This is a genomic window from Helicobacter baculiformis, assembly GCF_900197685.1.
GTDB classification, from domain to species: Bacteria; Campylobacterota; Campylobacteria; order Campylobacterales; family Helicobacteraceae; genus Helicobacter; species Helicobacter baculiformis.
This window is the reverse complement of the sequence record NZ_FZMF01000008.1, coordinates 1-41,679: the sequence shown is the minus strand read 5'-3', so window position 1 is coordinate 41,679 and position 41,679 is coordinate 1. Positions and strand designations below refer to the sequence as shown.

General features: G+C 46.0%; 39 protein-coding genes, 6 tRNA genes and 1 pseudogene. 23 read left to right on the top strand and 23 right to left on the bottom strand.

Going from position 1 to position 41,679, the window contains the following annotated elements; all coding sequences use genetic code 11:
• The 4 genes and pseudogenes from C6G87_RS01850 to C6G87_RS01835 all read left to right on the top strand — a co-directional run.
• Positions 1–242 (top strand): annotated as a pseudogene (locus C6G87_RS01850) (6-pyruvoyl trahydropterin synthase family protein); the annotation flags it as partial.
• Complete coding sequence (locus tag C6G87_RS01845; protein ID WP_104751844.1) at positions 239–991, top strand: 7-carboxy-7-deazaguanine synthase QueE; 753 nt, start codon at positions 239–241, stop codon at positions 989–991. The pseudogene C6G87_RS01850 and the gene C6G87_RS01845, both read left to right, overlap by 4 nt.
• Positions 967–2,310, top strand: a complete 1,344-nt coding sequence (locus tag C6G87_RS01840; RefSeq protein WP_233708956.1) for a DHH family phosphoesterase — start codon at positions 967–969, stop codon at positions 2,308–2,310. The genes C6G87_RS01845 and C6G87_RS01840 overlap by 25 nt, the downstream gene beginning before the upstream one ends.
• On the top strand, positions 2,300–2,617 hold the full coding sequence (locus tag C6G87_RS01835; RefSeq protein WP_104751843.1) for a hypothetical protein: 318 nt from the start codon (positions 2,300–2,302) through the stop codon (positions 2,615–2,617). Before C6G87_RS01840 ends, C6G87_RS01835 begins: the two co-directional genes overlap by 11 nt.
• Before the next feature lie 28 nt (positions 2,618–2,645).
• Here the strand turns inward: C6G87_RS01835 and C6G87_RS01830 are convergent, their stop codons facing one another.
• The 4 genes from C6G87_RS01830 to C6G87_RS01815 are packed head-to-tail and all read right to left on the bottom strand — an operon-like array spanning position 2,646 to position 6,320.
• Entirely contained in the window at positions 2,646–3,587 is a 942-nt protein-coding gene (locus tag C6G87_RS01830; RefSeq protein ID WP_104751842.1) for a lipid A biosynthesis lauroyl acyltransferase, read from the bottom strand.
• The gene (gene waaC / locus C6G87_RS01825; protein ID WP_104751841.1) at positions 3,584–4,606 is read right to left on the bottom strand and encodes a lipopolysaccharide heptosyltransferase I; all 1,023 of its coding nucleotides are present in this window, start codon (positions 4,604–4,606) and stop codon (positions 3,584–3,586) included. The genes C6G87_RS01830 and waaC overlap by 4 nt, the downstream gene beginning before the upstream one ends.
• The gene (locus tag C6G87_RS01820) at positions 4,603–6,066 is read right to left on the bottom strand and encodes a Ppx/GppA phosphatase family protein (protein WP_104751840.1); all 1,464 of its coding nucleotides are present in this window, start codon (positions 6,064–6,066) and stop codon (positions 4,603–4,605) included. Before C6G87_RS01820 ends, waaC begins: the two co-directional genes overlap by 4 nt.
• Positions 6,066–6,320: a YfhL family 4Fe-4S dicluster ferredoxin gene (locus tag C6G87_RS01815; protein WP_104751839.1), complete on the bottom strand. Its 255-nt coding sequence runs from the start codon at positions 6,318–6,320 to the stop codon at positions 6,066–6,068. Before C6G87_RS01815 ends, C6G87_RS01820 begins: the two co-directional genes overlap by 1 nt.
• A gap of 119 nt (positions 6,321–6,439) precedes the next feature.
• On the opposite strand from C6G87_RS01815, the gene C6G87_RS01810 reads away from it, so the two are divergent.
• A tRNA-Asn gene (locus C6G87_RS01810) sits at positions 6,440–6,514 on the top strand.
• A 217-nt stretch (positions 6,515–6,731) separates the two neighbouring features.
• Complete coding sequence (locus C6G87_RS01805) at positions 6,732–7,316, top strand: outer membrane protein (RefSeq protein ID WP_104751838.1); 585 nt, start codon at positions 6,732–6,734, stop codon at positions 7,314–7,316.
• A 50-nt stretch (positions 7,317–7,366) separates the two neighbouring features.
• On the opposite strand, the gene dcd is transcribed toward C6G87_RS01805, so the two are convergent.
• Positions 7,367–7,927, bottom strand: a complete 561-nt coding sequence (dcd, locus tag C6G87_RS01800; RefSeq protein WP_104751837.1) for a dCTP deaminase — start codon at positions 7,925–7,927, stop codon at positions 7,367–7,369.
• Positions 7,928–8,012: 85 nt separating this feature from the next.
• On the opposite strand from dcd, the gene accB reads away from it, so the two are divergent.
• Both accB and C6G87_RS01790 read left to right on the top strand, forming a co-directional pair.
• Entirely contained in the window at positions 8,013–8,507 is a 495-nt protein-coding gene (gene accB, locus C6G87_RS01795) for an acetyl-CoA carboxylase biotin carboxyl carrier protein (RefSeq protein WP_104751836.1), read from the top strand.
• Between the two features lie 9 nt (positions 8,508–8,516).
• Positions 8,517–9,875 (top strand): acetyl-CoA carboxylase biotin carboxylase subunit, encoded by a 1,359-nt coding sequence (locus tag C6G87_RS01790; protein WP_104751835.1) that lies wholly within the window; start codon positions 8,517–8,519, stop codon positions 9,873–9,875.
• An 81-nt stretch (positions 9,876–9,956) separates the two neighbouring features.
• Here the strand turns inward: C6G87_RS01790 and dnaN are convergent, their stop codons facing one another.
• The 3 genes from dnaN to der are packed head-to-tail and all read right to left on the bottom strand — an operon-like array spanning position 9,957 to position 14,129.
• Complete coding sequence (gene dnaN / locus C6G87_RS01785; RefSeq protein WP_104751834.1) at positions 9,957–11,054, bottom strand: DNA polymerase III subunit beta; 1,098 nt, start codon at positions 11,052–11,054, stop codon at positions 9,957–9,959.
• A gap of 34 nt (positions 11,055–11,088) precedes the next feature.
• Entirely contained in the window at positions 11,089–12,819 is a 1,731-nt protein-coding gene (locus C6G87_RS01780) for an ATP-binding protein (protein WP_104751833.1), read from the bottom strand.
• Positions 12,819–14,129, bottom strand: coding sequence for a ribosome biogenesis GTPase Der (gene der, locus C6G87_RS01775; RefSeq protein WP_104751832.1), 1,311 nt, complete (start codon positions 14,127–14,129; stop codon positions 12,819–12,821). The genes C6G87_RS01780 and der overlap by 1 nt, the downstream gene beginning before the upstream one ends.
• Positions 14,130–14,239: 110 nt before the next feature.
• On the opposite strand from der, the gene C6G87_RS01770 reads away from it, so the two are divergent.
• Positions 14,240–14,968: a cell surface protein gene (locus tag C6G87_RS01770; RefSeq protein ID WP_199767597.1), complete on the top strand. Its 729-nt coding sequence runs from the start codon at positions 14,240–14,242 to the stop codon at positions 14,966–14,968.
• On the opposite strand, the gene C6G87_RS01765 is transcribed toward C6G87_RS01770, so the two are convergent.
• From C6G87_RS01765 to C6G87_RS01745, 5 genes are all read right to left on the bottom strand, one after another.
• Positions 14,969–15,044 (bottom strand) — tRNA-Glu (locus tag C6G87_RS01765).
• 26 nt (positions 15,045–15,070) lie between these two features.
• Positions 15,071–15,147, bottom strand: a tRNA-Asp gene (locus C6G87_RS01760).
• 1 nt (position 15,148) lies between these two features.
• Positions 15,149–15,224: transfer RNA gene (locus tag C6G87_RS01755), tRNA-Val, on the bottom strand.
• 4 nt (positions 15,225–15,228) lie between these two features.
• Positions 15,229–15,303: transfer RNA gene (locus tag C6G87_RS01750), tRNA-Glu, on the bottom strand.
• A gap of 1 nt (position 15,304) precedes the next feature.
• A tRNA-Lys gene (locus C6G87_RS01745) sits at positions 15,305–15,380 on the bottom strand.
• 104 nt (positions 15,381–15,484) lie between these two features.
• Between C6G87_RS01745 and accD the strand changes: the two genes are divergently transcribed.
• The 13 genes from accD (at position 15,485) to pepE (ending at position 30,299) form a co-directional block, all read left to right on the top strand.
• On the top strand, positions 15,485–16,333 hold the full coding sequence (accD, locus tag C6G87_RS01740; RefSeq protein ID WP_104751831.1) for an acetyl-CoA carboxylase, carboxyltransferase subunit beta: 849 nt from the start codon (positions 15,485–15,487) through the stop codon (positions 16,331–16,333).
• Positions 16,330–16,761: a 23S rRNA (pseudouridine(1915)-N(3))-methyltransferase RlmH gene (locus tag C6G87_RS01735; protein ID WP_104751830.1), complete on the top strand. Its 432-nt coding sequence runs from the start codon at positions 16,330–16,332 to the stop codon at positions 16,759–16,761. The genes accD and C6G87_RS01735 overlap by 4 nt, the downstream gene beginning before the upstream one ends.
• A 45-nt stretch (positions 16,762–16,806) precedes the next feature.
• Positions 16,807–17,823: a hypothetical protein gene (locus C6G87_RS01730; RefSeq protein WP_104751829.1), complete on the top strand. Its 1,017-nt coding sequence runs from the start codon at positions 16,807–16,809 to the stop codon at positions 17,821–17,823.
• A gap of 408 nt (positions 17,824–18,231) precedes the next feature.
• Positions 18,232–19,659, top strand: a complete 1,428-nt coding sequence (locus C6G87_RS08460) for an outer membrane protein (protein WP_158653069.1) — start codon at positions 18,232–18,234, stop codon at positions 19,657–19,659.
• Positions 19,660–19,848: 189 nt separating this feature from the next.
• The gene (locus C6G87_RS01720; RefSeq protein WP_104751828.1) at positions 19,849–20,190 is read left to right on the top strand and encodes a 4Fe-4S binding protein; all 342 of its coding nucleotides are present in this window, start codon (positions 19,849–19,851) and stop codon (positions 20,188–20,190) included.
• On the top strand, positions 20,187–21,317 hold the full coding sequence (locus C6G87_RS01715) for a 2-oxoglutarate synthase subunit alpha (RefSeq protein WP_104751827.1): 1,131 nt from the start codon (positions 20,187–20,189) through the stop codon (positions 21,315–21,317). The genes C6G87_RS01720 and C6G87_RS01715 overlap by 4 nt, the downstream gene beginning before the upstream one ends.
• A complete protein-coding gene (locus C6G87_RS01710; RefSeq protein ID WP_104751826.1) occupies positions 21,318–22,145 on the top strand; it encodes a 2-oxoglutarate ferredoxin oxidoreductase subunit beta in 828 nt (275 codons plus the stop codon).
• A 2-nt stretch (positions 22,146–22,147) separates the two neighbouring features.
• Complete coding sequence (locus C6G87_RS01705; protein WP_104751825.1) at positions 22,148–22,714, top strand: 2-oxoacid:acceptor oxidoreductase family protein; 567 nt, start codon at positions 22,148–22,150, stop codon at positions 22,712–22,714.
• On the top strand, positions 22,711–24,630 hold the full coding sequence (gene lysA, locus C6G87_RS01700; RefSeq protein WP_104751824.1) for a diaminopimelate decarboxylase: 1,920 nt from the start codon (positions 22,711–22,713) through the stop codon (positions 24,628–24,630). The genes C6G87_RS01705 and lysA overlap by 4 nt, the downstream gene beginning before the upstream one ends.
• Complete coding sequence (locus C6G87_RS01695; RefSeq protein ID WP_104751823.1) at positions 24,620–25,507, top strand: DUF2156 domain-containing protein; 888 nt, start codon at positions 24,620–24,622, stop codon at positions 25,505–25,507. Before lysA ends, C6G87_RS01695 begins: the two co-directional genes overlap by 11 nt.
• 1 nt (position 25,508) lies before the next feature.
• A complete protein-coding gene (locus C6G87_RS01690) occupies positions 25,509–27,167 on the top strand; it encodes a bifunctional chorismate-binding protein/class IV aminotransferase (protein WP_158653068.1) in 1,659 nt (552 codons plus the stop codon).
• Between the two features lie 28 nt (positions 27,168–27,195).
• Positions 27,196–29,607 carry a pyruvate, water dikinase gene (gene ppsA, locus C6G87_RS01685; protein ID WP_104751821.1) on the top strand — a complete coding sequence of 804 codons (2,412 nt, stop codon included), beginning with the start codon at positions 27,196–27,198 and terminating at the stop codon, positions 29,605–29,607.
• Positions 29,604–30,299, top strand: coding sequence for a dipeptidase PepE (gene pepE, locus C6G87_RS01680; RefSeq protein ID WP_104751820.1), 696 nt, complete (start codon positions 29,604–29,606; stop codon positions 30,297–30,299). Before ppsA ends, pepE begins: the two co-directional genes overlap by 4 nt.
• On the opposite strand, the gene C6G87_RS01675 is transcribed toward pepE, so the two are convergent.
• The 10 genes from C6G87_RS01675 to ppk1 all read right to left on the bottom strand — a co-directional run bounded on the left by C6G87_RS01675 (position 30,296) and on the right by ppk1 (position 40,400).
• Positions 30,296–30,928, bottom strand: a complete 633-nt coding sequence (locus C6G87_RS01675) for an outer membrane protein (protein WP_324761391.1) — start codon at positions 30,926–30,928, stop codon at positions 30,296–30,298. The genes pepE and C6G87_RS01675 overlap by 4 nt on opposite strands.
• Positions 30,929–31,342: 414 nt before the next feature.
• Complete coding sequence (locus tag C6G87_RS01670) at positions 31,343–32,065, bottom strand: outer membrane beta-barrel protein (protein ID WP_104751818.1); 723 nt, start codon at positions 32,063–32,065, stop codon at positions 31,343–31,345.
• Complete coding sequence (rseP, locus tag C6G87_RS01665; protein ID WP_104751817.1) at positions 32,040–33,059, bottom strand: RIP metalloprotease RseP; 1,020 nt, start codon at positions 33,057–33,059, stop codon at positions 32,040–32,042. The genes C6G87_RS01670 and rseP overlap by 26 nt, the downstream gene beginning before the upstream one ends.
• Positions 33,059–33,619 (bottom strand): CDP-diacylglycerol--glycerol-3-phosphate 3-phosphatidyltransferase, encoded by a 561-nt coding sequence (gene pgsA / locus C6G87_RS01660; protein WP_104751816.1) that lies wholly within the window; start codon positions 33,617–33,619, stop codon positions 33,059–33,061. The genes rseP and pgsA overlap by 1 nt, the downstream gene beginning before the upstream one ends.
• 24 nt (positions 33,620–33,643) lie before the next feature.
• On the bottom strand, positions 33,644–34,300 hold the full coding sequence (locus tag C6G87_RS01655) for a phosphatidylglycerophosphate synthase (RefSeq protein WP_104751815.1): 657 nt from the start codon (positions 34,298–34,300) through the stop codon (positions 33,644–33,646).
• A 14-nt stretch (positions 34,301–34,314) separates the two neighbouring features.
• Positions 34,315–35,085 carry an enoyl-ACP reductase gene (locus tag C6G87_RS01650; RefSeq protein ID WP_199767599.1) on the bottom strand — a complete coding sequence of 257 codons (771 nt, stop codon included), beginning with the start codon at positions 35,083–35,085 and terminating at the stop codon, positions 34,315–34,317.
• Positions 35,086–35,102: 17 nt separating this feature from the next.
• On the bottom strand, positions 35,103–35,987 hold the full coding sequence (dapA, locus tag C6G87_RS01645; RefSeq protein ID WP_199767598.1) for a 4-hydroxy-tetrahydrodipicolinate synthase: 885 nt from the start codon (positions 35,985–35,987) through the stop codon (positions 35,103–35,105).
• A 3-nt stretch (positions 35,988–35,990) separates the two neighbouring features.
• Positions 35,991–37,346, bottom strand: coding sequence for a M16 family metallopeptidase (locus C6G87_RS01640; RefSeq protein WP_199767596.1), 1,356 nt, complete (start codon positions 37,344–37,346; stop codon positions 35,991–35,993).
• 2 nt (positions 37,347–37,348) lie between these two features.
• Positions 37,349–38,386, bottom strand: a complete 1,038-nt coding sequence (pyrD, locus tag C6G87_RS01635) for a dihydroorotate dehydrogenase (quinone) (RefSeq protein WP_104751812.1) — start codon at positions 38,384–38,386, stop codon at positions 37,349–37,351.
• Positions 38,379–40,400 (bottom strand): polyphosphate kinase 1, encoded by a 2,022-nt coding sequence (gene ppk1 / locus C6G87_RS01630; protein WP_104751811.1) that lies wholly within the window; start codon positions 40,398–40,400, stop codon positions 38,379–38,381. The genes pyrD and ppk1 overlap by 8 nt, the downstream gene beginning before the upstream one ends.
• A gap of 296 nt (positions 40,401–40,696) precedes the next feature.
• Between ppk1 and C6G87_RS01625 the strand changes: the two genes are divergently transcribed.
• Entirely contained in the window at positions 40,697–41,623 is a 927-nt protein-coding gene (locus C6G87_RS01625) for a glycosyltransferase (RefSeq protein WP_104751810.1), read from the top strand.
• Positions 41,624–41,679 lie beyond the last annotated feature (56 nt).

Sequence of the window (41,679 nt, the reverse complement as noted above, 5' to 3'; positions counted from 1 at the left end):
TGAGTGCGGTGCGCGTACATGAAACCAATTATGGCTATGCCCAAAGTTTTAAAGCCGATTTGCAAAATCCGGATTTAATGCGTTCTATCTCTTTAGAGAGTGTGTGTTTTTCTCCGGGCATTTTAGAGGAGATGCCAAACTCCGCTTTGATAGATCGGCTCAAGCAGTATTATTATCTCCTAGCCTGCGCGATCATCCCCCCCAAAAAGCCCTTTAGCCCCCTACAGCAAATCCCCCTATGACACCCATCCCCCTCGTGGAAGCCTTTTACAGCCTGCAGGGGGAGGGGGCGCATGTGGGCGCGCCCAGTGTCTTTGTGCGCTTGGGCGGGTGTAATTTGCGCTGCAAGGGTTTTGGGGTTGGGGCTATTGTACAGGGGCGTAAGATTGTGGGCTGTGATAGCGCGTATGCGGTACATCCCCTCTATGCCCAAGAGTGGCGCAAGCTAAAGAGCGCTCAAGAATTGTTAGATCTCATCTACGCGCTCACTCCCCCCACGCCCCACCTACCCCATATCGTGCTCACAGGAGGCGAACCCACCTTGCATTTTCAAAATCCCCTCCTTTTAAGCGCGCTAGAAACACTTTTAGAGCAGGGGTATTTTATCAGTGTGGAGAGTAATGGGAGTGTGTCTTTTGAGTTCTGCCCCCCCCTGCGCGCCTTGCATTTTACCTTGAGTGTCAAACTCGCCTTCAGCTTGGAGAGCGCGCACAAGCGACTCAATTACGCCGCCCTGCATGCGATCCTAGAGCACGCGCGCGCGATCTTTAAATTCGTGGTGCGCCCCAAAGCCCTAGATCAAGACCTAGCCCAAATCGACTCCATCTTAGAGACTCTAGCCTGCCCTCCCCCACCCATTTATCTGATGCCCCTAGGTACCCATAGCATAGAAGAACATGCCAAAATTTTAGCCCCTGTGTGCTTGCAAAGAGGGTATCATTTGAGCGATCGCTTGCATATCCGCCTATGGGGCGATACGCGGGGGCGTTGATGTTAGAGGCGTTTCGTGCCCATATTGCAAACATCACTAAGGACGATGGCAAGCACAAATTTAGCCTAGAGAGCGTGTTAGAAATGGGCGCGGTGTCCCAAGCCCTAAGCCTTTTGCATGGAGCCATCCAAACACAACGCCAGATCATCCTTGGGGGCGATTACGATTGCGATGGCATGAGCGGGACAGCGCTTGTACTTTATTTTTTAAGACATGTGATCAAGCACCCCAAACTTGCCTACATCATCCCGCGCCGCAACACCGATAGCTATGGCATGAGTGTGGAGCTCTTAGAAGAATACGCCCAAAAACGCCGCCTTGTACGCACGCGCTACGCTCAGGGGCAATTAGCAGGGGGAGAGCCCCTAGATTTTCACAATAGCCTGTTTTTAACCATTGATAATGGCGCGACTATTCTAGATGCCGTCTGTGATTTTTTGCATGCCCACAACACCCCCTTAATTTTGAGCGATCACCATGAGTTTTTAGAGGGGCGTATCCCTGCCTGCGATGCCTTTGTGCATCCACTCTTAAGTGATAACCACCCCTTTCATGGCATTAGCGGGGCGTGTGTGGGCTATTTGCTCATGCTTGCCTACGCCAAGCGCTACCATATTAAAATGCGCCCGCAAGATTGGACTTACATGCAGGTTTTAGCCGGGCTTAGCACCATTGGGGATATGATGGATTTGAGCACCCCCTATAACCGCCACCTAGTCCAGCGCATGGATCACACCCTGCAAACCTCTATGCCGGCCAATCTAGCCCAACTCTACCAGCTCAAAAGCCGCTCCTACCCCCAAAAATACAAATTGAGCATGCTCAGTTGGGATATTATCGCCCCCATTAACGCCGTGGGGCGCATGGATGGCATTGAGGGGTGCGTGCATTGTAGCGTGGTGGTGGATTTGCTCTCCAATACAGAGGCTAACCCCCATTACGCCCATCTTTTACTCCAAGCCCACCAACAGCGCAAAGATCTGATCGCCCAAACTCAAGAGAGTTTAAAGGCGGTGGTGTGTGGGGGGGTGGTGCATGCGGGTGGGGCGATCGCGCGCGGGCTTATGGGCTTGATTGCCAACCAACTCTTAGAGCAACATGCCAGCAGAATGAGTTTGTGTTGGCGCTACGAACAAGAGAGCATTGAAGCCTCTTTGCGCTCCAAAGAAATCGATCTCATCGCCCTACTAGGGCATTTGCAAACCAGCGGGATCAATGTCATGGGGGGTGGGCACAAACGCGCTTGTGGGATGGTCTTTGAGAGCCAACAAGATTTTCAAGACGCTTTGATCTATTTAGAAAGACACCATGCTTTTTGAAGTGGATCGCATCGCCACTTTGCACTCTAGCGAGTTTTTAGCCCTGCTCAAACAGGGTGAGCCCTATGGCGTGGGCAATGAACCCCCGCAATTTGCCGTGCGGGCGCGCTTGAAAAATCATGTCTTAATGGGGCGCAATCGCGAACATGCCCGCTTGGAGCTTGAGGATTCTAGCGGATTGCTCAAAGTCTTGTGGTGGTTTCACAAACTCCCCTGCTTGCAAAAGGGGGATTTGGTGCGCGTGGTGGGCACTTACGACTATGTGGATTGCGTGTTGGTTTGTGTAGAATGTACATTGGTTAGCTAAGTAGAATCCGGAGCTTCTTAAGGTCTCTTCAGCTCCTGCGTTTTTTGTAAATTTCAGGGTATGTACTCTTAAAGCGCCGATGAAACCAAAACCAACTTTCGGGATGATTTCTAATAATATGCTCGCTTAAGCTAGCTTGCTCTTGGGTAGCCTCTAAAATATCTGCGGCTATATCTTGAGTGTTTTTGGCTCTGATGGGAGGGTAGTAAGTAGCAGTATAATGACTATAGTCCTGATTAAAATCTACGATCACAGGTATAATAGCGATATTGTAGCGACGCGATAAGATGGAGGCGATGGTAGTATGTGTCGCTTCTTTGCCAAAAAAACGCACAACAACCCCTTCTTTGGATGAAATATTTTGATCGACCAAAATACCCACCAAACCCTTACCTCGATTATAGATTTTCAGCAAATCTTTAAAAGCTCCAATTTTATTAATAAAATGTACTCCGAAAGCTTCGCGCCTTTTAATCAGTATAGTATTAACGCATGTGGATTTGGTCAATTTGCCCAAAGAACCCTTGTCCTGTTCAGGATAATACTGTGCTAAAGAAGTGCCCATTGCCTCCCAGTAACCAAAGTGCATGCCCATCACAATCGCCTGTCCATCTTTTTGGAGCGCATCAAAGATGTGATGCTGATCGATGTACGTAAAGCGTGCATCATAGCTCTTTTTAGGTAGAAATACCACTCGTATGCTCTCCAATAGGATAAAGGCAAGGTTATCATACCCCCGCCTAATAATTGTCTCTTTTTGCTCTCGACTCATTGTGGGGAATACAAAATCTAAATTTGCTCTAGCGTCCCAACAACGCCGCCGATCTAGTTTAGACATCATAAAACCCAGCGCATGCACACATGCCACAAAACCTCGATGTGGAAGCTTGGCAAGCCCAAAACCTAGCGCATTTACTCCCCATTCTAAAAGCTTCGCACAAAAGAAATTCCATTCTCTACGGAGACTCATGATTTCTTTTCTATGAGTTGTATAATAGCCTGGGCGACTTGTTGAGGAGAAATGCGCTGGATAGAGAAATCCCTCTTAGAATAGTTCGCGTGGGCATTGCCCACTAAGGCGATTTGGGCGTACCCTTCCAACGCAAAACGCGTTTTAGGGGTATTGCCATAAAGAGTTACTGATGGAATTTGAAGCGCCCACGCTAGATGTACAATACCCGTATCTCCTCCTACAACAACATGAACTAAAGACACTAAAGTTTTAATCTCTTCAAGCTTTAAGGGAGGAAGTAAGATCGTAGGCATTCGGGATTTGAGCGCATCATAGAGGGCTTGAGCATGCTTAAAATGCGCATGCCATAAGATGACAATTTCTACATCTTTATTTTGGAGTAAGCGCCCCACTTGAGCAAAATGTTGCCATGGGTACATTTTGTTTGGTGTAGAGGCTTCTAGCACAAAAAGAATTTTAGGGCGTGTTCCCTTGAACAAAGAATGTAGCTGAGGACAAGAAGGGAGATAAAAGGCAGAATGACGCATTTCTAAAGCGTGATCCCAAATGCATGTGTTGAGCATGTTAAATCCGTGCTCAAGTATCGCTTGGTTACGCTTGAGAATATGTGTGCTGTAAGGAATTGTAACTTTATGACTATAGAATAAACTCGCCAAGCGTTCTTTGATAGAAGAGATGTCAAAGCCCACAAAAGCTTTTTTACGGACGCATGCTCCAAATAGTGCTGATTTAAGCAAACCTTGCATGTCTATCAGCACATCGAAATCTTCCGTGTGTTGTTTAAGATTGCGGTAAAAATTCCAAATTTGGAGCGGATTCTTCGTATGTAGAGTCTGTTTGTAGGGAATGATATGTAAATGATCAATATAGGGCGAGTGTAGTAGAATAGGTGCAAAGATCGTATCCACAAACCAGTGGATACGCACCTGTGGATAGTGCTCCCTAATAAAGGGGAGAAAAACCGCACTTAAGATAATATCGCCTAGGGCTGAAAACCGAATAATGGCAACATTCATAAAAAAACAATGTCTAAAGGAGCAGGCTTGCTCAGCTTAGCGATGACTTCTTGGCATAGGTAGAGCTCCTTAGAGCTCTTAATGGCGAGTTTTTTACCCTTTAAAGTATAGGTGATATCCTTAGGAATGCGCGCAATACAAAGCGCTTCAGCGAGTCCTAAAATGAAACTCAGCCATTGCAAGGTAAGAATAGGGGGCATGATGGCACTGATGTGGGCGATATTGCTGTCTTTAGGAATTTTCTTTTGGCTAAATTGCACGAGCAGGCAGATAATAGCACGATCTTGATGAGAAAAACCATAGCTCAAAGCGTTGAGACCCAAATATGCACCATGCTTATGTGCGCCATAGAAATTTAAAACCTTGCCAATACTAGAAAGTTGTCCAGCAATTTTGAGATGATAAAGATATTCTGGAGCAATTTGGTGCAGAGGTTGGAGGGCATCAAATAGCTTGACACATACACGTTTGACCTCTTGACTATGCTGCGCGTGAGGTAAAAAGCGATCCAGCAGGGAAAGGATAGAGGGATTAATACCTTTGGGAAAGCTATGTTTATGATTTCTAAGCATGTCGCTCAAAAACACTCCCTCACGCACCCCTACCCCACTCACCACTATTTTTTCTGGACACAGATGCTTTAAAAGTGCCCAAAGAATGAGTGCTCCACTACGAATACTATCTTGACGATCCTCGCTTACACCAAGGACTTCTAAGCGTGCTTCTGAACTTTGTGCAATGTTATCAATAAAGTCTATATGTGCATTCACATCCATTTCATAGCCATGCACAACTTCAATAGGGTAATTATTGCGTCTCATAGCTAGCTTAGCAATGGTACGAATTGTGCCACCTACACCAAAAACCTGCACACTTTGGTAATGAGAAGGAATTTTGGAAAGTTCTTTATGAATAAAATCTAAGGCATGTTGTAAGGGGGTGTTTTTATCAAAAAAAAGTTCTTTGAGACGGATTGTGCCCAAATCCAAAGAGAGCAAGTCAACAATCTTGCCTTCTTTAATGAGTGCGCATTCCGTGCTTCCCCCACCGATGTCAATTGTAATTCCTTCTCTGTGGTGCAAGAGATTAGCGCATGCCACTCCTCCATAGAAAGCTTCCTTAATTCCATCAATCACCCTAACACGTAACCCGCATTCTTTTTTAACCAGTGCTACAAATTCTCGCGCATTGGGCGCATCACGCACGGCGCTTGTGGCAACACAAAAAAGCTTTTTGCTTTTGTATTTTTGTGCAATCTCTTTAAACTCCTTAAGTGCCTTGAGTGCACGCTTAATTGGGATTTTTTGCAACATGCCCCCGTGTTCATAAGTCCCCTGAGAAATGCGCACCTTAGACTTAAGCTCATAGAGCAGGTAAAAGCCAAACTGACTTGTCTTTTTAAAGATTGCCATGCGCATGGAGTTCGAGCCAATGTCAATGACCGTGGTGATTTTCGCCATTAGATTTCGTTATCTTGTAGGAGCGTGTATTTGTCTTGGAGTTCTTCAGGACTTTCAGTATTGTTAGGATCAGGCATAATAGCATCCACAGGGCATACGCTCACGCAACTAGGTTCATCGCTATAGCCCACACACTCAGTGCAACGATCGGGATCGATATTGTAAATAGGATCGTTCTCGTCGATAGCCTCTGTAGGACACTCTTCACGACACGCATCGCAAGCAATACACTCTTGACTGACTAAAAGAGACACTTTAACCCTTTCTATGATGAGATATAGGGCACTCATCATAGCAAACCAAACTTAAGAGAAAACTAAAGTAAATGCCTTGACAAACATTCAACAAATGATGTATAATGTGCCTTTCTTGTTCCAGATTAGCTCAGCGGTAGAGTAGGCGGCTGTTAACCGCTTGGTCGTAGGTTCGAATCCTACATCTGGAGCCATATATGCTTTCTTGTCTTAATTTTCCTGCTTTCTTCGCTTCGGTATGTTCGCTTCGTTATCTTCAAAAGTGGGATTGGCTTGGTTTATTTTTTATTAATGGTTTTCGTTTACCCTAGAGTGGGCTTTTAGCCGATGTAGTATATGGGTTGTTAAGCTGTAAAGTGGAACGTTTTTAGCTTATCTGCCTCGTATCTTAATTTTTATAAAGGAGTTTTCATGGCTTTTAGGATCAAAGCAAAAGGTTTGGCGCTAGCAACATTAATGGCGATGGGTGCAACTCAAGTAGTACAGGCAGAGGAAACCAATGGGTTTTTCATGGGACTTGGATATCAACAAGGTAAGGCCGGAGCGTATAAAGCACCTCTTTCTCATGGCTTCCCTATCTATGGGCTAGGTTTTCAAGCAGGGGGCGTTGGTTTTGTTAATAAGTGGTTTGGTGGGCGCATTTATAGCTTCCTAGATTGGAACAACAGCAATCAATGGGGAGCTACCAATAGTGATAAATGGAATCTGTACACCTATGGTGGTGCAGCAGATGCGATTGTAAATTTCATCGCCACAGATCCCTTCTCAGTTGGTTTAGTAGGGGGTATTCAACTCGCAGGCACCACATGGACTTACGCTAATTTCTCCCACACTGCTTTTCAATTTCTCTTTAAAGTGGGCGGGCGTGTGCGCATTATGAAGCATTCTGCCTTTGAGGCTGGCATTAAGTTCCCTATGGTGCCACAGCAAATATATTCCAACATGAACATGAAGCGCCACTACGCATGGTATGTTAACTATGTTTACACCTTTTAGGCGCTGAGGAGAGTCTTCCTTTAGACACCACCCGCCTTTGTGCGTGGTGTTCAGCTTATCTTGGGCAGGGTTATTCCGCTTTGCCCTTGGTATTTGCCTTGTTTGTCTTTATAGCTTATTGCGCATACGCTGTCTGCCTGCAAGAAAATCACTTGCGCGATACCTTCGTTAGCATAGACTTTAGCTGGCAGTGAGGTGGTGTTGGAAATCTCGATTGTAATATGCCCCTCAAATTCGGGTTCGAAAGGGGTAACATTTACAATGATTCCACAGCGTGCATAAGTGCTTTTGCCTAAACAAATTGCCAGGACGTCTTTGGGCATTTTGATGCGCTCAATGCTATGTGCAAGGGCAAAGGCATTAGGAGGTATCAAGACAAAATCTTCCGCATACACGCGGCGTACCAGTTTAGAATCAAAGTTCTTAGGATCAACCACGCCATTCTCCTGAGGTTCGAAGAGTAAAAACTCTGCACCTACACGGATATCATACCCATAGCTACTCAATCCGTAACTAATCGCACCTTTAGAAATCTGCTGAGCACAAAAAGGCTCAATCATTGCGTGCTCCACACTCATGCGTTCAATCCAAGTATCCGCTTTCAAACCCATAGCTTATCCCTTCATACACTTAAAATCATGTTATTATACTACAGCTGATCCCAGCCATTCCAACTCAAATTTTTAAGGACAATCGATGAAACTCGGCGATATACAGGAGATCATAAGTTCTTTTGACAAGAGCAATGTTAGTTATATGAAGCTCAAATTAGAAAATTTAGAGCTCATCTTAGACAGGAGTGCTAAGAAGAGCGTAGGGTTACTTGATGCTCAAATTCCTAGTGTTGTACCTTCCCCCCAAACTTCTGCCCCCCTGATCCAATCCCCTACAGCAAGTACATGTGCCTTAAATAGCACGGCGGGGGTAGCCAGTGTTTCTAAGGATGCTAAGGAAGATTATATATTATCACCTATGGTAGGTACTTTTTATCGCTGTCCTGCACCGGGTGCAAGTCCTTATGTCAATCCCGGCGACACTATCAAAAAGGGGCAAACGATCGGCATTGTAGAAGCGATGAAAATTATGAACGAAATCGAAGCTGAATGCGATTGCAAGGTGCTATCCATCGAGGTAGAGGATGCTACAGCAGTAGAATTTGGCACGCAACTTGTCAAGATTGAAAAACTTTAAAGGTTTCCTATGCAGCAACCTAAAACCAAATCTTTGCAGCGTATTTTAATTGCCAATCGTGGCGAAATCGCGTTGCGTGCTATTCAAACCATTGCTGAAATGAATAAACAATCCATTGCTATCTATTCGATTGCCGATAAAGACGCGCACTATCTTAATATTGCTAATGCAAAAGTGTGTGTTGGGGGGGCAAAATCTAGTGAAAGTTATCTTAATATTCCGGCTATTGTAAGTGCTGCCGAGCTTTTTGAAGCAGATGCTATTTTCCCCGGCTATGGTTTTTTAAGTGAAAACCAAAATTTTGTTGAAATTTGCTCTCATCATGGCTTAGAATTTATCGGTCCGAGCGCGCAAGTCATGACACTCATGGGTGATAAATCTAAAGCAAAAGCGGTGATGCGCGAGGCTGGCGTGCCTGTCATTGAAGGAAGTGAGGGAATCTTGCGGGGGTGTGATGAGGCACTGGAAGTAGCTCAACGCATTGGATTCCCCATCATTATCAAAGCAGCTAATGGGGGTGGAGGGCGCGGTATGCGTGTGGTAGAAGACCCCAGTCTGCTAAAAAATCTCTACCTTGCTGCAGAAACAGAAGCGTTAAGTGCCTTTGGAGATGGAAGTGTTTACATTGAAAAATTTATCAAAGATCCCAAACACATCGAAGTGCAGATTTTAGCAGATAAACATGGTAATGTTGTGCATGTGGGCGAGCGTGATTGTTCTACCCAAAGAAGACAACAAAAACTCATTGAAGAAACCCCGGCGATGGTCTTAAGTGCAGAGGTGCGTACCAAACTCTTAGAAACCGCCACTAAAGCTGCTAGACATATTGGCTATGTGGGTGCAGGGACTTTTGAGTTCTTGCTAGACAGCAATGGCAGGGATTTTTATTTCATGGAGATGAACACACGCTTGCAGGTGGAACACACAGTGAGCGAAATGGTAAGTGGACTTAATTTCATAGAGTGGATGATTAGAATTGCTCAAGGCGAATCCCTGCCTGCTCAAGAAGAAATCTCTTGTCAAGGGCATTCCATTGAATGTCGTATCACCGCTGAGGATCCGCAAAATTTTTATCCCAGTGCGGGCACGATCCAAACTTGGATTGCTCCGGGAGGCATTGGTGTGCGCCTAGACACTCATGTCTATGCAGGTTATCGTGTGCCCACTTTTTACGATTCAATGATCGGCAAACTCATTGTGCATGCACCAAATCGTGATCAGGCTATTTTAAAGATGAAGCGCGCTCTTAAAGAGTTTCGCGTAGAGGGTATTAAGACAACAATTCCTTTCCATATTGCCATGTTAGACAACCCAGATTTTAGACAGAATAAAATCCATACGAAATACTTAGAATCTACACTAACATAAGTTTTGGCTTGAACATCCCCTGAGAAGAAACCATGTTTCAGCCCACGGTGGGTGTTGTTATTGTGCTCCGAAGAATGCTGATTACACCGCTACAGGCATGATAATGGTCGTAAAAGAATTTTTCTGAATCACAAAGGGAGCGCTTTGATCGTTAAGACAAAGCTCGAAAGTGGGGGTGCAAAGGGCGTTGAGAGCGTCTAATAGATGGCGTGCATGGGCGTGGATCACAAAGTCCTCTAGGGGGGTGCTCGCTTCAATAAAGGTTGAACCAGAACTGAGATTTTCAGTTTGCAGGGATTCGAATTCGATTTTGTCCGGATAAAAGCTGATCTTGGTGGTCGGACTTAAAGCTTGAGTAATCTTGATTGCCTCTTTAAAATCTTGGGTATTTAATTCTATTTGATGGGTAAAGCTTGTAGGAATAATAGCCTGATAACTGGGGTATTTCCCGCTAATGAGTTTAGAAAAAAGTACCATCGAAGCATTTTTGAAGAAAAGCATGCTAGATTCCCTAGAATCATCAGAAACCTTAGGCTCATAAAACATCTCAAAATCCCCTTTAAAGAGTTTGACAATCTCTAAGGCGGCGCGTTTGGGGAGAATAAATTCTGTGCGTGTGTTTGTAGCTAAGCCCTCCACTTCCATCTGCGCCAAAGAAAGCCGTCTTGTGTCTGTGGCAACCAACTCTAAATTTTCTTGCAATGCCAAAAGCATACCTGTAAATTCGTATTTAGAGGCATTAGTTGTGATCACTTGAGCAAGATTTTTAAAATGATCCCCCAAAGAGGTATCGCTAAAATGCACAGAGGGCAAGTGTGCGTATGTGGGAAATTCAGGAAAATGTGTTTTATCAAAGAGGGGTAACTTGAATTTAGAACGCTTAAAACTTACATGTACAAAGTCCTCTTTGCGCTCTAGCAATAAATCGCCTGACTCCAACTTAGAAACAATGTCTAGTAAATGCCTAGCGTTTAATGTTGCACTACCCTCCTCTTGCGCGCTGATGTTTAAGGTTAAACACAAACCCATTTCCAAATCATTCGCCTGAAATACCAATGCATTTTGTGTTGCCTCAATACACACATGGGAAGTAATATTACTTAGATCCTTTTTATCGGTGAACGCAATCAAATCTTTAAGTGCACTTTCTAGTTGGGTTTTAGCAATGACAAATTTCATAGAATTCCTTTAAAAAAATTTTTAAAAAGGGAGATTACACTCCAAAGCCGATATTTTTGACCCCTTCAAAATTGCTTTGCTTCTCTTTTTTAATCTCTGCTAAGAAATCTTCTAGGGTAAAAAGAGGCTGGGTATAGGTGGCGACTTTATAGGCGGTGTTTCTCACCACTAAGGCAATCTGTCCCCCGCTTAAGGCATGGCGTGCGAGGGCGTGAGCAAGACTTTTTAGCGTGTGAGGGGGGGCATAGGGGGCATTTTTGGGCAAGTGTTGTTGCCATAGCTGCACGCGTTGTTCAAAGGTGGGGGGCTTGAATTCGATCTTGTGGTTGAAGCGGCGTGAAAAAGCGGTGTCTAGGGTTTCTAAGAGGTTGGTGGTGGCGATTAAAACGCCCTCAAATTTTTCAATCTGATGCAAAAAAATATTTTGCATTTGGTTGTGCATTTTATCGGCACCGCTCCCGGCGGTGGTGCGCGTACTCAAGAATTGATCGGCTTCGTCTAGAAACAAAATAGGCGGGTTTTTGCATTGCTTGGCGATCTTGTAATAGTCATCAAAAATCCTACGGACATTTTTTTCCGATTCGCCCACATACATGGAGAGAATTTTAGAGCAGTCAAAGCATAGCACTTCTTTTTTAAGACTTTTGGCTAAGGCAAGTGCGCTCATCGTCTTGCCCGTACCCGGAGGTCCATAGAAGATAATTTTAGCTTGGATATGATGGCGTGTTCCACTTTTAATACCCCATGCCCTGAGGCGCGCCTGCATGCTAGACTCCATCTGCTTGCATAAAATCTCTAGAGTCTCTTTAGTTTTTTGACTTAAGATCACCGAATCTAAGCCTACCTTAGATTCTAAGGCTTCAAAAATATCGCTGTCTTTAAGAATGTGTTTGAGTGTGGCACGCCCTTTAATATGAGGGTTGGGCGCGGTGATTGCACTTAAAACCCATTCTTGTAAAAAATATTGTCTAACCATGCCCCGGTCAAAGGGATCGAGCAATTCTTCAAAATCCATGATGTTTTTTTTAATCAGTGCGCCATGAGGACTCAGTAATGCTGCATTACTTTGGCGTGCACTTCCATCTACACTGAGCAAATCCAGCAAACTCTTAAAATCACAACCCTCTTCTTTGCTATAATCCTCAGAATACTCACTCTTGAGCAGGGCAAAAAAGAGGATGATCTCTTTGGGATTGAGGGCGTGTTTGTGGAGAAATTTTTGAATGGACAGAGGGTTTTGAGTGCACTCTGTGCGTGCCTTAATCTTGTGCTCCAAGAGTTCTAATTGCTGCTGGGCATGCGCACTGGCTTGGGGAGTTTTTTGGCGTTGTAATTTGCGCAACAAATCGATTTTAAAAAACCAATCGTTAAAATAATCTAGATGATCCTCATAAGGACTAGTATCTAAGAAAGGGTGGGCGCTATGCCCTTCTTCAACTAATTTTAAAAACGCTGGACTTAAGGCAATGCAACCATCTAGGAGCTCTAAGAGGAGAATCTCTTGGCGTTTGGCGCGTTTTTCCTGAATGATCCATTCGAGTTCTAAGAGATTTTTAACATGTCTGAGATAGCTTAGAATTTGGTCATCATGGACTTCAAACAAAGTTTCTAAAAGGGGCAAAACCTCTATCTCTACATGCCCTTTAAGATATTCTTTAGTCAAGTACTGCAGGATCAAGGCTTCTTCCACTCCGCACTTGAGTGCATAGAAAATGCGCGCCTGCTTAATGTCTGTGACTTGCAAAAAATCGATAAGGTATTGCATTAGGACTCGATTGCTTGTTTCTTATCGCGCGCACTCAAAATAATGGGTGTTCCCAAAAAGCCAAAGCGCGCCCTTAGGGTGTTGATGAGGTAGCGTTTGTAACTGAAATGCAGGGCTTTAGGGCGATTCATCACTAAGGCAATTTGGGGGGGACTGGTGTTAAATTGTGTGCTGTAGTAAATGCGCACAATCTTGCCATGGTCGCTAGGCAGGGGGTGTCTTTGGGTCGCCTCTGTGATGACTTGGTTGAGCGTGCTGGTAGAAATGCGCATACAAAAATGCTCGTAAACTTCTAAAATCTTATCCTTAAGCGCGTGGATATGGCGCTTGCTAGTCGCGCTGGTGGTGAGCACAGGGGCATAGTGTAAAAATTTAAATTTGTGTTGGAAGCTCTCTATGATGGTTTCAAAACTGGCGTGTCGCATGTCCCATTTGTTGAGCACCACGACCACCCCTAAGCGGTGCTTTTCTACCAAAGCGGCGATTTTTTCATCTAGTTCTACAAAGGGCGCGCTCGCGTCTAAAACCAATAGCGCAATTTGGGATTGTTCTAGCACTTTGGAAGTGCGATCGAGAGCGTATTTCTCTAGCCCTGCAATCTTGGATCGTTGGCGCAACCCGGCCGTATCTACAAAACAAATCTCTTGACCGGCATGCATGACACTTTGATCCACCGGATCAATGGTCGTGCCCGCGATGTCTGAAACCAAAGCGCGTTCTTGTTGCACTAATGCATTGAGCAGCGAACTTTTGCCCACATTCACCCGCCCAATAATGCCCACTTGAATACGGGGTGTGTCTGATGAGAGGGCTAGGTTTTCTGATGGGGGGAGAGTGGCAAGAATGGCCTGAATGAGTGTCTTAAGCCCGCGTCTGTGGCTAGCAGAGAGAAAAAACATCTGCAAAGCCCCAAAACTGCCAAAGGCATAGGCTTCATTCTGCTCTTGACAATTATCAATCTTGTTGACGAGCAAAAAACACTTTTTGACGCGTTGCTGGATTTTGTAAAAATGGCATCTATCCTCCTCTTGGGGGGGTATCTTGCCATCTACCACATAGAGCACTAAATCGCATGTATGGAGCGTCTGTAGATTGTGTTGGCAAATCTGCGTGCCTAATGCATGTGTGGGGTCAAACCCGCCCGTGTCCCACAACTCTACAGGGTGTCCTTCTAGATCAATGATCTGCTTTTTAATGTCCCTAGTCGTGCCCGCGAGCGCAGAAGTGATTGCATTTCTAGTTTTACTAAGGCAATTGAACAAAGAGCTTTTCCCCACATTGGGTCTACCCACGATGGCGATCTTGTGCATTACGAGCCTGTATCTTTAGGTCTTGCTTTAAGCATGAAGTTTTATTAAAACCCCTATAATTAAGACATAGTAACCTATTATAAGCTTTAAAACTTAAGAAGGGTTTTTTGATGAGAAAAGTGTCCGGGGTGCTTGATGCTTGTAATCTTTATAGTGTTGCCATAATTGGTGTTGCTGTGTCTCTAGGCTCTCTTGGATGCACCAAACAACCCTACACAAACCAACCAATTAATTATAATTTCAATTACAAAGAAGACATCACTAACACGGTGAATCGCGATAATGCCATGTCTACTGGCAATACATCTGCCAGCGCCACAACCAAGCGAACCATTAAGATTAAAAAAGAAGGTCCTAAAAAGGTCGTGTTTTCTCAAGAAAATTATTATCCTCTAAGTGAAAAAGATGTAGGGATTGAAGAATCCCATGGCAAATTATTTTTAGAAATTCATTCTTTCCAATTGCAAAAATTTATGCAAGGAGAAGTTTTCCTGACCAAAAGACAAACCCAAATCTTCTCTCTTAACAATGCAGCAACGAAAATCACCAACATAGAGGGGCGCATTAACACCTACAAATATTCACAAAAACCCGAAGCTGAAGCTAGCATCAACACTTCCTACCAACGCTATGCCCTTAAGCCAAAAACCCCCACGCGTTTTGAGATTGTTATTGATAAGATTCCTTATAAATTTAACACAACTGGTTGTCGCGTGGTGATCAGCAAGCAGCTTATTGACACATTTGCTCAAAGCAAAGAAATCACTATTAACTTAGATTTTAAGCGCGAGTTGCGCAACAAAGCGACTTTCGATCTCTTTTTAGAATGTCCTAGGTAGTGGCGACCCCTGGAGGATTTGAACTTCCGTTTCCACCTTGAAAGAGTGGTATCCTTGGCCACTAGATGAAGGGGTCTAATTTTGAGAAGGGATTATAGAGAGTGGCGGAACGGACGGGACTTGAACCCGCGACCCCCTGCGTGACAGGCAGGTATTCTAACCAGCTGAACTACCGCTCCATGGTGGTCGCTATAAGACTCGAACTTATGACATCCACCTTGTAAGGGTGGCGCTCTACCAACTGAGCTAAGCGACCTAAGTGGTGACTCCTAGGGGATTTGAACCCCTGTAACCACCGTGAAAGGGTGGTATCCTAACCACTAGATGAAGGAGCCTTGGTGACCCGTGCTGGATTCGAACCAGCGGCCCATTCCTTAAAAGGGAATTGCTCTACCAGCTGAGCTAACGGGTCATTCGCACAAAAGGCAATATTACACTATTTACAAGCCTTTGTCAAGATCAAATGTATTAAAAATGTGATAACATAGCACTACTAACTCTTTTTAAGGTGGTGATATGGGTCTAACAGATTTTCTAAAAAATTTGAAGAAAAACAAGGTACAGGCTTCCAAACAGGATATGCCTAGTCATTGGATCAAATGCCCCCAGTGTAGTGCCCTGATGTATTATAAGGAGGTTTTTGCCAAACACCATGTTTGCTTGAAATGCCATTACCATTTTAGAATGGGGGCTAATGATCGCCTCGATTTTCTCTGCGATCCGGATACTTTTGTCGAATTTGATAAGGAACTTAAACCCGTTGATCCGCTAAATTTTGTCGACAAAGAGAGTTATAAACAACGGGTCAAAAAATACCAAGCCAAAACAGGGCGCCCTAGTTCTGTGATTAGCGGAGAGGGTGCAATCCATGGGATTGGCATGCAAATTGTAGTCTTTGATTTTGCGTTTATGGGGGGTTCTTTGGGCTCAGTGGAGGGGGAGAAAATCGTACGCGCTATCAACCGCGCAGTGGAAAAATCTCAAGCCCTTTTAATTGTGTCAGCTAGCGGGGGGGCTAGAATGCAGGAATCTACCTATTCGCTCATGCAAATGGCTAAAACTAGTGCTGCGCTCAACAAACTCTCAGAGGCCAGATTGCCTTTTATTTCGCTTTTAACAGATCCTACCTTTGGGGGCGTGAGCGCATCCTTTGCCTTTTTGGGCGATCTCATCATCGCTGAGCCCGGCGCAATGATTGGTTTTGCGGGGGCTAGAGTTATCAAGCAAACGATTGGTGCGGAATTGCCACACGGCTTTCAGAGTGCAGAGTTTCTATTAGAACACGGACTCATCGACATGATTATTGAGCGCAAAGATCTAAAACAGAGTATCAGTGATCTAGTGGGCATGCTGACACACGCATGACCTACTATATTTATGCTATCGCCAAACCCAACCCTAAACTCACACCTCTGGTTGTGCATTACCAACGCCAATGCCAGCAATTTGGCGCAAAGCTAAGCGTGTTAGATATTAATCCCAAAGGTGTACACACTAAACAAAGTTACACTAAAGCCCTGCAACCCTACCTTAGGGCAAACACTTTGGCGCTTGCTTTGCACCCTATGGGCAATCGTTACACCAGCGAGAGTTTTAGCCAACTTCTATCCGGGCATGCACGCGTGCATTTTTTCATCGCGGGAGCTTTTGGATTTGCTCCTGAATTTTTAAATCAATGCACCTCTCTCTCATTGAGCGCGCTCACTTTCAGCCATGAGATCGCCAAGCTTGTCTTATGTGAACAGATTTTCAGAGCTTTGAGTCTCTTAAACCACCATCCTTACCATAAATAGGGCTATTAGCCACTTTAAGCTATAATCTGCATTTCGGAGGAAACCATGAAATTACGCTATTACACCGCTTTTACCTTGTTATTCGTCATTGCGTTGGGCTGGTATGTACACGGCATTGCCCCTAACCACTTTGCCCTTTCTATTTCTACAAGCATATTTGATTTGCCCATTGCGCTTTGGATTGTAGGAATTGTATTGCTTTTTTTTGGATTCACTCTGCTTTTTGTGCTTGGGGGAAGTTTGATGAACCTGTTTGCACGCTACAACGAGCGGCGCGATATGGAAAAACTGGTGCGTCAGATCATGGATCAAGACACTAAAAATACTTTTATTAAGGCAAGTTACCACAATTCACTTTTTGGTACGCTTTCCAAAATCCTAGCACGCTTCAAATTGCAAGCAGACCCCAACACTCCTGAGAGTGGGTATGAAAAACTTGATCGGCTGTTTACCTATTACCAAGATATCAATGAGGAACACGCTGTTGATCTACACAAATACGATTTCTCGCCTCAGAATCCTTTTTACATTCATAATCTACACAACCAAATCCGACAGGATCTCAAGCGCGCCCACGAGGTTCTTAAAAGTGATGCCTTCAGTACAGAAATCAAACAGCATGCTCTGATTGCTATCATCGAGCGGGGCTCTAACAAAGAACTGCCAAAGGTGCTTAAGAATGCTGAAAAGCTTATAGATCGGGAAGTTTTAGCCCATCTTTTGGAGGCGTATCTACGCGGTAAAACTACATTAAATCAAGAAACTATAGCGCGTTTATGTACACTAGTTGGCTACGAAAGTCAAGATTATCTACAATTAGCTAAAAAGACTAAGATTCTTCTTGCCCCTGACGCGCGCTTTAAATTCTTTGAATTTTTGGCAACTCAGGATGAGCGTGCCGAAAGAGGACTTCTTTATATTTTATTGGATTTAGAGATGATCGATCAAGTGCGCGAACGCTTGAGCACACACCCTAAAGATGAGTTTATGATTATCAACGCCTATTTAGACCTTAAGATGATGGATAAATCCTATCCTTTAGAAGTATTTTTTGGCGTGTGAAAGCGTGTGAAAAGGAAGAACATGAGTAAGAATTTAGCCTTTCTATGTGTATCGTTACTATATTTAAATGGGTGCTGTCAGTGTCCTGCCAGCTCCACCAATTCCACTCCGAAACATAAACACTACCATAAGCCCCCCAAAGTTGCCCCCAACGATGGTGAGCCCAAGCAAGTAGAGTAATTTTTTCAAAAAAGGCAAAAAATGAGAAAATACAAGCTCTCTTTAAGTTAACAACGCTAGTATCACCTCAAGCAAGCGGCTTCTCCAGGTCTCTCACTCAGGGTTGGCTTTACCGGTCCGCTTAAAAAATCTTTTGCATTTAGAAATCTTGGTCTCTTATTGGTTAAGAGCGGCTGTAGCTTGTTTTCTCTTAGCGATTTTTTTCTTTAAATCTTGAAAGGTGGAATTGTGCATATTTTGAGGTGGCTTAGTGTAGTGGCAGTACTCGGATGTTTGAGTGCAGAGAATAGTGGCTTTTATGCGCAAGTGGGTTTTCAGTATTCTCATGGTATCCAAGCCAATGGGACCAGCAAGCAGGGCATTCAAGAAGTACAAACATTCACCCCAAAAACAATAAAAATCAGCGATGTTTTTCCATGGGGTGGGGCAGGTGGACATATACCTCAAGCTTCTACAATCCAATTTCCCGATTCCAAAAATAACCCCTATACAAATGTGTCCAATGCGCTTAATAATATCGCATCATGGAATGGACAGGCTGATATGAATATTCAGGTAGATAAAACTAACTACTCGGATAACAGACCTAGCTTAATAAATGCTTGGGTATCTTCCACACTTGAGTATTTTGACCAAGCTAACCGCGATAATCCTGCTTTAGCTATAGGTGCTCTACTCCATGCACTAAGCACTCTTTCTAGTGATATTGCAGTGCAAAATTTAGGACAAAGTCCCCAGGTTAAAATAGACGTGGATCAATTTAGTGTACTTGAAAAAGAGGCAAAGAGTGTGCTAGGAGACACTTTTATAACCGGCAATGTTACCTTTGAACAATTGCAGGCACAAATGCGCAGCTTAGAAAACGCAGCTAGCACGCTTTCAAACCAACTATTCAGCGCACTCACAAGCGTGAATCAAGATAAGCTTGTTGTACCAGATAATAGAAAAAATATCACGGATGCTCTCTTAAATTCCATAGGTGGCACCCAAGCCGGCGCACAAGCCGCCCAAATAGCCCTGCAAAAATATTATCAAAACAACCGCTCAGAATTTTTCAATGTACACACCAGCACCACTAAAAAATTTCTCTCTGCCATGCAATACCGCCATGCAAATGTCAATTTCTACGGTGTAGATATGCAGGTTGGCTATAAACAATTCTTTGGTAAAAAAAGGCGCTGGGGGGTGCGTTATTATGGTAGCTTTAGCTATAACGGGGGCAGAGTGGGCAAAGGAGCCTATAGTGTGAATAACTTTGCTTATGGCGTGGGTGTTGATGCCTTATATAACTTCTCTGAAAATACAGATAGCACACGCACACATGGGATTTTCTTTGGATTGATGCTTATAGGTACTTCGTGGAGTACGAATAGTTCGACTCTTAAAACAATGATTACTAATTGCAAAAACGATAGCGCATGTCAAGTGCATATGGGCACTAGCTATTTTCAACTGCCCTTGAATTTTGGCTTTAGAAGCAATATTGATCGCCATAATGGTTTTGAAGTTGGTATGCGTATCCCTTTATTACCTATCTTGAATTACTATGCCACTACCGCCACCAATTACGGGCAAGCGGGAGTCTATAAAGAACAAATAGGGTTTAGGCGTGATGTTTCTTTCTACTGCAACTATGTCTATAATTTCAATTTTTAGAGGTAAGTCTTTGCAAAAAAAATCAAAGATGTAGGGCATGTCAAAGTGGTACACCTGCCTTTGTATTCGTGATTTTAACTTTTTTATTTATTTTCTTTGGATGTATCTTGAACTTCTTTGTTAGTTGCAATTTAGTATTAAAATGCTAAGATCGAGCCTCCAAATCTGTCTGTCTATCAAGGAGTGTTGATGTCTAAGATGGTAGCCCCCCAAGGCGTGCCCGTTTGGGTGAATGAGGCGCGTTGCAAGGGTTGCGATTTATGCGTGTCGGTGTGTCCGGCTGGGGTGCTTGGCATGGGTGTGCGCTTGGATCATATTCTAGGCAAGGTCGCTAAGGTGGCTTACCCAGAAAGTTGCATTGGGTGTTGTAAATGCGAATTGGGGTGTCCGGACTTTGCCATTTATGTCGCGGAGAAGAAAGAGTTTAAATTTGCTAAAGTGTCCAAAGAGGCAGAAGAGAGAGGCGTGAGAGTGCGGGCTAATCATTACATGCTTTTAGAAGAATCGATTGCGCAGGGGAGGGGTCAATGAGGGAGGTGATTTCTGATGGCAATGATTTAGTCGCTAAAGCCGCCATTGAGGCGGGTTGTCGCTTCTTTGGAGGCTATCCTATCACGCCTAGCTCAGACATCATGCATGCGATGAGCAAACTCTTGCCCGCTCACGGGGGGCATTTTATCCAAATGGAGGATGAGATTGGGGGGGTGTGTGTGTCGCTAGGGGCTAGCATGAGCGGGGTGAAGGCGATGACAGCTAGCTCAGGGCCGGGGATTTCTCTCAAAGTAGAACAGATCGGCTATGCGTTCATGACAGAAACCCCCCTTGTGATCGTGGATGTCATGCGCTCAGGTCCCTCTACAGGGATGCCCACAAGGGTCGCTCAAGGGGATGTGAATTTTTTAAAACACCCCTCTCATGGGGATTTTAAATCCGTAACTTTGGCTCCGGGCAATTTAGAAGAAATCTATAGCGAAACGATCCGCGCTTTCAATTTGGCAGAAATGCTCATGACTCCGGTGTTCTTGCTTTTAGATGAGACTGTTGGACACATGTATGGCAGGGTGCAATTACCCGATTTACAGGAGGTGCAAGAGGGCATAGTGAATCGGCGCGTCTTTGAGGGCGACCCTAAGGATTACCAACCTTATGGCGTGCCCATGGACGAGTCAGCCATTCTCAACCCCTTTTTTAAGGGATACCGCTACCACATCACGGGGCTACACCATGGACCCATTGGTTTCCCCACCGAAGATGCCCAAATTGGGGGCGCGCTCATCGAGCGACTCTTTCATAAGATTGACTCTAAATTAGACATTCTTAGCAAAAATGAAGAGATGGATTTAGAGGACGCAGAGGTGCTTATTATTGGCTATGGTTCTAGCGCGCTGGCTATCAAAGAAGCCCTAAGGGATTTAAAAGCGCAAGGGTATGCTAAGAAAGTTGGCTTTTTTCGCCCGCTCACTCTGTGGCCTAGCCCGCGCAAACAGCTAGAAGAATTGGGTAAAAGGTTTGAAAAAATCCTCATGGTCGAGCTCAATAAGGGGCAGTATGTTTTAGAAATTGAGCATGCTATGGGTCGCAGAGTGGAGGCGTTGCTACAAGCCGATGGCAGACCTTTTACCCCCAGACAGATCGCGCGCAAAATAAAGGAGCTATAAATGGCGTTTAATTATGATGAGTATTTGCGTGTGGATAAAACCCCCACGCTATGGTGTTGGGGCTGTGGGGATGGGGTGATCTTGAAGTGCATTATCCGCGCCATTGATAGCTTGGGCTGGAATATGGACGATGTGTGCTTGGTGAGTGGGATTGGGTGCAGCGGGCGGATGAGCTCGTATGTGAATTGCAACACCGTGCACACCACACATGGGCGCGCGTTGGCTTACGCCACCGGGATCAAGTTAGCCAATGCTAACAAACATGTCATCGTGGTTTCTGGAGATGGGGATAGCTTTGCCATTGGCGGCAACCACACCATCCATGCCTGCAGGCGCAATATTGATCTGAACTTGGTATTGGTCAATAACTTCATCTATGGACTCACCAATTCGCAAACCTCCCCCACCACCCCTAATGGGATGTGGACGGTTACCGCCCAAAGTGGCAATATTGATAACCACTTTGACCCCTGTGAAATCACGATGGCAGCCGGGGCGAGCTTTGTCGCGCGCGAGAGTGTGTTAGACCCTAAAAGATTGGAGCGCACGCTAGCGGAGGGCTTTAGCCATAAGGGCTTTAGCTTTGTGGATGTGCATAGCAATTGCCATATCAATTTGGGGCGCAAAAACAAGATGGGCGAAGCGGCTCAAACTTTGGCATGGATTCAATCCCGCTTGGTGAGCAAACGCCAATACGAGGCGTTAAGCCCTGAGGAGAGGGAGGGCAAGTACCCCACTGGTGTACTCAAACAAGACACTTCTAAAATGGAGTATTGTCAGGCTTATGAAGGCGTGATCGCCAAAGCTTCTAAGAAAGAGAGGAGCTAGCCATGAGTTTAGAATTGCGTTTTACAGGCGTGGGCGGGCAGGGGGTCTTGTTGGCGGGGGAAATCTTAGCCGAAGCTAAGATCGCTAGCGGGGGCTTTGGCACTAAAACCTCTACCTACACGAGCCAAGTGAGGGGCGGTCCTACTAAAGTGGACATTATTTTGAGCGCTGCACAGATCATTTACCCCTATGCCAAAGAGGGAGAGATTGATTTTATGCTCTCTGTGGCGCAAAGCAGCTACAACCTCTTTAAAGGCGATGTCAAAGAGGGGGGCGTGGTGGTGGTTGATCCCAACTTAGTACACCCCACCCCAGAGGATGAAGCCAAGTTTAAACTCTATAAAATCCCCATTATCAGCATCGCCAAAGATGAGGTGGGCAATATCATCACCCAATCTGTGGTCGCCCTAGCCATCACTATCACCCTCATGGATTGCGTGGATCGCGCCCAAGTGATTGAAACGATGGTTGCCAAAGTGCCCGCTAAAGTGGCAGAGCTGAATAAAAAAGCCTTTGAAATTGGGGAAGCGCACGCGCTCAAGGCGTTAGAAGCAAAGAAAATCTCTTGAATTTAGACATCGCGCCCATTGTGGCGACACACCCCACCCCCTTTTATCTCTACGATTTTGATCAAATCAAAACAGCGTTTTTAGACTTTAAAAACGCCTTTAGCGGGGCTAAATCCCTCATCTGTTACGCCTTGAAAGCCAATTCTAATTTGAGCTTGTTAGCCCATTTGGCGCGCTTGGGGGCTGGGGGGGATTGTGTTTCTATTTATGAGGTGCGCAAGGCGCTTTTAGCGGGCATCCCCCCCTATAAGATCATCTTTAGCGGGGTGGGCAAGCTAGAGAGCGAAATCCAAGAAGCCCTAGAGAGCAAGATTTTATTCTTGAATGTGGAGTCCTTTGAGGAATTGCGACTCATCGAGCGCATCGCTACAGAGAGCAACACCCCCGCACGAATCAGCGTGCGCATCAATCCTAATATTGACGCGCAAACCCACCCCCACATCTCCACCGGTCTATGGGAAAATAAATTTGGGGTGGAGGAAAAAGAAGCCGTGCAAATGTTCATGTTTGCCAAACAATCCCCCTTTTTAGAACCGGTGGGCTTGCATTGTCATATTGGCTCCCAACTCATTGAGTTAGAACCAATCAAAGAGGCGAGTCAAAAGATGAGTGCCTTAGCGCGTTTTTTGATCGCTAGCGGGGTAGAACTCAAGTTTTTAGACATGGGCGGGGGGTTAGGCGTGGATGAGGGGAGGGGTGCTATTAGTATCCTAGATTACGCCCAGCCCCTTAAAAGCGCGGCGCAAAAACTAGACTTAACCTTAATCTGTGAGCCCGGGCGCAGGATTGTAGCAGATAGTGGAGTGTTGGTAACCCAAGTGCAGTATGTCAAGCCCGGGGCTAAGAAAAACTTTGTGGTGGTGGACGCGGGGATGAATGATTTTTTGCGCCCCGCGCTTTATGAGGCGCGCCACTCTATAGAGGTGCTTAACGCCCAAGAGGGCACAGAGGGGATCTATGACATCGTGGGTCCAGTGTGTGAGAGCACAGATTGCTTTTTAAAGGGAGTGGCTTTAAGAGGAGTGGCTAGAGGGGATATTTTACTCTTCAAGCAGGTGGGGGCTTATGGGGCGAGCATGGCTAGCCATTACAATAGCCGCCCTAAGATTTTAGAACTCGCCCTAGAGGGGGGGGTGCTCAAAGTGATTAGGGCTAGAGAAGAGTTTTCTAGCCTTGTGGCAGATGAGTGCGCCTGTTTGCAGGAGAGCAGCCTAGAGAGTCAACGCGCCCAAATTGACGCGCTGGATGCCCAAATTAGCGCCCTGCTCACCAAACGCTTTGAGGTGGCTAGGCGTATTGCCCAACACAAGCGTGCCCAAAACTTACCCATCTACAACCCCGCTAGAGAAGCCCAAATTTACGCCCAAGTGGGGGGGCAATTAGAGAGCGTTTATACAGAGATTTTAGGCATCTCAAGGGGGCTAATCCATCCTGAACAAGTGGGGGTTAGCGCCCACACCAGCACGGCTAGAAGACTTTTAGGGCAGAAGTTTAAATTAAAACTCTACAATCCCCTAGTGCTTTTTGAGGCGATTTTGCTCAAGGGCGTGGATTATGGGCTTTTAGAGGTGCGCGCTAGCCACGCGTACGCGCAAGGGCTCAAAGCTTTAGCAGAGCATATTGCACAACAACGCCTAGAAATCGCGCATAGCTTTAGAATCGCTAATGTGTGGTGCTTGTTGGTGGGGCGTTTTGGCTTTTTAGCACAAAACAACCCCACACGCAAGGCGTGGTGGTTTGCCCCCACAGCGCAACAAGAAGTACAAGCCCTTTTAAAGATTTGCAAGGACCCCTGCTTTTCAGCCACGCCACTAGGGTGCTTACTAGAAGCCAACGCAGACCTAGAATTACCCACCCCTTTAGCGCCTCTATGCTTGGGTGCTTATTCTACTACACGGAGAAAAAGTGGAGTTTAAACCCTTGAGTTTAGAGCTAAAAGGGCTGCTAGACACGCATTTACAAGAGGATAGCTTGAGCGTGTCGGATGTGAATTTTACCAATTTGTATTTGTGGCAAAGCGCTAGGGATATTCGCCTAGCCCTCGTGTGTGGCTGTGTGGTGATTCGCACACAATACCCCAAACAACCCCCTTTTTATTTCTACCCCATCGGGGCGGGGGATAAAAAGGGGGCAATTACAGAGCTTTTAGCCCACACCAAAGCCCATCACGAAGTTTTAGAGTTTAGAGCCTTGCAAACAGAGCAAAGGGCGCAATTAGAGAGTTTCTTGCCCCATGCCTTTGACATTGAGCCTCAGCGGGATCGCTTTGATTATATCTACCACACCGCCGAACTCATCGCCCTACAAGGCAAGAAGTTTCACAAAAAAAAGAATCATCTCAACGCCTTTTTAAAGGAATATCCCCATTTCACCTATGAGCCCATCAGCGCGCACAACCGCGATCAGATTGTGAGCGCGTTGCGTGAATGGCGCGCCTTAGGGCAGGTGGATGAAGCCTTAGAATACGAACATCAGGGGATTTTAAACGCGCTAAAAGTCTTTGAGGAGCTGCAATTACAGGGGGGCGTGATTGTGGTAGAAGGGCGTATCGTGGGTTTGAGTTTTGGGGAGAGAATCAGCGCACAGATGGCGGTGATTCACATTGAAAAAGCCGACCCACGCGTGCGCGGGGCTTATCAGATGATCAACCAACAACTCCTAGCGCATGCCTTTAAAGACTGCCCCCTAGTCAATCGCGAAGAGGATTTAGGCATTGAGGGTTTGCGCCAAGCCAAAATGGGTTATAACCCCGCCTTTTTGCTAGAAAAATTTCATGCCATCTACAAGGATTGAGATGCAAGAAGCCATTTTTGGGGAGTTTTATTACCATAGCCCCTTGCAAAGTTTAAGTGCCTTTGATAGCAAGCAGTTGCAGGACTTGCTCGCCCAAATAGACACACAACGCCATAGCGGCTATTTCGTAGGTTATGTGCATTACCACGCTCTAAGCGCCTCTAAAAGCACCACCCCCATCGCCTACTTTACCCAGTTTGCCAAGAGGCAAACCTACACCCCCAAGCCCCTAGAAAACATGGTTTTTTACCCCCAAATTGACACACCTATAGACTTTAACACCTATGCCGCACAATTCAAGGCGATTCAAAAATCCTTTGAAGATGGCGAATGTGCGCAGGTGAACTTGACTTTGCCCCTGCATCTTAAAACCCACACCACCCCCCGCGCCATTTTTGAGCAAGTTTTGCGCAACCAACACACCCCTTATTGCGCTTTTTTACCAAGCCCCTTTGAAACTATCTTAAGTTTTTCGCCCGAGCTTTTCTTTGATGTGGATTATGGCAGACAAAGCATCTGCGTTAAACCTATGAAGGGCACAATCGCGCGCGGTATTACTCCTGAACAAGACGCACACAACCGGGAGTTTTTACAAAGCGATCCTAAAAACCGCCATGAAAATACGATGGTGGTGGATTTATTCGCCCAAGAACTCGCTCAAATCGCGCACAATATAGAAGTTACCAAACTTTGCGAAGTAGAGGCGCACCCAACCCTCTTTCAGATGACTTCTACTTTAGTGGGCACGCTTAAAAACCCCCAACTTCTCCCCCTTTTGCAGGCGATCTTCCCCTCTAGCTCTGTAACCGGCGAACCTAAACAAAAAAGCATGCGTTTGATTGAGGATTTAGAAAAGCATGATCGGGGCGTGTATTGTGGGGCGATTGGGGTAGTGGACGCACACCAAGCCCTCTTTAATGTGCCTATCCGCACCATGTGTGCGCCCGCGCAGAGTCAAACCTACACTTTGTGCGTGGGCAGTGGGGTAACACAGGCTAGCCAGCTAGAATCTGAGTATCAAGAATGCCATCTAAAGAGTTTCTTTATTCTGCCTAAAATGGAGTTTAGCCTCATTGAAACCATGCTCGTGCGCCACTTAGAAATTTGCCATAGAGATTTACACGCCCAGCGTCTAAAAAATAGCGCGCGTTATTTTAACTTCACCTATGATCGTTGGCTAGAACACTACCAACCTACCCAAGATGGGATTTTACGCCTAGAGTGGCATAAAGATGGCAGTCATAGCCTAGAATACAGCCCCCTAGAACCCCCAAAAAGTACTAAACTCCTCTTAGCTCCTAAACCTTTAGACCCCCATAATGATTTTTTAACCCATAAAACCACCTACACCCCGTGGTATGAAGAAGCGCGTGCGCTCATTGCTAAAGGGCTTTGTTTTGATGTGTTGCACTACACTTCTGAAGGGAGGCTTACAGAGGGGGCGCGCAGCAATCTTATTTTAGAGTTAGAAGGGCAACTCTATACCCCCAAATTTGGCGCAGGGTTATTAAAGGGAGTGGGAGTTACACGCTTGGTTGAGGCGGGGCACTGCACCCCTAAAGAGTTGAGTTTAGAGGACTTGAAGCGGGCAGATAAAATTTATGCCACCAACGCCATTAGGGGCATGGTAGAGCTTAGGCTAGATACGCCCATGTTATAATTTCTACATCACACCACAAAGGGGTCTTATGCGCTACATCAAACTTTACAAAGAGATCAATAACAGAGATGTCGCCTTAGTTGGGGGCAAGAATGCCAGCATTGGGGAAATGTTTCAAGAACTCGTGCCCAGTGGCATTAAAGTGCCTAATGGCTTTGCCATCACCAGCGATGCCTATTGGTATCTCTTAGAAAAAGGGGGGATTAAAGAACAGATTGTAGCCCTCTTGGAGGGCGTGGACGCGACCGAATTAGATGTGCTCAAAATGCGCTCCAAACAGATTCGCGATCTCATCTTTGGCACGCCCCTCCCTGCTGATTTGCGCGATGAGATTTTACAGGCGTACAAAATGCTCAGTGATGAATATGGCATGCGTGAAGCCGATGTCGCGGTGCGCTCTTCTGCCACTGCGGAGGATCTCCCCGATGCCTCCTTTGCCGGGCAACAAGACACCTATTTAAATGTGAAGGGCAAAACAGAATTGATTCACTACATCAAGGCATGCCTAGCCTCGCTTTTTACCGATCGCGCCATTAGTTACCGCGCTTCTAGGGGGTTTGATCACTTGAAGGTGGCTTTGAGTGTGGGGGTGCAAAAAATGGTGCGCGCGGACAAGGCGAGCGCGGGGGTGATGTTTTCTATTGACACGGAAACCGGCTTTAAAGATGCGGTCTTTATCACCTCTTCTTGGGGCTTGGGGGAGAGCGTGGTGGGGGGGTTGGTCAATCCGGACGAGTTTTATGTCTTTAAGCCCACTCTAGCCCAAGGCAAAGAACCCATTATTAAGCGCCAACTGGGTGATAAGAGTAATAAAATTGTGTATGCGAGTCGAGGGAGCGAACACCCCACCAAAACCATCCCCACCACCCCTAAAGAACAAGCTAGTTTTTCTTTGAGTGATAGCGATATTTTGAACCTCGCGCGCGATGCGGCTATCATTGAAGAGCACTACACCAAAGAAGCCGGGCAGTACCGCCCTATGGACATTGAATGGGCAAAAGATGGGGATAGTGGGGAGATCTTCATCGTGCAAGCGCGCCCTGAGACCGTGCAGAGCCAAAGTCTCAAACAAAGCGCTAAGGTGTATGAAAAATACCATTTTAAAAGCAATGCGCCCAAAGAGGTTTTGCTCACGGGCAAAGCCATCGGGGGCAAGATTGGCATAGGCAAGGTACGCGTGATCAATAGTCTCGATCACATGAATATTTTCAAAGAGGGCGAGATTTTAGTAACCGACAACACCGACCCAGATTGGGAGCCCATCATGAAAAAAGCGAGCGCGGTGGTGACTAATCGGGGCGGGCGCACCTGCCATGCCGCCATTGTGGCTAGAGAGATTGGCGTGCCCACCATTGTGGGGGCGATTGGGGCGACCGAATCGCTTTATACGGGCATGGAGGTTACGATTTCTTGTGCGCAAGGGGAGACGGGCTATATTTACGCGGGCGCGCATGCCTTTGAAGTGGAGCGTATCGCTTTAGACGCGCTGCAAGAACCCAAGACTAAAATCTATCTTAACATTGGCAATCCAGAGAAGGCGTTTAAATTCTCTCAATTACCCAATCACGGCGTGGGGTTGGCGCGCATGGAGCTCATCATGCTCAACCAAATCAAAGCCCACCCCCTAGCCCTGGTGGATTTGCACCATAATAAAAGCGTGCCTGAGCGCGATCAACTAGAGAATTTGATCGCCGGGTATGCAAGCCCTAAGGACTTTTTTGTCAAAAAGATCGCCGAGGGGATGGGGATGATTAGCGCTGCCTTTTATCCTAAGCCGGTGATTGTGCGCACCAGCGATTTTAAATCCAATGAATACATGCGCATGCTAGGGGGGAGCGCGTATGAACCCCATGAAGAAAACCCCATGCTAGGTTTTAGGGGGGCGAGTCGCTATTACTCGGATTTGTATAAAGAAGCCTTTGCTTGGGAGTGTGAGGCTCTGTGTTTGGTGCGTGAAAAGATGGGACTAACCAATATGAAAATTATGATCCCCTTCTTGCGCACCATTGAGGAGGCTAAAAAAGTCTTAGAAATTTTACGCAAAAATGGGCTAGAGTCGGGCAAAAATGGGCTAGAAATTTATATCATGTGCGAATTGCCCGTGAATGTGATCTTGGCTGATGACTTCCTGTCTCTCTTTGATGGTTTCTCCATTGGCTCCAACGATCTAACCCAGCTCACTTTGGGCGTGGATCGGGATGGGCAGTTGGTCAGCCATGTCTTTGATGAGCGCAACCCGGTGATATTGGAGATGTTCAAGCGCGCCATTGAGGCGTGCCAAAAACATGGCAAGTATTGTGGGATTTGCGGGCAAGCCCCCAGCGATTACATTGAGGTGGCAGAGTTTCTAGTCAAGCAGGGCATTAGCTCCCTCTCGCTCAATCCGGACTCGGTGATCGCCACTTGGAATAGAGTTGTGCAATTAGAAAGCCACACATGAGCTCTTTACTCTTGCTCTCAGGGGCGCTCTATCAGGGCAAATTTTTAGAATACGCCCTGCCTTGGATTCAAACTTTCTTCACACGCCACCGCCTCAAAGGAAAACAACTCGCCCTAATCGCCTATGGGAGTGTGCTCAGGAGTCAAGAAGAATGCGAAACCAACATGCGCGTGCTCTTGAAAGATTTTGATATAGAGGTGGTGGGCGTGCATAGAGGCTTAGAGATCATCCACACCTGCGCGGGTTTTATCATGAATGGGGGGAATAGTTTTAAGCTTTTAGAGGGGCTGTATGCGCATGATCTCTTAGGGGTGATTAGAGAGCGCGTTAAAGCGGGCGTGCCTTATTTGAGCTGGTCGGCTGGTTCTAATGTGGCGACCCCCAGTATCCACACCACCAATGACATGCCCATCACTCACCCCCCTAGTTTGCAGGCTTTAAATTTAGTGCCCTACCAAATTAACCCGCATTTTCCCACAGGCTCGGCTAATCATGAGGGAGAGAGTCGCCAAGAGAGAATCGCCGAGTTTTTAGCCCTCAATCCTCAAGCGATCGTGTATGGCATGCCCGATGGGGGCGCGTTGTGGGTGCAAGGAGAACAACACACTCCCTTACATGTAGCTAGCCGACCCTTTTACAAGTTTGAGTGCCACCAACCCCCCCAACTTGTCAAAACTAGACCCACGATTTAGAAGTTAATGACATAGTTCCAATAGAGGGCTACATTTCGTCTAAAGGTGATGGTCTCTTTTGAACCTAAACCGCCCATCATCCAGCCATTGCCACCACCTAGAGTATTTGTAATCGTGTAATAGGGATCATCAATAGTAGGGATACGCACACCAAATTCAAAGCCTTGATGTTTGGTAAAGTTAGTTCTAAGACCAACATTGAAAATGAATTGCACGAAAGTGGGCGAGAAAGTAGCTTTGCCTCCACTATTGGGTTTGTTAACTTGTCCTGCCTCGTAGCTGTAGCTATCATTCATAGTGGTGCAGGTAGATTGATTAGAGGAATTAGATTCTATTGTCCATTGACAATCATTTGGAGTGGTACTTTTGCCCATAAGCCATGAACTCCCCCCAATCATCACACCGGCAAAAACCCCAAATGTGCGGTTATTTCTTTCGTAGAAGTTAAAGAGGGCATCTATATCTACTCCGTAAAAGAGGTTAGCAGAGGGTTGGTTTATGGAAGCATATCCATAAGTAGAGCTTCCGTAAATAGAGCTATAACTTCCCCCTTGTCCGCTAAATATGCCATAGTAGCGCAACCCAAAATGTTTTTTCTGACCAAAGAATTGCTTGTATCCAAATTGAATATCTGCTCCATAAAGATTACCATTGTAAGTGGTGATATTGGCAGCAGCGGGTTGGAAGCATGTCGTTGAAGATCCGGGTAGTAGATAAGTGTTGCCGTATCCGTTGTTTTGACAGGGCGGGCTTCCACTATTTTGGAATGTGAAAGATGTCTGATTCTTTGTATTTACCCCTGAAAAATTCGAATACTCAAACCCGCCCTCAACAAATACCCCATTATCTTCTGCACTTAGAGGGGTTAGCGCAAAAAGACTTAACGCGCCAAAGCCTAAAAATGCCCGCTTAAGCTGATTGCTGATTGCTGATTGCTGATTGCTGATTGCTGATTGCTGATACTTAACATACCAAAACTTCCTTTACTAATGTGAAATAAAGATCAAAATAATAGCACCGCTTAAGCTTTAATTTAATTAAACTTATTTAGAAATTTTAAGAAGAGCGGTGTCTTTTTGATGGCAGTTGCGCAAAGTCCCCCAGCATGTCCCCCATGTGTAATTCACAAACACTACAAGATCTCGGTAAGTTTCATAACTTCTAATTGTAGGGATGCGCACACCCACCTCTAGCCCATTGATGATCTTCTGCCATTTGATGTGTTTATTCCATTTGTATCCACCATTTAGAGTTCTTGTATAGGCATATGTGAAGCGCAAACCCACATTAATCATAAATTGGAAATTAGCATAGGAGTAATGAGGCAACTTCCAAACACTCCCCCCGCCCGCTCCTCCGAGAAAACCCCCAAAAGTCCATGTGGTATTGTCTAGGAAATTAAAGAGCAAGTCAAAAGCACCCCCTGCAAAGTAATTTTGCAAGGTGTTATGGTTGCCAAACTGGCGGCTGAAAAGGGCGTAAAAGCGCATTCCAAAAGGGCTACTCTTGGCGCAATAGGGTTTATCCTTAGCTTTTTTCTGGCATAAAAAACTCATCCAACCCATTTCTACGTTGCCCCCATAAAGGTGTTCTTTTTTGAGAGGGAAAGTATATTGGGGGGTAAAGGGCGCGTATTGGAAACCACCCCCTAAAAAAATGCCCGAATCCTCAGCTCTCAAGGGTGCACAAATCAACACAACAAGACTAGCCAAAAGCTTAAAGAAGCGAAATTTTAAAGGGCTAGCCCACCAAGCGGCGCGCGTCATTAAAGAGCCCTAGAGCCATCAGGGCGATGAGTAAAGCCAGCCCTAAGAGATTGAGTTTTTCTAAATGAGCGCTTTTGAGCTTGCGCCTTGTCAAGCTCTCATAGAGCACAATGACCATCTGCCCCCCGTCTAAAACCGGGATGGGCAGGAGGTTTAACACCCCCAAATTGATAGAAATAAAGGCAACACTCAGCAGCAAGGCTAGGTTTTGTTGGTGCGCCATAAAGTCCACAATCCCCACCACCGAGCTAATTTCAGACACACTCACCACACCGACAAAGAGCTTTTCAATCCCCTTAAAAATCAGTGTGCACATGTCTGTAAGCTGGCTAAAGGCGCGCTGAGTAGATTCTAAAAATCCATAGCGCACCCATACTTGTTCTTTAGATGGGGCAATGCCGATGAGTTTAGTTTGCACCCTCTCTTTAAAGGCGTTTTGCGCGGTCTTAAGCGCGGGGGTGAGGGTGATATTGAGGAGATGATCGCGCTTAATTTGCAGGGTAATAGCCCCCTGTGCGCGCTGAATGGCGTTGAAAAGTTCTTGCCAATCTCTAATGGCTGTGCCATCTACAGCGACAATGCGATCCCCTATTTTAACCCCGCTTTGACTAGCAGGCATATCAGGGGTGAGCGCACCCACCACAGGAGCCAAACTGGCATGCCCGACTAAACCCACCCCCAAGTAAATCATAAAGGCGAGCAGGAGATTAAAGAGAGGCCCCATGCTCAAGATCAGCAACTTTTTAAAAAGGGGTTGGTTGGGGTAGCTACTTGGGTGCTCTATGGGGTCTTCTTGGAGTTTGACATAGCCTCCTAGGGGGATAATAGAGAGGGCGTATTGGGTGTTGCCCACGCGTTTAGCCCAAAGTTTGCGCCCAAAGCCGATACTAAAGACTTCTACCCCCACCCCGCACGCGCGCGCGCACAAGAAATGCCCCAATTCGTGAAAGAAGATCAAAAACCCCAAAGCCACAATAGAAGCCAGCCATCCCATTAAATCTCCAAAGCGCGCACGAGGCGGTAGTATTTGATCACATAATCCATGCCTGAATACAAAGTAGCAAAGAGGGCGAGGGCGACTAAATAATGCCCCACGACAACGCTGCCTAAGTGCAGGTCCGCCAAAAGAGAGCTAATGGCAATGATTTGCAAAAAGGTCTTATACTTGCCCAAACGACTCACCGCAATACTCTTGCCCATGTTAGAGACCGAGATTCTCAGCCCCGCGATGAAAAACTCCCGCCCTAAGATCACAAAGGGGATCCACGGGTTGATGCGATCCAAATAGAGCAAGCCCAAGAAAGCGGCTAAGATGAGAATTTTATCCGCTAAAGGGTCAAAGATTTCACCAAATAGGGTTTTCAAGTGGTAGTTTCTAGCGATATAGCCGTCTAAAAAATCCGTGAGCGCTGCGCCCAAAAAGATCAAGGATTCTAGATAATTGGTGTGCAATTTAGAGATTTTGAAGAGACTATCTCCATGCAAAATAAAAAAGAGCAAAAAGATCGCTAGAAAAATGCGCAGGATAGTGAGGATATTGGGGATATGGCGCATGCATTTTGTCAGCACAAGCGCCCCTTAGGGGCAGCTAATTTGTTTAAGTTGCACAAAACCCGCCGCAATCATGCCCCACCCCACTAACATTACCACTGCCCATAGCCAACCCATCACAAAGATAACATACATAGGCACAGGCACATTAGCAAATGCTAGCCCCACAAAGAGAATAAACGCAAAGCAAAGTCCAATAGTCAACATCCCGCGTTTAAATAGGGGATTTTGGGTTACCCGCGTGAGTTCTACGCACAAACGACAACTATAATAGGCATAAAGAGCAAGGATTAAAATCTTGAAATAGACATAAAGATCAAGGGTTAAAATCTTGAGTTGCAACATATCCGCAGGGTTTTTGAATACCAATAGTCCGCATAAGGATAAAAGCGCGTGCGCAATGTGGGGGAGAACGACGCATCTAAAAAGCAAGAGATTGCGCCCCACTTTTGCTAGCTTATAATAGCCCACCACTTGGGTTACAAACATCAGCAACCACAAGAACAAATAAAACCCCATCCAAGGCGACTTCAAAGACGCGCTGAGGTTCTTAGGCGCGTGCGCGAACCAAGAGGGCGCGCTAATAAGAGTGATTAAGGCTAGCACAAACCACAACGCCATCGCACAAAGGATATACTTCCTAGCGCTTTGTAATTGTGGGCTATTCTCTATAAAAATGGTCATACAAGGATCAACCCCTATTTAAAGGTCGTGCCCCCATCTACGACAATGGTCTGCCCGGTTAGCCACGCGCTTTGGGCTGGGTCGCACAGAAAATACACCGCACCGGCCAAATCTGCCGGGTTGCCCATGCGCTTTAGGGGGGATTGTTCTTCTACTTTTTGCTTCACCTGCGCATAATCCGGGAAGGCTTTGAGCGCGTCCGTGTCAATAGGCCCCCCACTCACCGCATTCACACGAATCCCAAATTCGCCCAAATCCATCGCGGCGTATTTGACCATGGTTTCTACCGCGTTTTTAGAATTGCCATGCCCGGCGTAATTGGGCATGTACACCAAATTGCCCGTAGAACTCAAAGAAACGATCGCCCCCCCTCCGACCATCTTCATGCGTTTAGCCGCCTCTTGGGCCCCCACTACAAAGGCTAACACCGTGGCGGTGTAGATATTATTCAAACCCTTAGGCTTGAGGCGCATAAAGGGGGCAAACCCTCCCACCACAGAACGTCCATAAATGATCGCGTTGGACACAAAACAATCGATGCGATCAAAATCCGCATCAATTTGCTTGAACAGCTCTACATATTGTTCGGGTTCTAAAATATCCAAGCGATAAGCGTGCGCCCTGACCTTGTAGCGATCTTGCATTTCTTGAACAATCTTATGGGCTTCTTCTTCGTTCTTATGGTAAGTGAACGCCACATTGACCCCATTTTGGGCAAATCTATAGGCAATCGCCTTACCAATCCCGCGTGTTGCCCCGCTCACCACTAGGGTTTTGCCCCGCATGGTCTGCTCTGATACATTCATGCCAATACCTCGTATTTCTCTAAGATGGTTTCTAAACTGCGCATGTTGTCCACGCTAGGGGCCACTAGGGGAAGGCGATAGACCAAGTGAGGGAGCAAGCCTGTTATGTGCATGGCTGCTTTAATAGGAATGGGGTTAGTCTCACAAAAGAGAGCCGTATTGATGTCGTAAAGTTCTGTTTGAATCGCACGCGAAGTGGTTAAATCCCCCTTGAGGGCGGCTTGTACCAACGCAGAAATCTTATTAGGCAGTAAATTCCCGGTAACAGAAATCACCCCTACCCCCCCGCAAGCCATGATGGCATGGTTGAGTTTGTCCTCCCCGCTATAGACTAAAATCCCCTCAGCAAAGCGATCCAGATCGGGCAATCTTTGCATCATCCCGGAGGCCTCTTTAATACCCACGACATTTTTGACCTCTTGAAAAAGTCTAGCTGCGGTTTGTGTGGCGATTTGCACCCCTGTGCGCCCGGGCACATCGTAGAGAATTAGAGGGATCTCTACAGAATTGGCGATGCTTTTATAGTGCTCAAAAAGCCCCTGCTGGGTGGGGCGGTTGTAGTAGGGGCTCACGCATAAAATCCCATCTGCGCCTACCCTTTGGGCAAAGGTGGCCAGCATGATCGACTCGCTAGTGGCGTTGCTCCCCACCCCTGCTAAGACTTTAATCCCCCTGGGTTTGCACACCTCAATGGCGATCTCAATACAGCGCATGTGCTCCTGATGGGTGAGAGTCGCCGATTCACCCGTTGTACCCACCGGCACACACGCGTCCATGCCATGCCGGATTTGGCGCTCAAGCAGAGCGGCATAAGTGGCCTCATCAACGGTACGATCCGCTTTAAAGGGGGTGATCAGAGCACTTAGCGCGTTCATGGAAATCTCTTAGGGTTTTAAAACAACACTGCTATAAACATCATCGCGGAAATATTCATTGACCACACGTACGATGTCCTTGACCTCTAGCGCATCAAACTGAGTTTGGTATTCTGCAATGTCTTTAATGTCCCCCTGTGTGAGGTATTCGGCAAAAATCTCCGCCACATCTGAAGAATTTTCTAAGCTAGCGATGAAGTCCGCGCGGTGATTCACCTTAACTTTATCTAATTGCTGTTGGGTGACACCCCCATGCTTGATCTGATCTAGAATATTCAAAATCTCTTGTTTGATCTTGAGCGCTTCTACATTTTGGTTTGCCCCCGCGATGAACAAGAACACGCTCGCGTCCTTGAGTTCCATATTTTGCGCAAACACCTGAGAAGCTAGGCGCTTTCGATCTACAAGATCTTTTTTTAACAAACTGCTATCCCCTTGCGTGAGCAACTTGGCTAACGCGTTGAGTGCGACTTGATCCTTATGCAAGAAAGGGGGTACTTTGTAACCAATGGCAAGCCACTCTAAAGAGAGATCCTTTTTGTGAATAGTGGTTTGACGCAAACCATTTTGTAGGGGCTCTTGCATATAGACATCTGGAATGGGCTGTGTCGTGGTGTTTTTGATCGCTCCAAAGTGTTTTTTAGCCTGTTCAAAGACCTGTTTGGGGTCTAAATCCCCCACCACAAGCACGATCGCATTCTTGGGTTGGTAGTACAAAGAGTGGAAATCTCTAATGTCCTTGAGTTTCCAGTTTTTGATGTCCTCCATAAAACCAATGGGAGTCCAGTGGTAGGGGTGGTAGACAAAGGCGGTGTTAAAAAAGCGGAAGTAGAGATAGCCTAGAGGCGAATTGTCCGTGCGCCACAAACGCTCTTCAGCCACCACTTGGCGCTCAGACATGAATTCACTCTCTTTAAGCTGCAAAGAGCCCATCATCTCCGCAAAGAGTTCTAAGGACTTGTCCAAATGGGTGTTGCTCGCCTTGATGTAGTAGCGGGTGTAATCAAAGCTAGTGGAGGCGTTGCTCACCCCCCCAAAGCTCTTCACAATCGCGTCAAACTCGCCCTCTTTGAGATGTTTAGTACTCTTAAAATTCATGTGTTCGAGCATGTGAGCGATCCCACTCTTGCCCATCATCTCATTGCGTGAGCCCACTTTGTAGAGCACATCTACCTCAATCACCCCGCTTTTATTGGCTAAAGGCACGGCGACCACCTGCAAACCATTATCTAAAGTGGTGCTGTAATACTTGGGCAAGGGCACGCAAGATAAGCACCCTTGTTTTTCCGCTGCGTCTAACATGGTTGCTCCTAGTAAGCTTAAGATCAGAATTTGTAAAACCCGTTTCAAAAACATCAATCCCATCATCACCCAATCCCAATGGCATCTTGAATAGAGTCCAAAGCGTCTCTTTGCAACAATTTTACTATATCTTGATTGATTTGTCTACAAATTGAAGGACCTTGATAAATAAAACCCGTGAAAATCTGCACAAAATGCGCCCCCATCTTAATGCGTTCATAGGCTTCTTGCGCACTATCAATCCCCCCCACGGACACCAAGACCGCTTTCCCAAAAAACGCCTGCGCAATTTGCTTAAACACTTCCCTACTCTTAGTTTTTAAAACCTGCCCGCTAATCCCCCCAAAGGGCTTTGCCCCGGGCAAGAGCGCGTAATCTAGAGTGGTGTTGGTGGCGATAATGCCATGCGCGCCGTGCTCAAGCGCGCTCGCGCACACTTTTAAAAGCGCATCGCTGGGCAGATCGGGGGCGACCTTTAAAAAAAGGGGTTTGTGTGTGAGTGTGCGCGCCATAGAAAAGAGCTCCCCCACAAAGGCGTTATTTTGCAAATCTCTAAGATTGGGCGTGTTGGGCGAAGAGAGATTAAAGACATAGTAATTCCCCACGCCCAAGCTGGCTTGCAGGGCCTGTTGGTAATCCTTAAGGGCGTGTTCTAGGGGAGTCTCTTTATTCTTGCCCACATTGACCCCCACCATGCATGCAAGCGGACGCACGCGCTCTAAGCGCGCCACCAAGCGCGCCACGCCCTTATTGTTGAAACCCATCGCATTTTGCAAACTCTCTTGCTTGGGGAATCGAAACAAGCGCGGCTTGGGGTTGCCATATTGGGGGCGGGGAGTGGCTGTGCCCACCTCAACCCCCCCAAAACCCAATTGATTTAGCCCGGCTAACATGGTGGCGTCTTTATCAAACCCGGCCGCTAGACAGATAGGATTTGGCATGGACATGCCTAAAATGGTGTTTTCTAGCATGGGATGTTGGTAGGGGCGTACCAAGTAGGGACACCAGCCCAAGAGTTTTAAAACTTGTTCAGCTAGAGTATGCGCGCTCTCAGGTTCTAGAGAGAACAACAGCTTTTTAGCTAGATTGTAAAATCTACCCATGCACTCTTTCTACTTCTTGCTCAAAAAAAGCTTGAGCATCAAAGCACGCCCCTTTACATGGTACTTTGTGATAAGTACCATCGGGTTCAAGTGTATAGGATTGTGCATTATCTTTGAGTTGAGTGTGCAAAATATGGAATAATTTGCGCTGAATACTCTTAGAAGGGGCCGGAATGAGCAATTCTACCCGCTTGTCTAAATTGCGCGTCATCATGTCGGCGCTAGAAAAATAGAGTTTGGCGCGATCGTGGGCAAAATAATAAATGCGCGCGTGTTCTAAATATTTCCCCACAATAGAGAAAACACGAATATTCTCACTCAAGCCCTCCACTTGGGGGCGCAAACAACAAATCCCGCGGATAATCAGATCGATTTTAACTCCTGCACGCGAGGCATCATAGAGGTCTTGGATAATATCCGGGTCTACTAAGGCGTTGGCTTTTAAGATGATGTGCCCCTTTTCTTTAAAGCGCATTTCGCTTTGGATCAGATCGTGCATCTGACCCCGAATTTGTTTTGGTGCCATAAATAAGGTTTGTAAATGGGTTTTTGCAGAAACGCCCGTACTGAGTGAGTGGAACAATTTTAAGACATCATAGGCAATTTGCTTGTTAGAAGTAAGCAAACTAATATCCGTATAGACTTTCGCTGATTGAATATTGTAATTGCCTGTACTCAGGTGTACATATCCTCTAATCTGATCGTCTACCTTACGCACCACAAGGGCGAGTTTGGCATGTACCTTCAACTTGGGCACGCCATAGATGACATGCGCGCCTGCGTCCTCTAAGGCTCTAGCCCAGTGTAAATTATTCTCTTCATCAAAACGCGCCTTGAGTTCCACGAGCACACTCACCTGTTTGTGGGGGGCAGCTTCTGTTAGTGCTTTGACAAGGGGGGATTGCTTGCCCACGCGATAAAGAGTCATCCTAATGGCTAAGACATAAGGGTCTTTAGCCGCGTCTTGGATAAATTGCACCACAGGATCGAAGCTTTCGTAAGGGTGGAAGAGAAAAATATCCTGCTTGTCTAACAGATCGAACATATCGGCATGGTGTTCTAAATCGCTCAAGGGGGGGAGCACTTTGGGGTGAAAAATCGGGGCTTTGAGTGCGCTATAGCCCTTTGTATTCACCAACTCCCACAAAGAGCCTAAATTTAAGAGAATATGACTTTTGTAGACATCTACCCCGGGCATTTTATGCTTGATAAAGTCCAAGAGATCTTCATGTGCCCCACTCACCTCCAAGCGCACCACATCGCCCCGGTTGCGTGTCCTCAAACCCTCACTGATGAGCTCGACTAAATCATGCCCCTCATCTTCGATGATCTCCATGTCTGCATCACAAGTAACCCTAAAAACCATGCTGGCGAGCACATCATGCTTTTCAAAGAGCAGGGGTGCAAATTCGCGTACCACCTCCTCCACAGGCACAAACACCCCTTTTTCTACTTCTACAAAGCGTTTTACCACTGCAGGGATTTTGATAATGCCATAAGTTTTATGCGCATGCTTGTGGCGTTTTAAACTGAGCACTAATCCAAAGCTTAAATTACTTAAAAAGGGAAAGGCACGCGCCGGATCTAACACAATGGGTAACACTAGAGGGTAAAGCGTATTTTCAAAATAATCTTGCAATTTATCTCGGTGTCTTTGACAAAGCTCCTGCACCCCATCAATCAAAGACAAGCCCACGGCACTTAAACCTGCCCTAAGCTCTAAAAACTGCTCTTGCACAATGCGTTGTTCGGCACGCAGATAGTGGTGGATGCGTTTGAGTTGCTTATCATGACTCATCTGATCCACGCCCACCTTAACCCCCCCTTCTTCGCTCAAATGCTTAAGTCCAGCTACACGAATCATATAAAACTCGTCTAAATTTGTGCCATAAATGGCTAGAAACTTCAAGCGTTCTAAAAGAGGTAACTTAGTGTCGCAAACCTGATCTAAGACCCGCGTGTTGAATTGTAGCCATGAAAGTTCTCGGTTAAAATACAAACGCGCCAAACCCATGCCAAAAACTTTCTACACAAATATTTGAGTTTATCCTACAATACTAGAGTTAATCAATACATAACCTCTGGCCTAATTCTAAAGTAATTTCAAAGGGTGTTTTGATAAAGTTAAGCATTTCAAAATCCCATGAGGAGTTTTTTGAGCATGTCCCATGTCCCCATCGCGATGGCTTTTGATCGCAACTATCTCTGTCCGGCAGCGGTGGCAATCCACTCTTTATTAACATGTCTGCAGCGCTCTAGGGAACGCATTACCCCCCCCCCCCCCCCTTCCCCCCCCCCCCCACTTACACGATTCACATCTTTAGTATTGGGCTCACCTCAAACGACTTACAAAAACTCACCTCTATCTTAGAACCCTATGCTCATTTTATTAGTCTAGATTTTATCAATATTGAAGCATGGCTAGAAAAAATCCATAATCCCTTCCCTCCGGCGTTTTTGGCGCGCTTTTCTCAGATGGTACTTGTTAAGTACTTTTTAGCAGACTTATTTCCTCAATACGATAAGATTATTTGGACCGATGTAGATGTGCTATTTTTAGACGACCCCACTTTGGATTTTCTCACACTAAATACCTCTGAGCCTTACTACTTGCATGCAGTCTTTACTAGTGAGTACCGCCATGCTCTTGAAGGATTTTGGCTGTGTAATTTGACCTACATGCGCACGCACAACTGGACACAAAAAGTTCTAGATCGCATCCACACCCAACAAATTCTTAACGAACCCCAACTTATCTCTTTTGTATGGCCAAATGAGATTGCACAGCTGCCCCTTAAATATTGCGTTTTTCCGGCTCACTACGAAAGCAGGACTATAGACTATGTTCATCCTAACGATCTACCCTTCCTGCAAGAAAGCCTAGATCGTCCTATCATCCTACATTACTGTGACTTCCATGGGGTGCCCAAGCCTTGGGATTTACCCCTTAGTTTGAAAGCCGGCTTGTGGCTGGAAATCCTATTGCAAACCCCTTTTGCCCATGATTTTTTGCAAAACTGGGATTGCAGACAATCCTTTTTTATTAAAGAAACCGTGTATCAGTTCTATTTCTCCAATAAATATAGTACTCTTACTCTTGTTTTTGTCATCCCTTTCAAATTCTTAAAGAGCTACCTTAAAGCTGTAAAAGAACGCCTGTTTTCTGAAGGATGGCGCGCATTAGCAGGACGCATGAAGGCGAAATTGTTAAAATACATCGTTAAGGCAAGAAAATAGGATTTTTATCACCATGCCGTAAACCCTCTAGTCTAAAGTTACTTTTTAACACACTC

Bases quoted from the DNA above. Each gene is read 5' to 3' on its own strand.
- C6G87_RS01845 (WP_104751844.1), top strand. From the start codon at position 239: ATGACACCCATCCCCCTCGTGGAAGCCTTTTACAGCCTGCAGGGGGAG.
- C6G87_RS01840 (WP_233708956.1), top strand. From the start codon at position 967: ATGGGGCGATACGCGGGGGCGTTGATGTTAGAGGCGTTTCGTGCCCAT.
- C6G87_RS01835 (WP_104751843.1), top strand. From the start codon at position 2,300: ATGCTTTTTGAAGTGGATCGCATCGCCACTTTGCACTCTAGCGAGTTT.
- C6G87_RS01830 (WP_104751842.1), bottom strand. From the start codon at position 3,587: ATGAGTCTCCGTAGAGAATGGAATTTCTTTTGTGCGAAGCTTTTAGAA.
- waaC (WP_104751841.1), bottom strand. From the start codon at position 4,606: ATGAATGTTGCCATTATTCGGTTTTCAGCCCTAGGCGATATTATCTTA.
- C6G87_RS01820 (WP_104751840.1), bottom strand. From the start codon at position 6,066: ATGGCGAAAATCACCACGGTCATTGACATTGGCTCGAACTCCATGCGC.
- C6G87_RS01805 (WP_104751838.1), top strand. From the start codon at position 6,732: ATGGCTTTTAGGATCAAAGCAAAAGGTTTGGCGCTAGCAACATTAATG.
- dcd (WP_104751837.1), bottom strand. From the start codon at position 7,927: ATGGGTTTGAAAGCGGATACTTGGATTGAACGCATGAGTGTGGAGCAC.
- accB (WP_104751836.1), top strand. From the start codon at position 8,013: ATGAAACTCGGCGATATACAGGAGATCATAAGTTCTTTTGACAAGAGC.
- C6G87_RS01790 (WP_104751835.1), top strand. From the start codon at position 8,517: ATGCAGCAACCTAAAACCAAATCTTTGCAGCGTATTTTAATTGCCAAT.
- dnaN (WP_104751834.1), bottom strand. From the start codon at position 11,054: ATGAAATTTGTCATTGCTAAAACCCAACTAGAAAGTGCACTTAAAGAT.
- C6G87_RS01780 (WP_104751833.1), bottom strand. From the start codon at position 12,819: ATGCAATACCTTATCGATTTTTTGCAAGTCACAGACATTAAGCAGGCG.
- der (WP_104751832.1), bottom strand. From the start codon at position 14,129: ATGCACAAGATCGCCATCGTGGGTAGACCCAATGTGGGGAAAAGCTCT.
- C6G87_RS01770 (WP_199767597.1), top strand. From the start codon at position 14,240: ATGAGAAAAGTGTCCGGGGTGCTTGATGCTTGTAATCTTTATAGTGTT.
- accD (WP_104751831.1), top strand. From the start codon at position 15,485: ATGGGTCTAACAGATTTTCTAAAAAATTTGAAGAAAAACAAGGTACAG.
- C6G87_RS01735 (WP_104751830.1), top strand. From the start codon at position 16,330: ATGACCTACTATATTTATGCTATCGCCAAACCCAACCCTAAACTCACA.
- C6G87_RS01730 (WP_104751829.1), top strand. From the start codon at position 16,807: ATGAAATTACGCTATTACACCGCTTTTACCTTGTTATTCGTCATTGCG.
- C6G87_RS01720 (WP_104751828.1), top strand. From the start codon at position 19,849: ATGTCTAAGATGGTAGCCCCCCAAGGCGTGCCCGTTTGGGTGAATGAG.
- C6G87_RS01715 (WP_104751827.1), top strand. From the start codon at position 20,187: ATGAGGGAGGTGATTTCTGATGGCAATGATTTAGTCGCTAAAGCCGCC.
- C6G87_RS01710 (WP_104751826.1), top strand. From the start codon at position 21,318: ATGGCGTTTAATTATGATGAGTATTTGCGTGTGGATAAAACCCCCACG.
- C6G87_RS01705 (WP_104751825.1), top strand. From the start codon at position 22,148: ATGAGTTTAGAATTGCGTTTTACAGGCGTGGGCGGGCAGGGGGTCTTG.
- C6G87_RS01690 (WP_158653068.1), top strand. From the start codon at position 25,509: ATGCAAGAAGCCATTTTTGGGGAGTTTTATTACCATAGCCCCTTGCAA.
- ppsA (WP_104751821.1), top strand. From the start codon at position 27,196: ATGCGCTACATCAAACTTTACAAAGAGATCAATAACAGAGATGTCGCC.
- pepE (WP_104751820.1), top strand. From the start codon at position 29,604: ATGAGCTCTTTACTCTTGCTCTCAGGGGCGCTCTATCAGGGCAAATTT.
- C6G87_RS01670 (WP_104751818.1), bottom strand. From the start codon at position 32,065: ATGACGCGCGCCGCTTGGTGGGCTAGCCCTTTAAAATTTCGCTTCTTT.
- rseP (WP_104751817.1), bottom strand. From the start codon at position 33,059: ATGGGATGGCTGGCTTCTATTGTGGCTTTGGGGTTTTTGATCTTCTTT.
- pgsA (WP_104751816.1), bottom strand. From the start codon at position 33,619: ATGCGCCATATCCCCAATATCCTCACTATCCTGCGCATTTTTCTAGCG.
- C6G87_RS01655 (WP_104751815.1), bottom strand. From the start codon at position 34,300: ATGACCATTTTTATAGAGAATAGCCCACAATTACAAAGCGCTAGGAAG.
- C6G87_RS01650 (WP_199767599.1), bottom strand. From the start codon at position 35,085: ATGCGGGGCAAAACCCTAGTGGTGAGCGGGGCAACACGCGGGATTGGT.
- C6G87_RS01640 (WP_199767596.1), bottom strand. From the start codon at position 37,346: ATGGGATTGATGTTTTTGAAACGGGTTTTACAAATTCTGATCTTAAGC.
- pyrD (WP_104751812.1), bottom strand. From the start codon at position 38,386: ATGGGTAGATTTTACAATCTAGCTAAAAAGCTGTTGTTCTCTCTAGAA.
- ppk1 (WP_104751811.1), bottom strand. From the start codon at position 40,400: ATGGGTTTGGCGCGTTTGTATTTTAACCGAGAACTTTCATGGCTACAA.